Below are 53,631 nucleotides of genomic sequence, written 5' to 3' on the forward strand. Positions count from 1 at the left end.
GTCAGGCTCCGCTCGGAGAACGGATCGTCGATGGTGGTCCGATCGACGGCGACCACCGGAGCCGGCACGGCGAGGACGAGGAGGAGGGCGAACACGACGGCGATCCGGCGGCGCCGGCTCACGGTCGACGACACGTCCCGAACGGGGTGCAGTGATGGGTCGGCTCGCCGAACCCGCCGTGAACCGCCCGAACGCGTTCGGTTCCGTCGTCGGGGAGGGTCGGTGTTTCGGACACGATTCCCATCCCCACGTCGTTCATATTAATTATACGGGAACCGTTCACACGGCAGACACGATCGGCGTCCGAATCCCCCGAAAGGGGGCCCCGGACCGCGAGGCTACCAGTCGGCGAAGACCGTCTCTCCGCCCGCCCGCTCGATGTAGTCGCGTTGCATCCGCTCGATGGCGTCGGGGAGGGTAGCGCCGTCGTCGACCGCCTCGCGCACGCGAGCCTTCTTCCACGTGCTCGGGACGGTCCCGTCGCGGCGGCGTTCGATGGGGGCGAGGGTGGCGTCGGCGACGTCGGGAGCGAGGCCGGCGTCCCGGAGGCCGCGGCGGGCGTACGCGAACAGTTCGTCGTAGACGGTCTCGGGATCCGCGGTCCGGTCGCCGTCGGCGGTCACCCAGGCGAGGTCCGCGTCCGGACCGTCGTCGACGACGTCGTAGAAGCAGTCGCGGGCCGCCGTCCACGGCAACTCGGTCAGAGAGTGGTTCGCGACGCCCAGTCCCCGGAGCAGGCCGACGACGAGGACCTGGGTGGCCACGGTGTCACGCACCGTCGGCTGCGTGGGGAGCGGGCGGTACTCGATGCGAAGCGACGCGCCGTCCGGCTCCGTGCCGACGGGTTGGCCGCCGACGACGCCCCGGACCCACCGCCAGTGGACGCCGCGCTTGTGGTCGTACTCCCGGAGTGTCGACCGGTACGGGCTGGCGTCCGGGTCCGCGTCGTCGTCCGCGAGCACCGGCGCGTACGTCTCGTCGGCGGCGACGCGGTCGACCACGTCCGTCGCCCGCTCCAGATCCTCGGGAAACCGGACCTTCCCCTCGCCGCGCGGCGCGTCGGCGTTGATGCTCCCCTCGAAGACCGGGATCCGGAGTTCGTGGGGCGTGGCGTCGATCACCGCGGGGTCGTCGTCGTAACAGTCCGCGGGGAGGAAGGGGGCGTTGCTCGTCAGCGAGAGCACCGGCCCCATCGTCCGGATGGCGAGGTTGAAATAGCGGGGGAAGGCGTCGGTATCGGGGATCTGGAGGTGTGGCTGGATCGACGTCGCGAGCGACTCCATGAGGATGGTCGGGTACGCCAGGGAGGCGCCGGGGACGTCGAGCGTGATCGTCCCGCCGCTTCGCTCCAGGATCTCGTTGTCGAGGGCGACGTATCGGGGGTGGTGACGCATGTTCTCGGCGACGACGACGCCCTCGCGCTCCTCGATCGCACCGAGGTAGGCGTCGGTCCCCTCGGCCGGCGGAATCGTCCACATGGCGTCGAGGACGGGCGCGAGGTCGACGTCGTCGAGCGCCGCGGCCGCCGCGTCGACGTTCGCCCGGATCCGGTCGGCCTGGTCGGCGATCCCCGCGGCGTCGAAGGTCGTCGCCGCCGAGTTCACCTCGAAGTTGTGAACGCCGAGTTCCTTCCCGCAGTCGGCCCGGTCGAAGACCGCCTCGGGCACCCGCGCGAGTCGACGCGCGTCGTCGACGACGTACCCTTCGAGTTCCATCCCGACCGCGAACTCGTCGGTGTCGAGTCGGCCCGATCGGATGTCCGCCCGGATGCGCTCGGCCTGCTCGCGGACCCGTCGCTCGAACGTCGCCCGCGTCTCGGGATCGGTCGACTCCGCCACGGCGCCGACGAGCGACGAATCGCCATCCATCAGGCCGATCCCTCGTCGTCCTCGCTGTCCCGCAACTCGTCGAGTTCGGCCTCGATCTCGTCGTCGGCGACGTCCACATCGGCCGAACCTTCCGACTCGCCGCCACTCTCGCCCAGTTCGCTCTTGAGCGTCTCCAGTTCCGCGTCCACCTCGCTTTCCGTCCGGCCGGCCGACAGCTGGCGGTCGATCTCGTCCTCGTCCGAGAGGGCGTCCTCGAAGGCCCCCGACTCTTGGAGTTCGTCCATCGCGGCCGAGCGGGCCTCCATGTCGTCGGTCCGCTCCTCGGCGCGCTCAAGCGCCCGGCTCACGTCGCTCATCTCGTCGCCGACGCCGCTCATGGCCTCCGAGACGCGGGTCGACGCCTCCGCGGCCTCGTAGCGGGCCTTCATCGTCTCCTTTTTCGTCCGGAACTCCTCGATCCGGCTCTGCAGATCGTTTTTCTTCTCGACCAGGTCGTCCTGTGTCGACTGGAGGTCCGCGATCTGTGTCTCCAGCTCCTCGATCTGACTCATCTTCTCTTTCTTTTTCTCCAGGGCCCGCCGCGCCAGGTCGTCGCGGTCCTGTTGGACGGCCTCGCGTGCCTGTTCGTTGTGTTTCTCGACGTTCTCCTCCAGCCGCCGTTTCTGTATCTCGAGGCGCTTTTTCTGGGTCGTCAGATCCGCGATCCCCTGTTTGACCTGCTGTAACTCGTCGCGCATCCGCTCGTAGGAGTAATCGAGCGTCTCCGTCGGGTCCTCGGCCCGATTCAGGAGGGCGTTGAGCTTCGACCGGACGACGTAGGAGGCCCGCGAGAGTATTCCCATACCCCCCGTTCGGGGCGCGAGCCTTAAAATCTCACCCGCCGAGCGGAGGAGTTGAGGCGCTGGACCGCTTACGCCGGTCCGTGCCGACCGAACGCGTCCACCTCCCCGGCGGTCGAGCGGGACGAGCGAGCCTGGACACCGACACGGACGCCGACGCCCTCGTCGTCGCCTGCCCCCCACATCCCCGGCACGGCGGCGACCGTCACGACGCCCGCCTCGGGGCCGTGAGCGACGCGCTCCCCGACCGGATCGACTGCCTACGCTTCGACTACGGCCCCTGGGACGGGGGTCGGGGCGAACGCGACGACGCCCGGACGGCTCACGCCTGGGCCGCCGACCGCTACGATCGGATCGGCCTCTTCGGCTACAGTTTCGGCGGCGGCGTCGCCCTCCTGACCGCCGCCGAGACGTCCACCGCCGTCGCCGCCCTCTCGCCGGTCGCGGAACTGGACGATGGAAGCGACGTCGTCGCCACCGTCCCCCGGATCGACGCCCCGCTGTGGGTGGGATACGGCGCCCGGGACGACACCGTCGACGCCGCGGCCGTCGCCGACGCGGCCACGGGCGGGAGCACCGTCGAGCGGTTCCCGGCCGATCACTTCTTCGTCGGGCAGGAACGGAACGTGGGCGAGCGGGTGGCCGCCTTCTTCGCCGACGTCGTGTAGCCCGACCGACGGTTCTTTGGGTCGGGGACCGTAGGCCGTCGCGTGTCACCGACGCGTCGCACCCGACGGGACGTACTGGGACTGCTCGCGACCGCGGTCGGGGGAGCGGCCGGCTGTGCCGGCGGCGGGAGCGACGGCGGCAGCGAATCGCCGTCGGACACCGGAACGACGACGGAAACGGCCACCGCCGCGGCGGCCGACCGCGACCTCCGGGAGGCGAACGTCGTGGACGTGACCGTCGAGTCGACGGCGGAGGGATACCGGTTCGACGTGACGCTCCACCACGACGACGCCGGCGAGGACGGGTACGCGAACTGGTGGCAGGTCGAGACGCTCGACGGCGACCGACTCGGCCGCCGCGATCTCGCACACCCCCACGGCACCCGGCCGTTCACGCGCTCGGCCACCGTCTCGGTGCCCGAGGGGACGGCCTGCGTCGTCGTCCGGGGGCACGACCGGACCCACGGCTACGGGGGGCGGGCGATGGTGGTGGACGTCGGGACGGGGGTGACCGAGGCCGTCCCGCAGGGACCGGAGCGGGAGTCGACGGTCGGCCGCGCGTGTCCGAACGGGTAGGCTACTCCTCGTCGGTGCCGCTCGTCCGCTCCTGCCGGGACAGTTTGAGGTACGCGGCGAACCCGAGGATGGTGGCCGGCCAGAGGCCGACGAACTGACCGCGCTGTTCGTCGCCGCGCACGTAGTAGTAGTAGAGCGCGAGGGCGACCGAGCCGATGGAGGCCAACCCTGCGGGTCCGAGGCCGCTCGCTTCGAGTTCGTCCGCCAGTGCGTTCGTCGAGTCTTCGTCGGTTGCTTGACTCACGTACACTAGTTGATCCACATACACATATACTGTCGGACTGGGTCGACGGGCCCTGACGGACGCGAGGCGGACTCAGTTGTACTCACGCCAGCGGTAGCCACAGCTCTTGCACTTGAAAAAGCGCGTCGGCGGTTCGTCGGCGGCGCCGGTTTGTTTGATCGTGTACCACGCCTCGCCGTGGCCACACTCGTCGCAGGTCACGTCGGTGGCCGTCGGTTTCCCCTCGAAGTTGGCGCCCTCCTCGGTTTCGATCAACTCGTCGTCGCTCTGGGCCTCGGTGGAGACGAACTCGGCGGCGCGTTCCTCGTCGCGTTCGCTGGTGGCGCCACAGGAGGTACAGACCATCTCGCCGTCGCGGGTGACCATCATCGACCCGCAGTCGTCGCAGAACTGCATACCGGCGGTAGCGGGTCCGTCCACAAAGGTCCGCTCATTCGAGGGGCGCGGAGTCGCGGTCCTCGGCGACGATGGGGCAGTTCCGGACGCGGAAGCTGTCGGCGTCGACCACCTCGACGATAGTCGTCCCCTCGTGGGTGCAGGCCACCGCCGGCGGGTCGGTGAAGTGGGGGCACCGCTGGCAGAACTTCCGCTTCGGAACGACGGCCTCCGCGTCCTCGGTCTCGTCGCCGGACGTCGTCTCGGGGTCGGCGCCGACCCCCACACCCATCCGCTCCTCCGGATCGGCTTCGTCCTCGTCGAACGCCGCCCAGACGGCCTCCTCGTCGAGTTCCGGCACCTCGACCGACTCGAACGGGTCGTCGATGGGGTCGAGGTCGACATCGTCCTCCGCCTCGCGGGTCGCCCGCCGCTCGCGGACCTCGCGGACGAGGTCGTCGAGCGGCGCGTCGTCGCCGGCCTCCGTCCCCGTGTCGTCGTCGCCATCGTCAGTCACCGTCCACACCCCCGTCGCCGGCGTCGGCGTCGGATTCGAGCAGATCGGCGGCGTCGTCGGGCACCGCCCGGTCGTCGGTCCCGTCGGTCAGCGCGGGTCGGTCGCCGGTGGCCAGCGTGGCGCTGGCGAAGAAGCCGGTGGCCGGTTCGAAGTCGACGTAGGTGGCCTCGCAGTGGGGACACCGGGGACGGGAGAGCAGTCCGAGGTCGACGGTCGCGCCGCAGTCGGCACAGGCGGCCGTGCGGGCGCCGTGACGGTTGGCGGCCGTCCGCAGTTCGTCGACGGCCGTCCGGTCGTGCTCGGCGGCGGTGACGCGCTGGAGCTCCGAGCGCACGTCGACGACGGCGCCGGCCAGGCGGGTGACCTTCCGGTCGAGGTCGTCGGTCACGTCGGTCAGATGTTCCAGGATCTCCTCGTAGTTCTCGAAGCCGCGGTCGAGCCGCTGGTCGAGGTTCTCGACCCGATCCTCGGTCGTCTCGGCGGTGCGGCGGGCCGCGTCGATCCGCTCGTCGAGGCCCGGATGCCCGTGGTCGCGGGAGGCCTTGGCGTCGGTCTCGCGTTTGACCTGGATCACTCGCTCGCGGACGTCCTGAATCTTCGTGTCCAAGTCGTCCTCGACGGCGGCGACGCGGTCGTCGAGGTCCGCGATCCGGTCGGACAGCTCGGCGACTCGCTCGGGGTCGACGTCGAGCGGATCGGAAGCAAGGGGTGTGTCGGCGTCGGCTTCGGCGTCGAGCGCCCGATAGATCGTCACGGCGCGGGCGAGAATCGTCTCGGGGGTTGCGTCGCGCTCGGCCGCCTTGCGTTCGATCCAGTCCCGGAGTTCGTCCGGGAAGGTCTCCGACTGCTCCCCTGCCATTGTACGTGCCTAGTCGGGTGGCGGCTTAAGTATCGGTCGGCCTAACGGATCTTCCGGACGCCGCTCACGTCGAATCCGGCCTCGTGAACCTCCGTCTCGAAGCGGATGACGTTCTCCTCCTCGAGTCGGGAGAGAACACCCCGGAACTCCTTGACGAACATCGTCCGAGTGCGCTGTGACCCGCCGCTCTCCCACTCGAACTGCACGGTTCCGGAGGCGGCGTCCATCAGGTGGCCGAGCTCCGTCGGCCCGAGCGTCTGCCGCTGGACCAGCAGGAGGATGAGCCCGCCCCAGTCGTACGCCGCCTTCTGGATCCCCTTCATGAGCAGGGCGATGTCGCTCCAGGTCATTTCGTCGCTGACGGCGGCGACGAGGTCGGTGATGGAGTCGACGAGAACGAGGTTGCCGGGCGCGTGCTCGCCCAAGTAGTCGGCGAGCGCGCTCAGCGCGCTCTCCAGGCGCTCCCGGGTCGCCAAGTCGCTCACCGACTGGGCCTCGCCGGCGTACCACTCCCGGGGGATGGGACTCAACTGGAAATACTCCGGCGAGAGGTCGCGGAAGTGGATGTGTTCGACCGCCGAGCGGACGAGGTCCTCGTCCATCGTGTAGGTGAGTTCCTTGGCGAGGTGCTCACGGCCGGCGGTGAAGGAGATGTAGTGGATTTCGGGCGGGGGCTCGGCGGGCGCCTCCACGTCGCCGTAGTGGAGTTCGAACGCCTCGCGGTCGCCGTGGTAGAGGCCGTTCATCGCGGCGCTGGTGTGGAGGAACTCGCGGGCGCCCGCACCCGCCTCCCCGGTCAGGAGGACGACGCTCCCCGGCGGCGCACCCCCGCCGATGATCGAGTCGAGCCGGGAGATTCCGAAGGGTACCCGAGCCATGGCCACCGTTGGTCCGGTCGGGGGTTAGTCGTTGCGGCGCCTCTCCCGGCGACCGGGGGCGACCGAGAACGTTTATTTTGGTACGTGAGAAGTTTCGGCTATGCGAGGTGTTCTCGGCGAGAAGCGAGCCGTCTCGGCGGTCATCGGATTGGTTTTGCTGGTCGCCGTCGCCGTGGTCCTCAGCGCGACCGTCACGGGATACGTCCTCAGCGAAGGCAGCGACGTTCCGCCGCCGTCGCCGAGGATCAGCGTCTCGCATACGACGGTCGACGACGGGGGCGACGCGACGGTCGCGGTGACACTCGAGGACGGCGACGCGGTCAGAACCAACCGGCTCTACGTGATCGGGTCGAAGCCGCTAGATATCGGCGGCCCACCGGGCGATTCACAGTCGGCAGACGAGGCGTACGCGAGCGACCGGGAGAACGTTATCGAATCGTCAGGAGGTCGTCCGCCACAGGTCGGGATCGGCGAGACGTGGGAGGCCGGCGAGACCGTCTATCTGGACCCGAAGGGGGACGCCGACGGCGTGCGGGTTCGCATCTACTGGAACACCCAGCCGATCCAGGGGGTGAACCCGGGAACCGTCACGGGTGACGACGCGTACCAACTCGCCGAGTTCACCGTCTCGACGACCTGAGCCCACCCCCGGAGGCACGTTGGGGCCGGTATCAGTCGGCGCCCCGGTTTCGTCCCTCGACGACGAGGACGCGTCCGTCCACGCCCGCAGCGTCGAGGGCCGCCCGGCCCGCCGCCCGCGCCGCCGCGGCCCGGTCGGCGTCGGTCACGCCGTACACCGACGGTCCCCACGAGGACTGCCCGGCGCCGTACACCGCGGGGTCGTCGTCGAGGGCGGCGACGAGTTCGCCGGCCGGCGGCCGATACACCCCGCCCTGTTCGTCCGCGTACCAGGAGCCGTTGAGGCGACCGACCGCCGCGACGGCGGCGCCGAACCGTTCGGCCGACCCCTCGGTGATCGCCGGCAGTACCCGTCGGAGGACGACGCCCGCGAGGCGGTCACTCGGCTCCGGCGACGCCGACTCGACCGCCGAGCGCATGCTCCGATCCTCGGCGTCGCCGCTCGGACCCGCGGGGGCCTCGGGCACGACGACCAGGAACCGCCAGTCCTCGGGGATCGGATGCCGGGCGGCGACCGGCGGGACCGACCACTGGCCGACCGCCGGCCGGTCCGTGGTGAACCGCGCGGTCGGGTGGCCGGCGTCGAGGACGAAGCCGCCGTCCTCGAAAGTGGCGACGCCGACGCCCGACCGCCCGCCGCGGCCCAGATCCGGCGCGCACGCCCGGACGTCGGCGTGGCGATCGTGGGCGCGGGCGACGGCGACGAGCGTCGCGAGCGCGAACTGCGTCCCGCTACCCAGGCCGACGTGTCGGGGGAACGCGCTCTCGACGGTCACGTCGGCTCCGGCGACGCCGAGGAGGTCGACCGCCCGCTCGGCGTACTTCCGGACGGTCGGGTGATCGCAGTCGACGGCGTCGGCCGGCGACGCGGTGACAGTCACCGACGGGCGGTCGAGGGCGACGCCGAGGCTCCCGTAGAGGCGCTCCCGTGCGAGGCTCAGGTTACAGAACCCGAAGTGGAGCCGGGCGTGGGCGGTGACGCTCGTGCGTGACATGGCTGACTCACCGGACGAGCCGGCGGCTCATCCGGAGCCGGGCATCGGACAGAGGCTGGCGGTGAACACCGCCACCTCGTTCGCCTCGTTTCTGGCGCCGTGGCTCACGCCGCGCTCGTGGTGGACGACACCCGGCGCCGCGATCGCCTCCTCGTCGTCGCCCTGCATCACCGTCACGGTTCCACGGAGCACGTGAAAGACGTTCGTACTATCGGAGTGGTCGTGAGCGTCGAGTTCCGCGCCGGGGCCGAGTGCGAAGGCTTTCACCAGCACGTCGTCGCCGACGACGAGTTCGGCGGTCAGCACCTCTTCGGGGTCCGGATCGAGCGTCTCGAGTCGGTCGAGGGTCATGGTCGAGGGTTGTACGGCGGCGTCTTAACGGTGCGGCTTCGACGATTCTATTGACGGTGGTGTTACGTGTGCGCGGTCTGAATGAGACGCATGCACGATCAGATCGTGGTCGGATACGTCGACTACGACACGACCGTACCGGCGCGAATCGACCGCCGGAACGCTCACATCACGGTCGACCACGTCACTCGGGCAAGGGATTGCCTCGATCGGCTGTCCAGCGCCGGCTACGACTGTCTGGTCTCCGCCTACGACCTGCCCGGAATCGATGGACTCGAACTGCTCGACACCGTCCGCGAGGAGCACCCCACGCTGCCGTTCGTACTGTGTACCGACAGGGGGAGTGAAGCGGTAGCGAGCCGCGCCATCTCCGCCGACGTCTCGGAGTACGTTCGGGCGGACGAGGTGTCGGACCGGGCCGCCGCAGTGGCGGCGGCGGTCGAGGAGCGAGTCACCGAACACGGTCGCCGACGAGAGCCCGACCCGGGCGGGGAGCATCTCTCCCTGTTTTTCGAGGAGTCGCCGCTGGGCGCGGTACAGTGGGACGAGGAGTTCCGGTTCGAACGGGTCAACGGGGCCGCCGAGGAGATACTGGGCTACTCGGAGGCGGAACTGCGGGGCCGATCCTGGGAGACGATCGTCGCCGACACCGATCGGGAACGGGTCGCCGAAGCGGTCGCCGGGCTCCTCGAGAAGGATGGCGGCACTCGAATCAGGAATCGGAACGTTCGCAAGGACGGCACGCGAATCACGTGCGAGTGGTACAACCGTGCCGTCACCGACGAGGACGGTGACGTCCGGAGTGTCTTCTCGAAGTTCGAGGACGTCACGGAGCGAAAGCGGCACAGAGAGGAGCTTCAGCGCTACGAAACCATCGTCGAGGCGCTGAACGACGCCGTCTACGCCCTCGACGAGACGGGCCGCTTCACCTACGTCAACGACGCGTTCGCCGACCTGGTCGGCTACGACCAAGAGACCATCCTCGGGAGTACGCCACAGCTCATCAAGGGACCGGAGGCAGTCGAACGCGCAGAGCGGAACCTGGCCCGTCTGCTCTCCACCGACGGTCCGGACGAAATCACGTTCGAGATCGACGTCCAACCCCGCGAAGGGGATCCGATCGTCTGTGAGGACCACATGGGCGTGCTTCCGTACGACGGGGAGGCATTCGAAGGGTCGGTTGGGACGCTTCGGGATGTCACCGCACGGCGGGAACGCTCGCGGGAGCTACGGTGGCTCAGGCGCGTCGTCGAGAGTGCAGTCCATGCGGTCTACGTTACGAAACCGGACGGGACGATCACGTACGTCAACAGCGCGTTCGAGGAGCTGACTGGATATACGCGAGCGGAAGCCGTCGGGCAGACGCCGGCGATCCTGAATTCGGGGACCCACGACGAGGCGTACTTCGAACGCCTCTGGGAGACGGTCCGGAACGGGGAGGTCTGGGAGGAGGAGATCGTCGACGAGCGGAAAGGCGGCGGCCAGTATGTCGCCCGGCAGTACATCGTCCCCGTAGCCGGTCCGTCCGGAGAGATCGAACGATTCGCCGCCTTTCAGGTCGACATCTCGAATCGGAAGGAGCGGGAACGACATCTGGATCGGCTCGACCGCATGCTCCGACACAACCTGCGTAACGACCTGAACGTGATCCGGGGGTGCGCCGAGAACATCGCGTCCCGGGCCGACGGCGAGGAATCGGCCACCGCCGGGCGGGTCGTTCAAAGGGTCGACGAGATCCTGGATATGTCTCAAAAAGGACGAACGGTAGCGACCATGCTGTCCGAGGATCGAGACCGCCGGAGCGTCGATATCGCGTCGACGGTTCGGGACGTTGCGGAGCGGGTCAACAGCTCATACCCCGCCGCGACGGTCGAATTCGACACCCCCTCCCGTCTCGTCGCGGTCGCGACGAGACGGATCGAACTGGCGGTCGAGGAACTCGTAACCAACGCCATCGTTCACGGCGACGGGAGCGACAGCGAGGTCGCGGTGCGTGTCGAAGCCGGTGAGGATCGAGTGCGGATCGAGGTCGAAGACGGGAACGATCCGCTCCCGGAGATGGAGGCCCGATTACTGGTCGACGGTGAGGAGCTCGGCCCACTGTATCACGGGACCGGACTCGGGCTATGGATGGTGTATCTGGTCGTGAACCGATCCGGCGGAGCCGTCACCACCGAGGAGAGTGATCGCGGTGGAAACTGCATCCGCATCCAACTCGAGCGTGACGGCATGTGACCGCGATCCGACTGCGGGCCACCGAAGCGGCAACTGCGGCTATCAGGCTAGCTCCTCGGCGACCATCTCGACGCCGAACAGCGTCGGATCCATCGCGAGGTCCGTCTGCCCGCGGGCGAACTCCGGCAGGGAGTCGTGGCTGTAGACGACGACCCGAACGTCGGGGTTGCGGTCCTTGGCGACGGCGATGGCCGTCGCCTCGTCGAGGTCCGTGAGGACGAACAGGTCGGCGTCCGCCAGGCCGGCGTCGTCGAGGACGGCGGCGGTGAGGACACCCTCGACGCGCGATACCTCGATCCCCTCCCCCTCCAGTGCGGTGCCGAGGCCGTCGTCGTCCGGCCCGGCGAGGATGGCTTTGGTCATTCGTACTCGATGGTCGCCGGGGGTTTGTGCGTCACGTCGTAGACGACCCGGGCGACGTCGTCGTTCTCGCCGGTGATGCGGCTCTGAATCCGTTGTAGGGTCTCCCACGGGAGGTCCTGGGCGCGGGCAGTCATGCCGTCGCGGCTCTCGACCGACCGGACGGCGACCACCCAGCCGTGGACCCGGTTGTCGCCCTTGACGCCGGTCGCCTTGCCGATGACGGCCGCGAAGGCCTGCCAGGGGTCGTGTTCCGCGACCTCCTCCTCGACGATGTGACACGCCTCGCGGGCCACGTTCAGTTTCTCCTCGGTCACCTCGCCGAGGATGCGGACGGCGAGTCCCGGCCCGGGGAAGGGCATCCGTTCCGAGACCACTTCCTCGAGGTCGAGGGCGCGGGCCACCTCCCGCACCTCGTCCTTGTAGAGGTCGCGGACGGGTTCGACGATGCCCTCGAAATCGATCACGTCGGGCAGGCCGCCGACGTTGTGGTGGGACTTGATGTTGCCCTCGCTCTCGATGCGGTCGGGGTAGATCGTCCCCTGGACGAGGTAGTCGGCGTCGGCCTCCCGGGCCTCGCGTTCGAACTCGCGGATGAACCCTTCGCCGATGGCGTGGCGCTTCTCCTCGGGGTCGGTCACGCCTTCGAGGGCGTCGAGGAAGCGGTCCTGTGCCTCGACGATCCGCAGGCTGTCCATGAAGGAGAACGTCTCCCGGATACCCTCGGTCTCGCCTTTCCGCATCAGCCCGGTGTCGACGTAGACGGGCGTGAGACGGTCGCCGATGGCGCGGTAGGCCAGCGCGGCCGCGACCGAGGAGTCGACGCCGCCGGAGAGCGCGATGATGGCGTTCGCGTCGCCGATCTCGGACTCGATCTCCGCGGTCGCCTCCTCGATGAACTCGTCGACGTCGACCATCAGGCCTCCACCTCCCGTTCCTCGGCGACGCGGTCGAGGACGGCGTCGACGAGGCCGACGAACGGCGGACTCGCGCGGTCGGGGCGGGACCGGAACTCGGGGTGGAACTGCGTCCCGAGGAAGTACGGATGGTCGTCGAGTTCGACGATCTCCATCCGGTTGCCCGCACGCCCGGAGAAGGTGAGGGCGCCGGCTTCGAGGTCGTCGATGTACTCGGGATTGACCTCGTAGCGGTGCCGATGGCGCTCGGTGCAGGCCTCGACGTCGTACACCTCGTGGGCGAGCGTCCCCGGATCGATATCGGTCTCGTGGGCGCCGAGGCGCATCGTCCCGCCCAGGTCCTCGAGGTCGTACTGCTCGGGCAGGAGGTCGATCACCGGGTAGGGCGTCTCCTCGTCGATTTCGGCGGAGTGGGCGCCCTCCAGCCCGAGGACGTTCCGGGCGTACTCGACGACGGCCATCTGGAAGCCCAGACAGAGTCCGAGGAAGGGCACGTCGTTCTCGCGGGCGTAGCGGATCGCCTCGATCTTCCCCTCGGTGCCGCGGGAGCCGAAGCCCCCGGGGACGACCACCGCGTCGGCCTCGTGGAGGCGCTCGGCGTGGTGATCGTGCATCTCGTCGGCGTCGACCCAGAGCACGTCCACGTCGACCTGCCTCTCGATGCCGGCGTGTTTCAGCGCCTCGTGGATGGACATGTACGCGTCCTCGAGGGCGTACTTGCCGACGAGGGCGACCTGAATCTCGCCCGTCCGCTCCCGGGTGACGAGTTCGCGCCACCGGCTGTCGCGCTCCTCGGGCGGGAGTGCCTCGTCGGCGATATGCAACCGCTCCATCACGTACTCGTCCAGTCCCTCCTCCTCGACCATCAGGGGGACGTGGTAGATGTCCTCGACGTCCGGGTTCGAGAAGACGGCGTCGGTGGGGACGTCACAGAACAGCGCGATCTTCTCTTTGGTCTCCGGGTCGAGGCGGTCCTCGCACCGACCGACCAGGACGTCGGGCTGGAGGCCGATCGAGCGCAGTTCCTTCACGCTGTGCTGGGTCGGCTTGGTCTTCTGCTCGCCGTTTTTCGAGTACGGGACGAGCGTCACGTGGGTGAACAGGACGTCCTCGTCGTCCTCCTCGTGGGAGAACTGTCGGAGGGCTTCGAGGTAGGGCATCCCCTCGATGTCGCCGACGGTCCCCCCGACCTCCACGAGACACACGTCGGTCCCCTCGGCGGCCTCGCGGATGCGTCGCTTGATGTCGTCGGTGATGTGGGGGATGATCTGGACCGTGTTGCCCAGGTAGTCGCCCGCGCGCTCCTTCTCGATGACGTGCTTGTACGTCTTCCCCGTCGTGACGTTGTGGTCGAAGGTCATGTCGGTCCCGAGGAAGCGCTCGTAGTTCCCCAGATCGAGGTCGACCTCGCCCCCGTCTTTCAGCACGTACACCTCCCCGTGCTGGTAGGGGTTCATCGTCCCCGCGTCCACGTTGAGGTACGGGTCGATCTTTACCGCGGTCACGTCGAAGCCCGCGTTCGACAGGAGGCGGCCGGTGCTGGCGGCCGTAATCCCCTTGCCGAGCCCGGACATGACACCTCCCGTTACGAAAACGAACTTCCGACCCAGTTCCGGGTCGTACCCTGTCTCGGGTTCGGTCGGCATACCGACCGTGCGCGAGCGCGCATGAAAATCGTTTCGCCTGGGCCGGCGGCGTGGGGGCGAATCGCACGCACGGACCGGCAGGCGGACGCTCCCGTATTTTCGGCCGACGGCGGCCGTGGCCGGGTACTTCGTCATGCTTTTCACTTCCCGCGCCAAGGTTCGAACATGAGCGCGGACGACAAGTATCCCGAGGAGAGCGGCCGGCGACGGTTCGTGAAAGGGGTCGTCGGCGGTTCGGCGCTCGCCGGCGTCGGCGCCGTCGGGACGGTCACCGTCAACAGCGCGACCGCCTCGCCGGGGTCCGGTGGGGGGACGACCAAGGCGTGGGCCATCCAGAACACCGCCGGCCCGGCACCCCGAGGGATGCCACAGATCCCGCTGGAGGTCGACGACGAGGGTTACGTCAAGGGCATCTGGCCCGACGTCGAGACGGTCAACCAGGGCGGGCGACAGGTCCAAGTCGCGGAGATGGACCTCGGCGGCTCGACGTACACCTCGGAGTGGTTCCAATACTGCGGCGTCGAGGGGTACCAGGGCATCCAGCCCGGCTACGAGAGCGACAACTACTTTCGCTCGGATTCGGCGCCGCCGTACGACTGGCAGTCCTCGAGCAAGGAACAGGGCGACCGCTTCCACGTCGACGACTTCGACGACTACACCGAGTGGGGCAACGGCATCGGGACCGCGGGCGTCGGCAAGCCCGCGACCGGGACGTGGCGATCACAGGACGCCGAGGACGTGATCCCCGTCCAGGTGCTCCGGAGTCCGCGCATCGAGGAGGCCGCCCAGAACGACGAGTGGCTCCAGGCGAGCACCGACCAGGGCTTCATCGCCTGGCTCAACAAGTGCACCCACTTCTGCTGTGTGCCGGGATACAAGCAGTCCGACAGCGCGGCGCGCTTCGGCGGCGCCGACGGCGTCTACTGTCAGTGTCACCAGTCGGTCTACGATCCCTTCTCCATCGTCCAGACGCTGTTCACCGCGCGGCCGCGGCCCGACTAAGCGCCGCCGCTCACCGGCGGGAACAGCGCGAGTTCGTCGCCCTCGACGAGCGTCGTTTCGAGTCCTTCGTCCGCGTCGACGTTCTCGCCGTTGCGGAGGACGTTGATGTGATCGGCGACCGCACCGGAGTCGTCGAGGACCCTGTCGCGAAGCCCCGGTCGCGTCTCGAACAGTTCGTCGAGTGCGTCGCCGACCGTCGCACCCGGCCCGACGTCGACGCGAATCTCTCGGTCCCCGGCCACCTCCGCGAGATCCGCGAACAGCTTCCACTGCATGGGCGTCACTCGCGCCCCGTCGGGCAAGAGGATTACGTCTCGGTCGGGGATGCGTCCGGGGAACTCCGGGCCTCCAGTCGACGGAAGGTCTCCGGCCGGCTCACGAGGTAGACCTCGTCCCCCGGCGCGAGGGGCCGATCCCGAGCGAGCGTGTCGATCCCGCCGTCGACGGCCTTGACCGCGACGACGGTGGCGTCGAGGCCGTCGACGGGCCGGCCAACCAGGTCACTCCCCGCGTCGACCGTGACGACGTACATCGTCTCCTCGGCCGCCCGCAGGAGGGAGGCGAACTCCCGTTCGGCCTGGGGTTCCGAGGGGAGCGTCACCAGCCGGTAGGTGGTCGTGGCGTCGAGGCGGGTGGCGTCCTCCTCGTCGACGGCGAGGGTCGCGACGTCGTCGACGTGAGCCCGCAGCTCCGCCGTCAACAGCCGCTTGGGTTCCGGATCCGTGCGCCACACCTGCACGCGGTCGCCGGGGCTGGCGGCGTTGGCGGGGTCGGCCCGGACCGCGACGGCGACGGTTCCCGGCGCGAGCGTCGGGCCGATGCCCGTCGCCCGGCTCCCGAGCGCGAGATACTCGACGGTGCCGTCGGCCGACAGCTCCACGTCGACGTGTCCCACGTCGTAGTCGTCCTGCAGGCGGGTGCCGAGTCGGGCCTCCAGGTCGGCGACCGTCAGCCGCCGGGGGAAGATGAGCGTCTTGCCCGCGAGCGTCTCCTTGATCGTCGGCGAGACGGGATCGTACCCCTCCAGGTCGGCGATAGCGTCCGGGTCGTCCGGCAGAGTCACGTCGGTGATGCGGCTCATCGAGCGGACGATACGGCTCACCTCCACGTCGAGTTCGCGGACGCCCGCGACGGCGAAGACGTCGGTGGCGATCCGGTCGCCGACGAGACGGCCCACGGGCGCGGCGGCCGCCCCCACGGCGAGCGCGAGGACGTTGAACACCACGACCGAGGGCGAGAAGACGGACGTCTCGCCGCGTAGGAGGTCGGAGAACGCGCCGACGGTGTTGAGATAGAGGGCGACCACCGAGAGCCCCAGCAGGACCGACAGCCAGGTCGGCAGGCGGAGTTTCGTATACCACCGGTAGCCGAGCGCCGCGGCGCCGGCGAGGAGGGCGGCACCGACGCCGAAGGCCAGCAGCCGGGAGACGGTCTCCACTAGCTCCGGCTCCACCGCCGGGACCGACACCTGAAGCGGCGTCACGCGACCGCCTCCCGGAACGCCGCGAGTGCGTCGGGTTTCCCGACGACGAACAGGTCGTCGCCGACCGCGACCGGGTGTGAGCCGCGGGGCGCGAACCGCCAGTCCCCCTCGTGACGGACGGCGAGGACGGTCACGCCGTAGGTGTCCCGCACCGCCGCTTCGCCGATGGTCCGGCCCGCGACCGGCCCGTCGTCGCCGACCGTGACCTTCCGGATGCGGTCGCCCGCCTGCCGGAGCAGGCTGAGGAGTTCGTACTCGCGGCGAGTGCCGCGAGAGCGGACGAGGAGGTGGTCGACGGTCGACGCGAGCAGCGACTCCGTGCCGGCGGCGTCGACGGCGACCGTCAGCCGGCCGTCGCCGCCGTCGGCGACGGGGAGGGTGGGAGCGAGTGACGGCGCGGCGGCGCCGTCGGGCGTGGCGGCCGCGTCGGTGAGGGGGGGTCCGGCCACCGCCCCGGCGGCCGCGTCGCGGGCGCGGTCGCTCCGCAGGCTCACGACGCTCCCCCGGTAGGTCCGGTCGGGCGTCACGACCGACGCCTCGTCGCCACGGGCCGTGCCGGTCGGCAGGAGCCCGGGGACGGAGACGGCGCGCTTGCCCGGGGGGATGCGTTTCGAGAGGCCGCCGAGCGGGGGCGCGACGCTTACCGTCGCCCGCGCCCGCTCGTCGAGAGTCACGGCCACGTCCGCGAGGTCGAACTCCGTTCGGAGGCGGTCGGTCACCCGCGTCTCCAGTTCGACGACGGGGACGTCGGCGGGGAAGGCCGCCGACCACTCGCGGAGTTCGCGTCTGAGTTCGGTCGGGACGGGCGGATACCCCTCCATGTCGCCGACCTCGCCGGAGACGGTGACGCGAACCTGCCCTCGACCGCCGGCGAGTTCGATGACGTCCGTCGAGAGGGTACGCTCGGTCAGCTTGCGAAGCGACAGCTTCCGGGGGAACTCCGCGCCCATCTTGTCGCCGGCGTTGTGCGCGTACAGCGAGATCATCAGGACGACGACGACGGCGACGGTCAGCCGGACCTGGTTCGCCGACTGGGTGAACGTCGGGTCGTTCAGCGCCAGCAACCCGCCGTTGACGCCGGCGATGGCCACCGCGAGGACGACCACACCGAAAGCGGGGACGGTGACCCCGGTCACGTACTTGAAGATGAAGCCGAAGGTCCACGAGACGAGAGCCGGGACGATGCCGGTCAGTACCCCGAGGTAGATGCCGAAGAGAACCTCGACGGGGAACGATGCCATGGTCGGGACTCGACGGCGAGGCCTAAACCGCTAACGGGCGGTGACCGCGACGAGCCCTTTATCACGCACGTCCGCGAGGCCGTAAGCATGGCCGCGAGTCGGAGCGATCGGTTCCTCGGCGTGCAGGCGGCTGTGGGATTGACGCTCCTCGCGGGCGCGCTCTCGATGGTCACCGGCATCGTCCACATGGGCTCGCCCGCCGGCCGCCCGCTCGTCCCCTTCGTCCCGCCGGTGGCGCGGACGACCGCCGGGTTCACGGGCACGCTCACCGGCTTTCTCCTCCTCGGAAGCGCGCTCGGCCTGCGCCGCGGCCTACGGGCCGCGTGGTACTCGACGCTCTGCCTGCTCGTCGTGTCGGCGGGCCAGGGGCTCGTCCAGGCGAGTGAGACGTCCATCCCGCTCGTGGTGCTGTCGGTGCTCGCCCTGCCGGCCGTCGCGCTCAACCGTCGGCGCTTCGACCGCTCGGTCGACTTCTCGGCGACACAGCTCGCCGCGCTGCTCGCGCTCGGCGGGTCACAGGTGTACATCACCACCGGCGCGTACGCGCTCCGCGAGGAGTTCGGCGGCATCGAGACGCTCGTCGACGCCGTCTACTTCGCCGTCGTCACCTCCAGCACCGTCGGCTACGGCGATATCGTCCCGCGGACGGCGGTGGCACGGCTGTTCGGCATCTCGGCGCTCGTCGTCGGCACGGCGAGTTTCGCCATCGCGCTCGGCGTCCTGCTGACCCCCGCCATCGAAGCCCGACTCGTCAAGGCACTCGGAAAGATGACACAATCAGAACTCGACTTGCTCGACGATCACGTGCTCGTCCTCGGTTACGGCGACCTGACCGAGGCGGTCATTCAGGAACTACAGGGAAACACCCCCTTCCTCGTCGTCGTCCCGGACGCCGAGAAGGCGCGGGCGCTCGGCGAGCGGGGGATCAACACGCTCACCGGCGACACCAGCGACGAGGCGACGCTCCGGCGGGCCCACATCGAGGACGCCCGCGCCGTCGTCGCGGCGACGAACGACGACGCGGCCGACGCGTTCGCCATCCTGACGGCGCGTCACCTCGTCCCCGAGATTCACGTCGTCGCCGCGGCGACCCAGCGCGAGAACGTCGACAAGCTCCGGCGTGCGGGGGCCGATACGGTCATCAGTCCCGCGAGCATCGGCGGCCACCTGCTCGTCGAGTCGGCGCTCGGCGGCCAGGACGTCGACACCGAGGCGATCGCGGGTCGCCTGCTCGACGAGATCTAGGGCCGCCCCCGGTCGACGATCGCCACGTCGCAGTCCACGTCCCGTAGCCGCTCGAAGGTCGGCGGCGAGACGAGCCGCGAGGCCCGCGAGCGGTCGCCGGAGGAGCCGATCACCAGCAGGTCGTACGCGCCGGCGTTGGCGCCGATGAAGGCGGTGACCTCGCTTCGGGCCACCCGCGTCTCCACGTCGACGTCGACGGTTTCGGCGAGGTCGGCCAGCTGCGACTCGGCGCGCCGTCGCTCCACCTCGCTGTCGATGCAGGTACAGACGCTCAGGCTCCCGCTCCGGCCGACGAGTCGGGCGGCGAAATCGAGCATGGCGTGGGCGACGTCGCCCGGGCGGGAGACGGTCACGAGCACGCGCTTCCAGCGGCGCCGCCCCGTCGTCGACCGGAAGGCGACGGCGTCGTACCGGCTCTCGAACACCCCCTGGACGTACGGCGAGAGGAGGCCCCGTCGCTCCTCGTAGGGCGTGACCACCAGGTCGCAGTTGGCGTCCGCCGCGGTGCCGACGGTCGTCTGGACGGGCGGCCCGCGGGCCACGACCACCTCGCAGGGGACGCCGAGTCGCGTCCGGACCGTCCCGGCCGTCGCCTCCAACCGCTCGGCGGTCTCGCGGGTCGCCACGGGTTCGTCGGCCGGGTCGTCGGGGGCGTCGTCGCCGTCGAGGATCCCCAGCAACACCACCTTCCCCGCGTCGTGAGCGGCGGCGAGGGTGGCGCCGAACAGCGCCGTCGTCTCGGCGGCCTCGGGGTCGCCGCGCATCGGGACGAGGACGTGGTCGTCGCCCTGTGCGGTGTCGTAGAGGTACCGGGCCCGGCGCTCGTAGAACCGGGAGCGCCAGACCGAGAAGACGACGGCGACGAGGGCGCCGACGGCGGCGACGCTCGCCACGTACGCCTCGGGGGAGGCGTCGTCGGTGACGAGGACGAGCAGCGCCGTCGAGAAGGCCGCGGGCTCCTCCACGTCGAGGAGCCACGTCGTGGCGCCGGTCAGGAAGATGGAGAGGGCGGCGCTGACGGGGGAGATGGCGGCGGTGTCGGCGAACACCTGCGCCGAGAGGGCGAGGGCCGCCCACCCACAGCACGCGCCCACGACGAGGCCGACGGTGAACTTCCAGGGCGAGGCGTAGCGGCCCTCGGGGTCGGCAAAGAGGGTGTACGTGCCCGAGGCGAGCGGCGGGAAGAGCAGAAAGGAGAGTTCGGCGACCGCGTTCGAGATGAGCGTCACGACCCCGATGATCAGGGGGACCGCGGTCAGCACCGTCAGGTGGAGGAGGTTGCCGGTGTGCTGGATCCAGCGGCCGAAGGCCGCGAGTTCGCGGCGTTCGAACCGCCGGAGGCGGCGGGCGGCGGCGACGACACGGGCGAGCACCCCCTCCAGCATCGTCAGCCGAGCGTCGCGGCGGCGTCGAGGGCCAACTCGATCATCCGCGCGACGTTGTCCCGGGCCTTCGGCGGGAGTTCGTCCTCGCTCACGTCACCGCTCCCCTTCTGTGTGCCCGCGACGAGGTTGCCGTCGACGGTACAGATCGCGCCCGCCCGGAGTCCCTTCCGGCGGGCGAGGGCGAAGAGCGCGGCCGCCTCCATCTCCACGGCGAGGAGGCCGGCGTCCTCCCAGTCGGCGACGTAGTCGTCGGTCTCGGCGTAGAAGGCGTCGTCGGTGACGACGGGGCCGACGTGGACGGCCTCGTCGTTCGACTCGGCGGCGTCGGTCAGGGCCCGCACCACCTCGAAATCCGGGACTGCGGGGTACTCGACCCGCTCGTAGCGCTTGGTCGTCCCCTCCTCCTTGGCGGCGCCGGTCGCGACCACCATGTCGCCGACTTCGATGTCGGCCTGGAGCGCCCCGGTCGTCCCCGGGCGGATGACGGTGTCGACGCCGACGGCCGCGAGTTCCTCCAGGGCGATGGCCGCCGAGGGCGATCCGACGCCGGTCGAACAGATCGTCAGCGGGACGCCCGCGTACTCGCCGTTGACGAGGCGGTACTCCCGGTTGTGGGCGAGTTCCTCGACCGCGCCACAGCGGTCGGCGATCCGCTGGACCCGGCCCGGATCGCCGGGCAGGAGCGCCACGTCGTGAACGTCGCCCTCGTCGACACGCAGGTGCGGCTGGATGGCCATACCGATGCACGCCGCGCCGTGGAGAAAATACCTCGGGGTCGTTCGATAACGGTCGGTCAACCGTTCCTTTCATACTGTTTATTGTAAGTCATTACCGGTGGTTCGCCGAGACGGTCCGGCGAACCACCGGCAACCAGTTACAATAATCCGTATCAGTCACCGGTGGTCCCTTGTGGGTCGGATCCGAGTCGGTCCGCATGGACCGGCGACGCTTCCTCGCAGCGGGCACGGCGGCCGGACTCGCCGGCTTGGCGGGGTGTCTCGACGCGGCCGGCGGCGGCGACGGCGACGATTCGGGACGGACCCTCCGGCTCCGACTCTCGCGGACGTCGACGCCGCTCCGCTCGGAGTACGTGGTCGACTTCGCGACGACCGAGCGCCCGGACGACGCGGACGCCTTCGCGGCCGCACTCGACGGCGAAGCGTACACGACCCAGTACCGGCGCCCGTTCGGCGCCCGGCCCGACGATCCGGTCTACACCCGCCACGAGGGGACCTACTACCGTCTGGGATCGGTCGTCGTCGACGAGGCGGCGGTCACCCATCCGGTGCTCCGCCTGTCGCGGGTCGCCGACGCCGACGATCCGGACGCGCCGGACGCCGTGGCCGCCACCGACCTGGCCGAGCGGGACCGGGGCGTCGTCCACGTCGCCCACATGGCCGCCCGGGCGCGGGGCAACGAGGGCGGAATGCCGGTCGGGCTGGTCGACCGCGGCGGCTACGTCTACCGCGACGCCGAGCGGGCCGAGGCGAGTCGCCTCGTCGGCACGGACGCGCCGACCCACGTCGCCTACCGCGACGCCGTCTACGCCGTCGAGGTGGACCGCGAGCGGTTCCACGAACCGGTCTACCGCGCGACGGCCGAGCCGGTGGCGGAGACGCCCGAGCACATGGAGGCGATCCTCCGGGCACGGTTCGTCACCGCACGGCTCTCGGGGAGGGACCTCCCGGACGAGGCACGGTCGATCCTGCAGGAGGCGCAGGGCGAGGGCTACGGCGAGACCCATCCGTACTCCGAGGCCTACCGGAGGGTTCTGACGGGGCTTCACGCCCGCGCCTACCTCGACGGGAACGTGGAGAAGGACGCTCACGTCGATGACCCCGGGAGCGGGGTGGTGCTGGACGACGGTGTGTACTACGACTACCGGCTGCGGTTCCTCGACGGCGGGTGAGCGGGGTCAGGCGACCGCAAACAGCAGGACGTTGTGGACGCCGGGGCCCAGTCCCACGGCGGCGACGAATCCGAGGAGGAGACGACCCTCGGTGGGCGCCTCGCGGACCGTCTCGGCGAGGAGGGCCACCACCCCGCCCGCGACGACGAGTTTCACGAGGACGAACAGCCACCCGCTCCCGAGGAGGGAGGCGGTGGGGAGCGACGCCGCGAACTCGATGACGAGCGCGGAGAGGGGGGTGCGCTCCGTGAAGCCGAGGAGGTCGATACCGACGGCGGTCGAGACGCCGTCGAGGGCGTGGCCGGCGACGGCGAGGGCGCCGAGTCGGCCCGTGACCGCCACGCCGGGCCACGTCCGCCGGATGAGCGTCCACGCGCCGGCGGCGACGACGGCGGCGCCGACGAGGATGCCGACCGCGGGACCGATCCGGAGGGTGTCGCGGGCGAGGCCGACGGCGACGACGGCGGCGACGACGGGCACGAAGAGGGCGGCGCCGACGCCGCCGACGAGCGCGGGCGTCCCCCGGGCCGTCGCGTCGGCGACGAGCCACGTCGCCCCCGCGAGGACGGCGGCGGTGAGATACACCGCGGGCGTACCCGCGAGCGGGCGGAGGGGATCGGGGAGCGTTTCGAGCGCGTAGAGGACGTGGACGGCGGCGCCGAGGACCATCCACGGCGTCGCGGCGAGGACGAGCCGTTCGGTCACCGGGGGTCGACGGCGGGCGAGGAGGCCGGCGACGACGCCGAGGCCTGCGAGCAGGGCGAGGAGGTAGGGGAGCGGCGGGAGGGAAAAGCCCTCGGGGAGCAGCGCCAGCGTCATGGAGTGGAAGGCGGGGAGTCGCCGGGAAAGCCTTACGCTCCGCCGCCGCGAGACGGGTGGTATGGACCGAGCCGAGTTCGCTGCCCGCATCGACCACACCGTCCTCGGGCCGGCGACGACGCCGGCCGACGCCCGAGGGGTCGTCGCGGCGGCGGCCGAGTACGGCACTAACGCCTGCGTCCCGCCGTGTTACGTGAGCGAGGTGCGAGGCGAGGCCGACGTGACGCTCGCGACGGTCGTCGGCTTCCCCCACGGACAGCACGCGCCGGCGATCAAACGCGAGGAGGCGGTCGCGGCCTGGGAGGCCGGCGCCGACGAACTCGACGTGGTGGTGAACGTCGGGCGCCTGAAGGCCGGCGACGACGACGCGGTGACCGCGGAGTTGGCCGAACTCGTGGCGGCGGTGCCGGTGCCGGTGAAGGTCATCGTCGAGGCGCCGCTGTTGACCGACGCGGAGAAGCGCCGGGCGGGCGAGGCGGCCGTCGCGGCCGACGCCGACTACCTGAAGACGGGGACCGGGTTTTCCGGACCGGCGACCGTCGCGGACGTGGAACTGCTGGCGGAGTACCTCCCGGTGAAGGCCAGCGGCGGAATCGACACGACCGAGCGGGCGCGGGCGATGCTCGATGCGGGGGCGAAACGGATCGGCGCGTCCGCGGGCGTCGCCCTCGTCGAAGGGTTCGAGTGAGGCTGCCGGTCACCCCCGTCTCGGGCCGCCGGTATCGGGCGGGACCGTCGCGCTTTTCTCCGCGCGGGCGCAAGCCCGGATAACGAATGGCCCGCTATCACATCGAGACGTACGGGTGTACGGCCAACCGGGGCGAGAGCCGATCGATCGAGCGACGGCTCCGGGACGGCGGGCACCATCCCGCCGACGGCCCGGCCGACGCCGACGTGGCCATCCTCAACACCTGTACGGTCGTCGAGAAGACGGAGCGAAACATGCTCCGGCGGGCCGAAGAACTCGAAGCCGAGACGGGCGACCTCGTGGTCACCGGCTGTATGGCGCTGGCACAGGGCGAGGAGTTCGCCGAGGCTGGCGTCGACGCCCAGGTCGTCCACTGGGACGAGGTGCCCGAGGCGGCGATGAACGGCGAGTGTCCCACCACCACGCCGGACGCCGAACCGATCCTCGACGGCGTGATCGGCATCCTCCCCATCGCCCGCGGCTGCATGAGCGACTGCTCGTACTGCATCACCAAACGGGCGACGGGACGCCTCGACTCCCCGTCGGTCGAGGAGAACGTCGAGAAGGCGCGGGCGCTGGTCCACGCGGGCGCGACGGAACTCCGCATCACCGGCCAGGACACCGGCGTCTACGGCTGGGACCGCAACCAAGGTGAGAGCCTCCTGCCCGAACTCCTCGACCGGATCTGTGACATCGAGGGCGACTTCCGGGTTCGGGTCGGGATGGCCAACCCGAAGGGCGTCCACGGCGTCCGCGAGGAACTGGCCGACGTCTTCGCCGACAACGAGAAGCTCTACAACTTCCTGCACGCGCCCGTCCAGTCGGGGTCGGACGACGTGCTCGCGGACATGCGCCGCCAACACCGGGTCGAGGAGTTCCTCGAAGTGGTCGACACCTTCGACGACCGCCTCGACCGCTGGACGCTCTCGACGGACTTCATCGTCGGCTTCCCCACCGAGACGGAGACCGACCACGAGCGGAGCATGGAGCTCCTGGCACGGATCCGCCCGGAGAAGATCAACGTCACCCGCTTCTCGAAGCGGCCGGGGACCGACGCCGCCGAGATGAAGGGTCTGGGCGGGACGATCAAGAAGGAGCGTTCGAAGGCGATGTCGGAGCTGAAACGCGAGGTGGTCGGCGAGATCCACGCGTCGATGGTCGGCGAGCGCCACGAGGTGCTCGCGGTCCGGCCGGGCACCGGCGACTCGGTGAAGTGCCGCGACGGCGCCTACCGACAGGTGATCGTCCGGAACGCCGACGAGTACGGGATCGAACCCGGCGACCGGGTCGAGGTGGAGATCACCGCTCACGAGACGATGTACGTCTTCGGTCGACCGACATGAAGTGGCTCCGGAGCGGCCTCCGTCGGGACATCTGTGTGATCGTCGCGAGAGAGGGGTCGCCGACGGCACAGGAGTGCAAGGCGGCCCTGGAGTCGCGCTACGGCGAACGGGTCGAACCCTCGACCTTCTACGGCGCGCTGGAGACGCTGACCGACACGGGCCACCTCGAAAAGACGGTCGACGACATTCACGACCGCTACGAACTCACCGAGGCGGGCGAACGGTCGCTCCGCGACCACTACGACTGGGTGACGGAGACGCTCCCGTACTAGGGAGGAGTCGTCGACGCCGACGAGCGCTCGGAGGCGTCTTTCCACTCGCCGAGGCCGGCGGGGTCGAGGTGGACGTGCACGTCGGAGACGGGTTCGATCTCGCGGACCCGGTCCCGGAGCTCCGTCTCGATGTCGTGGGCGGCGGCGAGGGAGTGGTCGCCGTCGATCTCGGCGTGGAACTCGACTTCGATCACGTGCCCGGAGTAGTAGGCGACGAAGTCGTGGACGCCACGCACCTCGGGGTGTGAACGGATCGCCTCCTCGATCCGCTCGCGGTCCTCGGCCGGGGGCGCGCCGTCCGAGAGATAGCGGATGTTCTCCCGCGAGATATCGACCCCCTGATAGATGACGAGGAGGCTCACGAGACCGCCGGCCAGCGGGTCGAAGATGGGGTAGCCGAGCGCCATGCCGGCGACGCCGGCGAAGGCGGCGAGCGTGGTGTAGATGTCGTTCTTGCTGTCGGCCGCGAGCGCCCGCAGGCTCGGCGACTCGACGTCCCGGTTCACTAGGCAGGTGTACCAGTAGCAGGCGTAGCGGTCGACGAGGGCGAAGAGGAGGCCGACCACCAGGATGGTGCTGTACTCGGCGCTGGGGCCGGTGAGGAGGGCGTTCCCGGAGTCGTAGAGGAGTTTCAGTCCGAGGAGGACGAGCACGCCACCGACGAAGAGGGCAGAGAGGGGTTCGAACCGTTCGTGACCGTGCGGATGGGAGGCGTCGGGGTCGTCGTAGACGAATCGGCCCCAGACGAGGACGACGGCGCTCGCCAGGAGGTCGGCGACCGAGTGGGCGGCGTCGGCCATGAGCGCGAGGCTCCCCGAGAGGACGCCGAGAACCCCCTCGACGACGATCTTGAGGACGTTCGAGACGACGTTGACCCACGACGCCTTCAGGAACGCGGCGCGGTCCCCTGGCATGTGACTCCACCGAGGATCCAGACCCACATAAGCGGTGTCATTAGTGACGTAGAAGCGAGTTTTCGACTCGGTCTAATCCACGAGTTCGAGCGAGACCGCCCGCTCGTCACCGGGGACGGTGGCGTCGGGCTGCGCGGCGAAGGCCGCGTGGAGGCGGTCGTAGGTATCGGCTACCGCCTCGACGATAACCTTCGTGTCCGCGACGACGGGCATGAAGTTGGTGTCACCGTCCCACCGCGGAACGACGTGTGTGTGAACGTGGTCGTCGATGGAGCCGCCGGCCGGGCCGCCGCCGAGGTTGAGGCCCATGTTGAACGCGTCGGGGTCGAAAGCCGCCTCCATGGCGTCGACGGTGCGCTGTTTGAGGCGGGCGTGATCCAGCAGTTCGTCCGCATCGAGCGCGCGGTAGTCCCCGTCGTGTCGGTCCGGGACCACCATGGCGTGGCCCGGGTTGTACGGGTAGTTGTTCAGGACGACGAAGGCGTGGTCGCTCCGGGCGACGATCAGGTTCTCCCGGTGGTCGTCGCGCTCGGGGAGGACACAGAACGGACAGCCGTCGACGGCGTCGGCGTCGGCGTCGTCGCGGGTCACCCACTCGATGCGCCACGGCGCGAACAGTTGCTCCATGTGGTCGCGGGGGTCGTCCAGCCGTATATACCGCCCGCCACGCGACGGGATGCCGGGACGCCGCGGGACGGTGCCCCCGTGTGACGCCCGTCCGACAGCGATTGATTCTCACGGGTGAAAATCCGGCTGAGGCCGGATTAACCTGGTTTAATCCGGGTTAACCGAGTGCGGGGCTTATGCGAACGGCACCGAAAGGGGGTATCGATGAAGGCGAAACGACCGGACCCAGACACTAACCACGAACTGTGTCCTGACTGCGGCCGAGAGACCAGACACACGGTCAGGGTGGAGATACGAACGGAGAACCCAGCCTCGGCGAACGCCGCGTTCTCACGGGAACCGTATCGGGTCGCGGTCTGTGCGGTCTGCGAGGCGGAATCGATCCAGCGGATGAACGACGCCTAGGCGGTCGTTACTTCGCACCCGTCCTCGGTGACGACGAGGGTGTGTTCGGCCTGACTGACGAGACGCCCCGCTTCCTCCTTCAACACGGGATAGCCGTGGACGACGTCCTGCTGTTTGAGTCGGCGGAGCGCCATCTCCGTGCGGGGGGCGTCGAACCACCGGGCGGCAAAGGGGAGGGTGCGGTACTCCTCGGTGATCGTCTCGAGGATCTGCCGGGCCTGTCGGTTGCGGACCGACCGCTCCCGTTCCAAGCCGTAGATCTCCTCCTTGTTCCCCTCGCGCACCTTGCCGCGGCCGTCGGTGGCGAACGGTTCGATGGCGATCACGTCGCCGACAGCGAGTTCGGCCCCGTGGTCGACGCCGCGGTTGGGAACGCTCGGCCCCGTGTGGGCGTCCCACTGCTCGACGCCGTGGCCGGAGAGGTTGAGGACGGGCGTGTAGCCGTACCCCCGGATCACCTCCTCGATCTCGGCGCCGATCGTCCCCGTGTCCACGCCCGGGGCGACGGCGTCGACGGCGACGTCGAGCGCCTCCTCGGCGGCCTCCACGAGTTCGGGGTTGCCCGAGAGGTCGACCGTCGTCGCGGCGTCGGCGATGTAGCCGTCGACGTGGACGCCTACGTCGAGACAGACCATCTCCTCGCCGAACTCCGCGTCGTCGTCGCGGCCGGGCGTCGAGTGGCTGGCCTCCTCGTCGACGCTGATGTTGACGGGGAACGCGGGGCCGTCGGCCAACTCGTCGATCCGGTCCTCGGCGTGTTCCGCGACTTCGAGGTGGGTGACGCCCGGTTCGATCATCTCGGCCGCCTCGTCGAGGACGGTACGCAACGCCTCGCCGGCTCGGCGATACTTCTCGACGGTCTCCTCGTCGAGGGATCCAACGCTCATGGCCGCTATTGACCCGAGTCGGGGAAAGAGGTTGCGGCATCGGCGGCCGCGGCGCCGTCACGCTTCGGCGACCCGCACCTGCATCGACGCGCTGTTGAACGCGCTCCCGACGCCGACGTCGTCACGGACGATCAGCCCCGCCGTCGACCCCGTCGCGTCCTCGAACGCCTCGATGTGGCGCCGTCCGCTCGGCGGCGGCGCCGACGGTGCGGTCGCTGGTCATACAGCCGGCGTCGACGCGGCTCCCGTCCGCGGCGTCGGCGAGGAGCGCCGCGCGGGGTCGTCGGGGGGACGCCCGCGCCGCCGTGGATGACGCGCATGGTCGATGGATGGCAGGGAGACGGATTTTACCCTCGCCTGGCCGACCGGGGGGTTCCGGAATAACGGCAGTTCTTTCACGCTGGTCGGTGAACTGCGCGACGATATGAGCTACGACAACGTCGAGGTTCCCGACGACGGAAACGCGATCACCGTCGACGAGGACACCGGCGAACTCGCCGTACCGTCGAACCCGATCATCCCGATCATCTACGGGGACGGCATCGGCACCGACGTCGCCCCGGCCGCCCAGCAGGTACTCGACGCCGCCGCCGAGGCGACGGGACGCTCAATCGAGTGGATGCGCCTCTACGCCGGCGAGTCCGCGCGCGAGCGCTACGACGAGAACCTGCCCGACGAGACGGTCGAGGCCATCCGCGAACACCGCGTCGCGATCAAGGGGCCGCTGACGACGCCCGTCGGTTCCGGCTTCCGCTCGCTGAACGTCGCCCTCCGGAAGCGACTCGACCTGTACGCGAACGTCCGCCCGACCTACCACCTCGAGGGCGTCCCCTCGCCGGTGAAAAACCCCGAGAAGATGGACATGGTCAACTTCCGGGAGAACACCGAGGACGTGTACGCCGGCATCGAGTGGGAGGCCGGCACCGACGAGGTCGAGCAGGTCCGGGAGTTCGTCGAGGAGGAGATGGGCGAGACGGGCGTCATCCACGACGGCCCGGTCGGCATCGGGATCAAACCCATCTCGGAGTTCGGGAGCAAGCGTCTGATCCGGGAGGCCATCGACTACGCCATCGAGAACGACCGCGACTCGGTGACGCTGGTCCACAAGGGCAACATCATGAAGTTCACCGAGGCGGCCTTCCGCGACTGGGGTTACGAACTCGCCGCGGAGGAGTACGGCGACGAGGTCATCACCGAGGACACCCTCTGGGAGGAGTACGACGGCGAGGCCCCCGAGGGGGTAGTCGTCGTCAAGGACCGCATCGCGGACAACATGCTCCAGCAGCTCCTGACGCGGACCGAGCAGTACGACGTGCTGGCGATGCCGAACCTGAACGGCGACTACCTCTCGGACGCCGCGGGGGCCCAGATCGGTGGCCTCGGCATCGCGCCGGGCGCGAACCTCGGCGACGGCCGCGTGCTCGCCGAGCCCGTCCACGGCTCCGCGCCGAAGTACGCCGGCGAGGACAAGGTCAACCCCACGGCGATGATCCTCTCGGGTCGGATCATGCTCGAACAGCTCGGCTGGGACGACGCCGCCGACCTGATCCGTGACGCCGTCGAGACGACCATCTCCGCCGGCGAAGTCACCTACGACCTCCACCGGCAGATCGAGGGCGGCACGAAACTCGCCACCAGCGAGTACGCCGACGCCGTCTGTGCGCGCATCGAGGAACTCTCCTAACCGGCCCGGTCGCGCCGCCCCGTCGCGGGCGATTCCTGCACGCATTTATACTCGGAGGGGGTGCTATCCGTATGAGCGAGCCACACGTGCTGTTGCTCGGGGCACCGGGTGCGGGCAAGGGAACGCAGAGCAAGCGCCTCGCCGAGGCGTTCGACATCGAACACGTCACCACGGGCGATGCCCTCCGGACGAACAAGGACATGGACATCGGCCACATGGACACCGAGTACGACACGCCGCGGGCCTACATGGAGGCGGGCGAACTCGTCCCCGACGCGGTGGTCAACGAGATCGTCAAGACGGCACTGGAGGAGGCGGACGGCTACGTCCTCGACGGCTACCCGCGCAACCTCGATCAGGCCGAGTACCTCTCCGAGATCACCGACCTCGACGTCGTCGTCTTCCTCGACGTGAACGAGTCGGAACTCGTCGACCGGCTCACCGGACGGCGGGTCTGTGACGAGTGTGGCGCAAACTACCACGTCGAGTTCAGCCCGCCGGCGACCGAGGGCGTCTGCGACGACTGCGGCGGCGACCTGATCCAGCGGGACGACGACACCGAGGAGACCGTCCGCGAACGCCTCCAAGTGTACGAGGACAACACCGCGCCGGTCGTCGAACATTACCGCGAGGCGGGCATCCTGGTCGAAGTCGACGGCGAGGGGACGCCCGACGAGGTCTTCGAGTCGATCAGCGACGAGGTCGACGCCGCGATCTGACGGGAAGCCTATATCTCGCTGGCGATCGGAGGCGCTCGTGTGAACGCGACCACGCACCGACGGCTGTGTGGCGTCCTCGGCCTCGGCCTGCTGACGGTGGTCGGTGGCGGGCTCGCCCTCGTCGGCGCGGCCCCGTTCGGCACGCCGACGCTCGCCGTCCAGGTCGTCCTCGTCGGCGCCGCGGGGGCGCTCGACGTCGTCGCCGCGTTCGGGAACCCGGTGACCGCCCGGATCGACTGGTTCCGGCTGAGCGGGGCGGCGAACGTCGCGCTCGGACTGGCGCTTCCGGTCGGGATCCTCGGCTGGGAGGGCGGCGCCGGCGGCACCCTGCTGCTCGCCGTCACGGCGGTCGGCGGGCTCTCGCTCGCCGCCGTCGGCGTCGACATGTGGTGTTGTGCCGGCAAACACGTCTACGAGCGGCCGCTGGACGCCGACACGGATCCCGCCACGGGTTCCGGCGACCGGTGACGGGGGGTGCCGCCGGCGACGGAGTAAAAGGTTCATAACCGGTGGGGGGTTACTCGGTGGCAATGGCACGGATCGAGCAGAAGGTGCGGGACCTCGTCTCCGACGACGCGGGGATGGAGTCGGTCGTCCGGACGGTCCTCGACCGTGCGGACGACGGCGAGGTCAAGTGGGTCGACGTCCGCGACGACGTATCGAGCGGACAGTGGGGCCGCCTGATCGAGAAGGGGGTGCTGGTCGACGGCGAGTCCGGGTTCAGACTGGCCGATCCCGAGGCGACCCGCGAGGCACTCGAGAACGGATCGACGACCGCGACGGCCTCGACGGACGACGAGGACGACTCGTCGTGGTCGACGTGGGACAAGGGAGCGGCGGTGCTCAGTGTGGGGCTCATGGCCGGCTACTCGTGGTCGCCGCTACGCAACATCATCGGCAACGCCATGGACGTCGCCCTCGGACCGCTGAACACGGCGCTTCCCTTCTACGCCGTCGTCATGATCCTCGCGGTGGTGACGGGACTGTACTCGACGCTCCTGCAGGCGAACCTGATGGACTCCGAGAAGATGGGCGAGTACCAGGAGAAGATGCAGGAGATCCAGGAGCGACGCAAGGCGGCCAAGGAACGGGGCGACGACGAGGCCCTCGACCGCATCCAGGACGAGCAGATGGAGGCCATGGGCGATCAGATGGGCATGTTCAAAGAGCAGTTCCGTCCCATGGTGTGGATCATGTTTCTCACCATCCCCGTCTTCCTCTGGATGTACTGGAAGGTGGGGATCGGTGACCCCTCCAGCGGGCAGTTCGGGACGATCGTCCTCCCTTTCCGGGGGACCGTCGCGTGGAAGGAACAGATCCTCGGGCCGATCCAGGTGTGGATCGTCTGGTATTTCGTCTGCTCGATGGGCTTCACCCAGATCATCCGCAAGGGCCTGAACATCGACATCAGCCCGACCGGCACCTGATACCGTCCCCGTGTCGGATCCACCGATCGGACAGGACGCCCGCAAAACGAAGTGAACATACTCTTTTAGACGGCCGCCATCAGTAGCGATATGTTACTCACCGTGTCCGGACCGGCGGGCAGTGGGAAGAGCACTACCGCCGCCGGGCTCGCGGAGGCGCTGGATCTGGAGCACGTCAGCGGTGGCGACATCTTCCGCGACCTGGCGGCCGAACGGGGGTACTCGCCGGTCGAGTTCAACGAGCTCGCCGAGGAGGACGAACGGATCGACCGCGACCTCGACCGCCGCCTGTACGAGATCGCCCGGGATCGGGACGACCTCGTCCTCGAATCCAGGCTCGCGGGGTGGCTCGCCGGCGACCACGCCGACTTCCGCCTCTGGCTGGACGCCCCGATCGACGTCCGGGGCGCCCGCATCGCCGACCGCGAGGGGAAGTCAGTCCAGCGCGCCCGCGAGGAGACGGAACGACGCGAGCGAAGCGAGCACAAGCGCTACGCCGACTACTACGGCATCGATATCGACGACCTCTCGATCTACGATTTCGTCGTGAACACCGCACGGTGGACCGCCGAGGACGTACACGCGATCCTCACGAGCGCGATCGAACGTTACGACCCGGCGGCCGACGAGGGACGCTACCCAGTCGCCGTTGTCGACGATTTCCAGCCGTGAGCCTCCGCGATCCACCCGGCGACCGGTCGCTCGACGACCGCCTCGCGTTCGGCGTCGTCAACCTCGACAAGCCACCCGGCCCCTCCGCACACCAGGTGGCCGGGTGGGTGCGCGACATGGCGGGCGTCGACCGGGCCGCCCACGCGGGCACGCTCGACCCGAAGGTGACCGGCTGTCTGCCGACGATGCTCGGCGACGCCACCCGCCTCGCGCCCGTCTTCCTCGAAGGGCGCAAGGAGTACGTCGCAGTCCTCGAACTCCACGGCTCGCCGCCGGCCGACCTCGAAGATATCCTCGCCGAGTTCGAGGGCGACATCTACCAGAAACCGCCGCGCAAGAGCGCCGTCTCCCGCCGGCTCCGTACCCGCCGCGTCCACGCCCTCGACCTCCTCGAAACCCGGGACCGACAGGCCCTCGTCCGCATCGAGTGTGCGAGCGGGACCTACGTCCGGAAGCTCTGTCACGACCTCGGCCTCGCGCTCGGCACCGGTGCCCACATGGGCGACCTCCGGCGGACGGCCACCGATCCCTTCGACGACCGCGACCTCGTGACGCTCCACGACCTCGCCGACGCCCTCGCCTTCGCCGAGGCGGGCGACGAGACACCGCTGCGGGAGGTCGTCGCCCCCGCGGAGCGCGTCCTCGACGACCTGCCCGCCGTGACGATCGCCCCCAGCGCCGCCGAACAGGTGGCGACCGGCGCCCCCGTCTACGCCCCCGGCGTCCTCGACGCCGACGACGCGCCGCGGGACGCCCTCGTCGCCTGTGTCACCCCCGACGGGTCGGCAGTCTGTCTCGGCCGACTCGTCGGCGACCCCGGGGCCGAGTCGGGCGTCGTCGTCGACCTCGAACGGGTGCTGGTGTGAGGCTGAAACGACACGCTTAACCCGGACACCACCGTGCCTCGAAACGCGGGACCGTGGGGTAGTGGTATCCTCTGCGCATGGGGTGCGTTGGACCCGTGTTCGAATCACGGCGGTCCCACTCGGTTTTACAGGCGAACCACCTCTATAACAACAGCTAATACTTGGTACTGCGTGAACAGCGTTGACTGGTAGCGCGGTACCCGTTCGTGTGAACGGGCGATTAGTTGCCCCCTCTATTCCAGAGTGATTTCACGGTGGTCACTGCCAAATCGGTGACGGGGGTCTTCCCTCGTACCCGTTCCCGAGAATCACATAGATTCGCCTTTCACAGGCTAATACCTAACTTGTCGGCGGATATGCCTCAAATAATCGAAATTGAACTCGAAATCACCCTCTTCAGGGGAGAACACACGATGGAGTTCTCAGATGTCGTGGATGAGGGTGAGCCCACGGTACTCGTTGGTGAGGGCGATTCGGACTGGAAAATGGAGATTACTCCAGAAGAGGTGACTCAGGCCGCGGATATCGAGGCCGGTGACAAGTGCCCTGTCTGTGGCGATTTGACTGATGAGATCGTACCCGCGAAGAGAATTGGAGAGACGATTGATGTGGATCGTGTCTGCGTCGCGGATTCCGAAATTGAGGGCAGTGACTGCATTGTATACTTCCATCAGAAATAGCGAGAGATCCATGACGATAGCAATCGATGAGTGTGACCGAGAACACAATCGAAGTCAGACATCAGGATTAGATATTTACCTCCGGTTGTTGCCACATTAGGCAGAATGGACTTTGAGGATGCGGAACTGGAAATGGGGCCTAATCAAGTCAACCACAAGCGGTACTTCATTTGTACGTACGAGTTACCAGAGGACAGTAACAGAATCTACCACGAAGATCCGACCTGCTCGTTAATTCACAGCGGAAGCGATGTACCCTTTGAAGCACTTGCGACCGTGTTTGTCCCCGAGGCAGCGAATAGGAGTGGTCTCACTTTCTGCAGTCGGTGTGCTCAGGTAACGCAAGAAGAAACCGAGGAGTAGCTCAGTCTCAACGACCGGCCGTTTGTTTTGACCGAGAAGCACGGAAAGTCAGACACGATCGCCCTCGACGCCGGCCCGATCACGGTCGAAAGTACTAGATGCTCACGGTTCTTTGACTGATTTGTGAGGTGATCGGACGCGATGAAGATGGGGGATCACGACGACCACGACGGTAGGAAGGTATGGCTACGCCTCGAGGAGGTCGACGCCCTGCTCGACGAGGTGGACGGAACGACACAGACGGTGGCGCTCGGGCTACTCGCTCGATGCGGACTCCGCGTCGCCGAGGCGGCCGACGTGACGCCCGCCGACGTCGTCGACACGCCCGTCGGCCCGTTCGTCCGCGTGCAGGACGGGAAGGGATCGAAGTACCGAGAGACGCCCGTGCCGACCGATCTCGCGGCGTCCATGCGGGCGCTCGCCGACGTGCGCGACGAGGCTGCCGACACGCCGCTCGTGGACCGCTCGCCGCGGACGATCCGGCGGTGGGTCACCACAGCCGGCGAACGGCTCTACGCCGACACAGGCGACGACGGATGGACCTTCCTCGGTCCCCACGATCTCCGGCGCACTTGGGGTACCCTGCTCGTCGAGCGCGAAGTCGAGCCCGGGCTCGTGATGGAGTGGGGCGGCTGGGAGGACTGGGACACGTTTCGCGAGCACTACCTCGGCGCGTACAGTCTCGACGCGCAACAGCGCGGTATCGAGAAAGTCGACTGGCTCTAACTACAGCCACTCCGTCCCGACATATTCGAGACCGTCGACCTCCTCTTGCGCGTACACCTGCGACACTCGGTGAATCACGTCCGCCACCTGCTTGGCCGACAGGGTCGCGTCGGCGAAGTAGAACGCCGCTCGGTAGTCGTCATCACCGAGTTCGAGGGCGAAATCGTCGTCGTAGGTGACGATGATCCGGTCGGACTCTTGGGAGTACCGAGCGATTGGTCGGTCGTCAGTCCCCTTTCCAAGTTCGGTCGCGAAGTCGATGTGTTCGACGTCGTGGCCGTAGTTTTCGAGACGGTGGAGTACCCCGTGCTCGACGTTCTCGTCGAGAATCAACCGATACGCCATCCGGTTACTCCTCGGGCGGTGTCAGCGTCGACCGGCGCTTGGCTTCTTCCACGGCCCGCTCGTGGCGCTCCTCGACTTCTTTCATCTCCTCGGGGTTGTTGTGGAAGTAGGCCAGCGCCTCGTACACGTCCGCGACGTCGAGGCCGTGACGGTCCGCAACCGTCTCCGGGCGAAGCCCTCGCTCCTCGACGCGTTCATGGACGTACCGGACGGTGATCCGACTCCCCTCGATGTGGGGCTCTCCGTGGACCGTCGACTCCTCGCTCGACACGATCCGGTATGTCTGCGTCGCCATTCTGCTCCCACCTACGACGTCGATACTGAAATAGATTCGCCGGTCATCCGAGGTCGTGTCAAGTTAAGCGTGAAGAGTGAGGCGTGCTGATTTCTGAGTGTCTATGCCCGAAATCACACGCCTCAGCGACTGTAGCGACTGGATCGAATTAGATTTTGTGGAGCGTCAGCGGACACCCGAGTTCGCGATGCGGCTCGGTATTCAGATGCACGTGGCTGGACTATCACTTTCGAATACCATCTCGATTCTTGAAAGGTTGGGTGTCGAACGCTCTCGAACGGCCGTCCACAACTGGGTGCAGAAGGCCGATCTACAGCCCGAAGGCGGTGCGAGCCCGAATCACGTTACGCTTGACGAAACCGTGATTCGAATCAACGATCAGCAATACTGGCTGTACGCCGCCATCGATCCTGAAACAAACACATTCCTTCACATACGGCTTTTTAGCACGTATACGACTGGTTTAACCGAAATCTTCCTGAGCGAATTACGCCAGAAACACGACGTCGAAACCGCCGTGTTTCTCGTCGACGATGCTCAATGGCTCCAAACTGCTCTTGATCGACACGACCTCGATTGCAGATACGAACGCCATGGCAATCGGAATGTCGTCGAGCGTCTATTTCGTGAGATAAAACGACGAACCTCTTCGTTTTCAAATACGTTCAACCACGTGGAGCCGACGACAGCAGAATCGTGGCTCCAAGCCCTCGCTGTCTGGTGGAATCGATGCCAAAGTTAACGCGACCAGGACGACCGCGTCACCCGAAATAAATAATCCAAGTGTGAGTACGATGCCAGCCATTAGGGCCCATATCCCCTTCGGAATCGACTCATATGATTTATTATAGTATTCTTCAATTTCTTCAAGTGCCTCTTCATTTTTAGATATAATATTCGAATATTCCGAGATAACGAAATCACGGCGGTCCCACTCTCCTTCCGACGCGACCGATTCCGAACCATCATCGACTATCTCGGCGGCATCGACTGCGTCGTCGACTGCGTCGTCGAGTACCTCGACGGCCGGGAAGCCTTCTTCACCTCGACGTTCTGTGTGTACGAGATCATCGCCGGCAAACTCGGATCGGGATCGACCGACGTGCAGAGCGTCCGCCGGGACTTCGGTGGCGTGCAGACCCTCGACCTCACCGAGGGAGTCGCGCTCGAAGCGGCGCGGCTGCAGAATCGGACGATGAGCGACGGCGAGAACCGATCGTCGGGAGGGACGAGTCCCGTCGGTATCGACCGGTACGGGGAGTCGCGTTTCGTGCGACCACTTCTCGGCGTCTCGATCGACCTCGGATACGGCGTGAGACGGGCGGGCGCGAAGCACCGCCCACCTACGCTCCACCCACGCGACGCGCTAGGGACCGGAGGAGCGCCGCCACACCCAGAAACAGCACGCCCACGAGTCGCACGCGCCGCGTCGCGTTCGGGCGGGGATCGAAGTCGACGGCGAGGAGGCGGTCGTACCCCCAGCGGGCCGTCGCCAGGAGTCGGCCGGCGAGGAGCAGGTGGGTGAGGCCGGCGAGCAGTCCGAGGGCCGAGAGCAACCGGAGGCGGGTGCGAAGCGAGACCATCGACCGTACGTGGGTCGGGAGGCGTATCACGGTTCGGGGTGGTGGCCCCGCGGTGGACACGCTTTTGCGCGGCGCGGCCCGAGAGTCGGTATGCTCGGCCTGCGGTACGTCGCCTGCGAGGCGTGTGACACCGTCAGCGCGACACCGACGGTGCCACACGCCTGTCCGCGGTGCGGGGCGGCGGACCCCACGGACATCACGGATCGGCTTTTGCGGCCCGCGTACTTCGTCGACGACTGAGCGTGGTTACGGCCGGGCCGTCTCCTCGTCGGCGACGACGACGGCCCAGTGGCCGTCGACGGGGGCGTCGAACATGTGCTCGGGGACGAGGGGGGCGGGGACTGGGCGGAAGCCGCCGTCACGCATCGCCCCGATGCCGGGGTAGCGCTGGACGGGACGCCCGGCGAAGTCGACGACGCGGATCTGTTTGTCGCGGTCCCGCGCGTAGGCGTAGGGAAAGCGCTCGCGGGCGGGACAGTCGAGGGCGCCGACGCCGTCGAGACGGACCAGCACGTCGTCGTCGGCGAGCAGTTCGAGCCACGGACCGCCGGCGTCGGTCGTCGGCTCGTCGGGGAGCGCGGGGCGGTCGGCGTCGACCCGGATCCCGCTCATCGCCCGGGCGGTGGTCGACTCCCGCCACCGGAGGTCGGTCCCGGTGGGCACGGCGGCGTATCCGCCCTCGGCGAGGGGCACCCGATCCGGGCCGGTGTGGAACGTTCGGCCGCAGTCGTCGACGGTTCGGACGCCGGCAGGGGCGGCGAGGAGCGCCTCGACGCGCTCGGCCGTCCCGCGGTCGGGGACGACGAACAGCGCCGCCCGCCCGTGTCGACGGTCGTTCCAGAGACGCGACAGCACGAGCGTCGGCGAGGGGTCCCGGATGGGCTCGACTGCCACCGGCCGCCCGTCGGTCGCGAGGTCGGCGACCGGGCCGGCGGAGTCCGGGGTCCCGTCGGTGCCCGGCCGTGCGATGGCGGGTGGCTTCCCGCTGTCCGCCGGACGGGTGACTGACAGGGCGGCCCGTCGACAGCGATCGATCCCGGCCGTCACCAACTGGTCGGTCATCGCCCGCGGTACGGGAGGGAGGGGCAAGTGTCTGTCCCACGGCGGGGGGCGTCGGCGTCGGGGTCAGTCCGGCAGTGGCTCCGTTCCGGGCTCGTCTCGCGGGTGGGCTCGCCGCGCGGTGACGGCGAAGACGGCCGTCGCGACGGCGAGAAAGCCCGCGGCGAGGACGAACCCGGCTTCGGTGGAGACAAAGTCCATGGTCGACCCGATCAGGACGGGACCGACGACCTGGCCGGTCTTCCAGGAGAGCGAGCGGAGGGACATGGCGCTGGCGACGGAGTCGAACCGGTCGCCCTCGTCGACGAACAGCGACATGCTCGCGGGCAGGCGGACGGAGTCCCCGAGGCCGAGCACGGAGAAGGCGGCAAAGAGCGTGAAGAAGGCACCGCCGAGGCGCTGTGTGTCCCCGAGAAGCGAGACGGCGACGGGGTCGATCCGCCCCTCGAAGTGGGCCGCGAGCGGGATGATCGCGGTCCCGAGCGCGTACAGGAAGGCACCGACGACGACGAAGTGGTGTTCGCGGCCGACGCGGTCGGTGAGGTTTCCCACCACCCCCTGTGTGAGCGCCTTGGTGAGCTTGCCGCCGGCCATGATCCAGCCGATGGCAAAGGCCGAGAGGCCAAAGCCCGTGCGGGCGTAGATGGGCAGGAAGACGATGACCGCCATCTTGCCGAAGCTGAACACGAAGCGGAACCCGACGAGCGCGCGCAACATCGGGAGCCCGAGCAGGGATCGAAAGGTGCCGATCCCGGTCGACTCGTCGGGGTCCTTTCGCCCGCCCGGATCGTCGCGGAGGAAGAGCGCGACGAGGAGGAAGGCGCCGAGCGTGATGAGCGAGAGGACGGCGTACGTCGCGGTGAAGCCGTAGGCATAGAGGAGGTAGCCGCCGAGCAGGTCGCCGGCCAGCGACGAGAGGGAGGCGAACTGGTTGTACGAACCGAGCCACCGCCCCTGCTGGGCGTCGGGGCTGATGTCGCCGACGACGGTCGTCCCGGTGATCCAGAGGATGCTGGCGCCCAACCCCTGTAGCGTGCGCACGAGGACGACGTGGACGGCGGAGTCGACCAGTGCGAACCCGACGAAGACGCCGACGTTGATCAGAAAGCCCGCCAGCAGATACCGCTTCGCGTTGCCGGTGTCGACCGCCCGCCCGAGGGGGAGCACGACGAGCAACTGGACGAGGGCGAAGGCCGTGCCGAACAGCCCCTCGACGAACCCGGAGGTGCCGAAGAGGTCGGCGTAGAGGGCGAGCGCGATCAGGATCGTCGAGTACGCCTGGCTCCGGGCGAAGGCCGTGCCGGCCAGGGCGGCGAACTCGCGGTCCCGGAGGAGACCGATCGAATCGAAGTACGTCACTCGCGTCGGTGGATCCCCGAACGCGCCGTTCATTAACGTCCCGAAAGGCGTGGCGCGTCGCCGGGACCGGCCACGCAAGACTCATCGCGCGACGCGGTGAAGCCTCATCGATGGACCGCCGCCGAGTCGCCCTCCTGTTGCTCGTCGTCGGGATGCTCTGTCTCCCGGCACCGCAGTACCTCGGCTGGGCAGCGGAGGCCACGTCCCCGCCCGAACGGACCGCACAGGTGTACGCCGCCGAACCGATCGACCTCGCGAACGAGTCCGACCGGACGCGGTTCGTCGACCGGTACGGCCACGAGGTCGCGGTCGCCGACTATCAGCTCACGACGCGGTACGGCGACGAGTACCGCGCGCCCGACGCCACGCGCCGCACGCTGGAGACGGCGATGGCGAACGGGTCGGCCACGGCGCCGGACGAGCGCGTCCGTGCGGATCTGCGAGCCATCGACGACGAGTACGCCTTCGTCCGCGACAGCGACGCCGGGACGGAGGGGTACTACCGCCTGACCGTCGAGGGGGACGGCTCGACGGTCGCGGCCGATCCCGTCCCGCTTTCCGTCGTCGCCGACGCCACGGCCGAGCGGGCGCCCCGCTACGAGACGCTCTCGGCCGCCGAGCGACGCACCGTCGACGCCGTGCTGAACGAGGGCGAGTACCGGCCGCGGGTGAACGACCCCTACGTCGACCGGCTTCCGACCGCGATCCGGAAGGATGGGACCCTCTATAGCATCCACGTCGTCGGCCACGTCGACGACTTCGGCCCCGGATTCGCCGGGTTCGTCGTCGGCCTCGGCGTCGCGGCACTGGGTGTCGTCCTGCTACTGGCCGGGGGCGGCCTGTACGCCTACGACCGCTGGCTCGGATAGCGCGGAGGGGACGTCTCCGCGCCGTCGACGCGGGAACGGGCGGCATCGTGGCGTTTATCGCCGGGGGGACGGAGGGAAGACCGTGTCCGCGCTCGTGATCGGTCTCGGGGTACTCGTCGCACCCATCGTCGCGTGGCTCGTCTACCGGGATGCCGCGCGTCACGGACGGTCGCGGGCGACGGATCCGTGGGCGGCCCTCGCCGTCGGCACCGTCAGCCTCGGTGGGTTTCTCGCCCCCGCACTCGCCGAGGGGGCGCTCGCGCGGGTGTACCTCGTCCGAGTGAAGTCGGCGCCGGTGGTCACGTCGCCGGCCGAACTGCTGATGCTCCGAATCGCCGTCGGACTGGGGGTCACGGCGGCCGCGCTCGTCGTCTACGGCGGGGTTCGGTGGGGCACTCGGCGCGACCGAGGGTGACCCATCGGGCGAACCGCAGGGATGATGAGCGTCACCCACGCGATGTGGGATATGGGTCACACGTCACTGCGGACGCTCGCGGTCGTGGCGTTCGTCCTCCTCGCGGGGTGTTCCGGCTTCGGGCCGGGCGGCGACGCGGCGTCGCCGACGACGTCGCCGGCGCCGACGCAGACGCCGGCGACCACCGAAACGCCCGGATCCACGACGTCAAGCGACGCGGAACCCGGCGAGCCGTCCTATCCCGAGGGGTGGTCCGCAGCGGGCGTCGAGAACGCGACGGTCGCCCTCGACACGCACTACCGGGCCGCCCTCACCGGGCCCTCGACGACGGTTCGGTACCGATCCCGACAGGTCGACACCGGGGACGGACCCGCCAACGAGACCACCCTCGATATGGCGTACGAGACGGAGACGGGACGGCTGTACGCGTCGATCCGGGGGAGGGACGACCACCGGGAGGTGTTCCTGCAGGACGGCACGTTCTCGCAGTGGAGCGTCCGGAACGAGACGCTCGTGGGGCAGTCGAACGCGGAGTTCTACCGGGTCGCCCAGTCGATCGATCGGCGGGTGTTGCTGTCGCAGCTCCTCCTCTACGAACTCGAACACGAGCGGACCGTCGAGCGCAACGGCACCACCGCGTTCGTCTACGACGTCACGGGCGTCCACGACAACACCGTCTCGAACACCTACGGCGCCGGGACGAACGGCTCCGGAACCGTCGTCGTCGCGGCGGACGGGCGAATCCTCGAACTCGAGACGACGGTGACCTACACGGGCGGAACCCTCCGGTATCGGTACGAACACACGCGTCTGGGCGAGACAGCCGTCGAGACGCCGGGATGGGTCCGGGAGGGCTGAGCCGCCGATGCGGCCGACGATCCGTGCCGATCGGCGGCAGAATCGTACATTTATTATCAGGAAGGTGCATACACCGGTGGCTCCCGGCGCCCGTCGAGGGGCCGGGGCCCGCCCCGTGTCCCACACGCGGCGATCACGGCGTGAGTCTCGGGGCCTCGCCCCAGTCTCCCCCTCACGCCGTCGACGGGGTCGTCGGGGAGACGCGCCGCCGATCCACGCCGAGTGGCGACGCTGTGTGGCGTTCGGGGCGGGGCGACCCGCCCCACCATGGTACGAAAGGGGCCGTCGGGGTCGGGACGATGCGTGGTCGATCCGACTCGACGGCTGGCCGATGCGACGGCCGATCGGCATACAAAGGTACCGCCCCGATTTTCGGCGTCGAGAACTGGGGGCGTCGGCCGATCAGTCGTCCTCGGGGGGCAGTCCCTCCTCGTCCACCACGGTGCCGTCGTCGTCGACGGTGACGACACCGCGGTTGTTCACCGCGTAGGGGTCGAGCCCGATCTCCTCCATGAACCCCTTGTAGAGGCGCTCGACGGTCTCGCCGTCCTTCTGTCGGTCGGAGGCGCGGTCACAGAGCGCGATCAGGTCCTCGGGGACGTCGTTCTCGTGGACGATCCAGTGGTTGATGAGATCGGAGAGCCGCCGGATGGGCGAGGTGAAGTGGCCGTAGATGTCGAAGTTGAGCGCGTGGTGGCCGCCGAAGGGGTCGTTCATGTACTTCGCGCGGGGCATCACCTTCAACACGGCGCGCTGGATCTTCGAGAGCATCCGATCGGGGGCGGTCTCCAGCGCGCCGTTGACGGCCTTGCGCGGGTCGTCCCACTTGTCGGTGGGGATGGAGACGCCGTCGAGTTCCTGGATCTCTCGGAGGGCGTCGTTCCACTGATCGGGCGTCGGTTGTGGGTGGACGCGATACATCGCCTCGACGCCGCGGTTCCACATCAAGTCGTGGGTGACGGCCTTGTTCGCCTTCAGCATGCACTCCTCGATGATGGTGTGCGCGCGGTCCCGACGCGGGTTGAGGACGAGCGAGCCGTCCTCCTTGCGCTGTTCGTGCATCCGGTCGGCGAGTTCGAAGGCGAGGACGTTCTCCTCGTGGAGCGGCGCGTCGGGGTCCTCCAGTCGCGTCTCGCACTCGCCGTAGGTGAGGCGTTCGTCGCTCCGGATGACGGACTTGTAGATGTCTATCTCCTCGAAGGAGAGCGTCTCGGGATCGAGTTCCATCTCCACGGTGTGGGCGAGGCGGTCCTCGTCGGGGACGAGCGAACAGACCGTCTCCGCGAGCGTCGGCGGGAGCATGTGGACGGTGTAGGCGGGGAGGTAGACGGTGTTGCCCCGCTGGACCGCCTCCTCCCACATCGCCGAGTCGGGGTGGACGTAGTGGGTGACGTCGGCGATGTGTACCCACAGCCGGTAGGCGTCCTCCTCCTCCCGAACGCTGATCGCGTCGTCGAAGTCCTGAGCGTCGATGGGGTCGGTCGTCCACGCGGTCAGCTCCCGGAGGTCGCGCCGCTCGTCGAGTTCGGCCTCGATCTCCGCCTGGACGCCGTCGGTTCGCTCCTCGGCCTCGCGGAGCACCTCCCGCGGGAACGCGTCCCGGATCTCGAACTCCTCGAACAACTCCTCGCGTTTCTCCTGTAACTGCCTGGCCTCGGCCGGGCTGATCTCGACGGGACCCTGGCCCTCGGCCGTCCCGGCCTCGGCCTGCGCGTCGTTCGTCATGCCCCGAGGTACACGTGACGGGTAGTTAGACGTGTCGGGCGAGGGATCGGGGCCGTGCGGTCAGGATTCGGGACCCTCGGCCGAGCCGTATCGCTCCTCGACGGCACCGTAGTACCGCTCCAGAAAGTCGCTTCGCGAGAGCTCCTCGTCGTCCGCGATGTCGACGAGCAACGCCTCGAGTTCGTCCCGCGGCTGGTGACAGAGGTTCCGGTAGCACTCCTTACAGAGGTGTTCGAAGTCCTTGCCCCGTCGGCTCCAGCGATCCCCCTCCTTGTCGTACTCGCGGGCGTCGGACCGACGGAGCGAGGATCCACACGCGATGCAGACGACCGTCTTCCCGTCCGCGCCGCCGTCCGATCCCGAGCGCCACATAGTCGAGGCCAGGCACCACGCCCACTTAGCGTTTGTTACACGTCCGACGCGTGACGGACGTTCGAAGTGTTCGGACCACAACCGGTAAACCACGCGAGACAGTATTGATTGTTATGTCCTATACTATGGATATCGAGCTGTCCGGGGACTTCGATCACGTCGTCGACAGGACGGAAGCCGCCCTCTCGGAAGAGGGGTTCGGCGTCCTCTGTGACATCGACGTCCGGGCGGCGTTCGCTGAAAAGCTGGACTTGGACGAGACGTTCCGGCAGTACCGGATCCTCGGGGCGTGCAACCCCGCTCTGGCACACGAAGCCCTCGGCGAGGAGACGAAACTGGGGGCGCTCCTCCCGTGTAACGTCGTCGTCTACGAGACCGACGACGGGACGGTCGGCGTCAGTGCGGTCGATCCGACGACCCTTCTCGGCGTCGTTGACGACGCCGACTTCGATCACCTCGCCGACGACGTGCGCGAGCGTTTCGAGCGGGTCCTCGCGTCCGTCGCCGACGAGTAGCGCCGACCCTCCTCACCACGTGGAATCTACGCGTTCGAACGCCAGCGCCGACACGCTCGTCGGGGGGGACAGATCCCCGTGAACGTGCTCTGAATCAGGTTCGCTCCCGCGAACGCGTCGATGAGGAAGAACCACTCGTTGACGAACCAGCCGAGCAGGAATCCGATGAGCACGACGACACCGGCGAACCTGCGGACGAACCGATCACATTGATGTTCCATATTGGGAATAAAACACAATACTATAAAAATTCATCGACGGAACGGGCGACTTATGGACCGAGCGGTCCCAGACCCCAGCATGGAGGTCAAATCCCGCCACCACCTGCGGAGCGACGAGATCGGGGAGCTGACCGCGACGATCGAGGACGCGCTCGGAGTCGAAGTCGACGGCGACGCGTTCGAGCGTGTCGACCTCGTCGGTACCGAGTTCGACCTCGTCCTCGTCGACGGCGAGCCGGCGGTCTTCGTCGTCGACGACGAGCCGTTCCTGACGGTGCGGGGAGCGAACGCCTACCCGCCCGAACGCCGGGTCGTCACCGTCGACGCCGGCGCCGTTCAGTTCGTCAGCGACGGCGCCGACGTGATGCGCCCGGGCATCGTCGACGCCGACGACGCCATCGCGGCCGGCGACCTGGTCGTGATCGCCGAGGAGACCCACGGCAAGGCGCTCGCCGTCGGGCGGGCGTTCGAATCCGGCGCGGACATGGTCGGCGATTCGGGGAAGGTCGTCGAGTCGGTCCACCACGTCGGCGACGACCTCTACGAGTTCTCGGTCTGAGGATCGTATCGCTCCAGCGCGGCCTCGTATCCCCGCCTGGCCCGCCGGTAGGTCTCGCGCAGGTCCGCGACCGGCGAATCGCTGGCGTCGACCCGCAGGTCGTGATACAGCGGTTCCCCGCCGTCGGGCGTCGAGACGACGACGGCGGCGCTCCCGACTGGCAGTTCCTCGCGGCGGTCGCCGCCCGCCCGCTCCCCCGCCGCGAGCGCGGTGAGCAGGCGCCGGACGAGCGGCGCGTCGCGTTCGTTCTCGCGGTATCCCCGTACCATGGCCTCCAGTGTCGCCTCGTCGGTGAGCGACGTGCCGCCGGCGGTGTAGGCGTCGGCCGTCCGGTGGGCCGCGACCGGCCGGCAGTCGGCGCCGGTGTGGGCGGCGGTCGACGCGGCGTCGACGCCGTGGATCTGCCGGCCCGCGCCGTCGGCCGTCGCGTCGGCGAGCGCTGCGTCGATGGGGTCGCCGGCCGCGAGGGCCGCGAGACACCGCTCCCCGACCCCGGGGTCGGTCAGGCCGGCCGTCGCGACGGCGCCGTGGTCGCCGGCGTGCGGGCAGACGCTCCCCACCGCGGGGAGACGGGCGGCGGCCGCGACGCCGAACCGGTAGCGGGGGGTGTCCCTCTCCCCCTCAACGCGCTCCCGGACGCAGATGCTGTAGGTCACGGGCCAAGGCGTGGGCGCCGCGGTGAAAAGTCCGCCGTCGCCGTCCGTCTGACGCAAGAACTAATGAGGCGGTGGTGCCTGTACGTACTATGGGCATCATGAGCAAGATCCTCGGCGGGGGCGAGAGTCACAGCACCGAGGACTACGTCGAACTGAGCCTCGACGACTTCGACACGGCGCGAGCCGAAGCGGGGATGAGCGTCCACTTCGCGGAGATCAGCGAACAGCGCGACGCGATGGCGATCAAGGACGCCGTCTACGACGGCGACCTCGTCGTCGCGGACATCACGCGGATGAGCCCGAGCGACAGCGTGGTCGACCGGGTGCTGGAGGACCTCCGGCAGGTCGCCCGCGAGGTCGACGGCGACGTGGTCGTCAAGGAGGACGACCAAGTGGTCGTCACGCCGACCGGTGTGAAGATCAGCCGCGAGAAGCTCTCCTGATACTGCCGGCTGTAAGTCGATCAAGAGCTGCGCCACCCCCGAGTGGCGCAGCTCTTGAAACAGTTACAGCCGATAGTATGACGGGAGGTCCGTCCACCGGCCGGGGACGCCCGGACGCCGGCTGACGATCCTGCCGCCCCCGTCGCGACCGCCGGAACCGACAGGGTTTCGGCGGTCCGGCCCCCAGTCGCGCGTAGATGAGCAAGGACTACATCGAGGTTCGCGGGGCCGAGGAACACAACCTCAAGGACCTCGACGTCCGTATCCCCCGCGAGGAGTTCAGCGTCGTCACCGGGCTCTCCGGGTCGGGCAAGTCGTCGCTCGCCTTCGAAACGGTCTACGCCGAAGGGCAACGCCGCTACATCGAGTCCCTCTCCGCGTACGCGCGCAACTTCCTGGGCCAGATGGACAAACCACAGGTCGAGAGCGTCGAGGGGCTCTCGCCGGCCATCTCCATCGACCAGAAGAACGCCGCCAACAACCCCCGGTCGACGGTCGGCACCGTCACGGAGCTCCACGACTACCTCCGCCTGTTGTACGCCCGCGTCGGCACGCCCCACTGTCCGGAGTGCGGCCGCGAGGTGGGCGAACAGAGCGCCGGCCAGATGGTCCGGCGCCTCCTCGAACTGCCCGAGGGGACGAAAGCGAAGCTCTGTGCCCCGGTCGTCCGCGATCAGAAGGGCGCCTTCGAGGACCGCTTCGACGACCTGGTGAGCGAGGGCTACAGCCGTGTCGAGGTCGACGGCGAGCCCTACGACCTCACGATGGACCGCCCGGACCTCGACGAGAACTACGACCACACGATCGACGTGGTAGTCGACCGGGTGAAGATCGACCCCGACGCCCGCTCGCGGATCGTCGACTCGGTCGAGACGGCCCTGGCGGAGGCGGGCGGCGTCCTCAAGGTGATCCTCCCCGACCCGCCCGCCGGCGTCGAACTCGGCGGATCGACGGCGCGGTCGACGGGCGACCTGGCCGACGCCGAGGCGGACGGCACGGACGAAGCCGAGGGCGTCCCGGATCGGCTCGTCGTCGAGTTCTCCGAGGCCCTGGCCTGCACCCACTGCGGCATCGACATCCCGGAGATCGAAACCCGGAGTTTCTCCTTCAACAGCCCACACGGCGCCTGTCCGGAGTGTGAGGGGATCGGCAACACGAAGGAGGTCGACCCGGATCTCGTGGTGCAAGACGAGCGCAAGCCGCTGAAGGACGTCTTCGAGCCCTGGAGTTACAACCGGTCGTACTACCGCCGACAGCTCGACTCGCTGGCCCGCCACTTCGACGTCTCGGTCGACACGCCGTTCGCGGAGTTGGACGAGTCGGTCCAGGACGCCTTCCTCTACGGCACCGACGAGGACGTCCTGTTCAAGTGGACGACCAAGAACGGCGTCCGCCGGAAGGAGGAACCCTTCGAGGGCGTGATCGGCAACCTCGAACGCCGGCACGTGGAGACGGATTCGGACAACACCCGCGATCACATCGAGGAGTTCATGGCCGTCACCACCTGCCCCGAGTGCGAGGGGACGCGCCTCAAACCCTCCTCGCGGGCCGTCCTCGTCGACGGGACGGCCATCACCGCGGTCAACCGCATGAGCATCGCGGACGCGCTCGATCACTTCGAGGGGCTGGAGTCGAGCCTGACCGAGCGCGAGCGCACCATCGCCGAGGAGATCCTGAAGGAGATCCGGGCCCGCCTCGGCTTCATGGCGGAGGTCGGCCTCGAGTACCTCACGCTGGACCGCGAGGCGTCGACCCTCTCCGGCGGCGAGTCCCAGCGCATCCGCCTCGCCACCCAGGTCGGCTCGGGGCTCGTGGGCGTACTCTACGTCCTCGACGAGCCCTCCATCGGCCTCCACCAGCGCGACAACGACCGCCTGCTCGACACGCTCGAGGGGCTCCGCGACCTGGGCAACACCCTCCTCGTCGTCGAACACGACGAGGAGACGATGCGCCGGGCCGACTCCATCATCGACATGGGTCCGGGACCGGGTCGGCGCGGCGGCGAGGTGGTCGTCCAGGGCGACTTCGACACCGTCGTCGACTCCGAGGAGTCGATCACCGGCGACTACCTCGCCGGCCGCCGGGAGATTCCGGTTCCGGACGAACGGCGCGACCCCGGGGACGGGACGCTCACGATCCGCGGCGCCCGCCAGCACAACCTCGCCGACGTGGACGTCGAGGTCCCGCTCGGGCAGTTCGTCGCCATCACGGGCGTCTCCGGATCCGGGAAATCCACCCTGATGCACGACGTGCTCTACAAGGGGCTGGCCCGGGAGATGAACGACAACACCTCCGTCGACCCCGGCGACCACGACGCAATCGAGGGGTACGAGGCGGTCGAGACGGTGCGGCTGATCGACCAGTCGCCCATCGGCCGGACGCCGCGGTCGAACCCCGCCACCTACACCGGCGTCTTCGATCACGTCCGTGAACTCTTCGCGGAGACGAACCTGGCGAACCAGCGAGGCTACGACAAGGGCCGGTTCTCGTTCAACGTCAAGGGCGGCCGCTGCGAGGAGTGTGGCGGCCAGGGAACGGTCAAAATCGAGATGAACTTCCTCTCGGACGTCCACGTCCCCTGCGAGGAGTGTGACGGCGACCGGTACAACGACGAGACGCTCGACGTCACCTACAAGGGCAAGACTATCGCCGACGTCCTGGGAATGGAGGTCGACGAGGCCCTCGACTTCTTTTCGGCCAACCCCGGCATCCGCCGGCGCCTCGAACTCCTGCGGGACGTCGGCCTCGGCTACATGCGACTGGGCCAGCCGTCGACGACGCTCTCCGGCGGCGAGGCCCAGCGGGTGAAACTCGCCGAGGAGTTGGGGAAGAAGGATTCCGGCGAGACGCTCTACCTGCTCGACGAACCGACGACCGGCCTCCACTCGGAGGACGAACGCAAACTGGTCGAGGTGCTCCACCGCCTCGCCGACGCCGGCAACACGGTGGTCGTCATCGAACACGAACTCGACCTCGTGAAAAACGCCGACCACGTGATCGACCTCGGCCCGGAGGGTGGCGAGGGCGGCGGCGAGGTGGTCGCACGCGGGACCCCCGAGTCGGTCGCCCGCGACGACGCGTCCCACACCGGTCGTTACCTGCGCGACCTGCTCCCCGACGTCGACCTGACGGGGCCGCGGTCGGACCGGCGCAAGCCCGCGAAGGCGGCGAGCGACGACTAGTCCCGAGGATCAGGCGAACGCCCGGCGCACCGCGTCGGCCATCGCGTTCGCCCGCTGGCCGTGTTCGACCTCGTCGCGGATGCCGTTCGTGACGTAGGCCATCGCCACCCCCGAGTCGGGGTCACCCCAGCCGACGATACTGCCCAGGCCGCCGTGGCCGAACGTCGTCCCCGGCGCGAGCGTGCCGTACTTGTCCCACGCGGTCCCGGCCCGCTCGAAGCCGAGCGCGTACCGCCGCGGTACCCCCATCGTCCCGTCCGTCTCGACGTCGGCGTGGACGCTCGTCGCCGTCTCGACGGTGTCGGTCGACAGCAGTCGCGTCCCGTCGAGGGTACCGCCGTTGACGAGGCAGGCGTAGAAGCGCGCCATGTCGCGGGCGGTGCCCACGCCGGTCGCCGCCGGGACGACCGCCCGGCGGATCGACTCGCGGTTGAACAGCGCCGCGGCCTCGGCAGCGCTGCCCTCCAGTCCCACGCCGACGTCCCGGCAGCGCTCGCCCGGTTCGAAGCCGGCGAGCGTCGCGACGTCGTCGGGGTCGCCGTCCGGCAGACCGATCGAGGTGTCGACCATGCTCAGCGGTTCGAAGACGTGTTCGCGGGCGTAGGCGTCGACCGGCTGGCCGCCGACACGTCTGACGAGTTCGCCCACGAGGAAGCCGTAGGTGAGCGCGTGGTACGCGGCGGTCGACCCCGGACGGAATCGGGTGTCGAGGGCCTCCATCGCCGCGACGGCGTCCGCCCAGTCGGTCCACCGATCCGGGTCGTCGTCGAGGGGACCGTACGGCAGGCCGGCTTGGTGGCTGAGGACGTGCCGAACCGTCGCCGTCGCCTTCTCCGTGCCGGGGTCCGCGAACCCCGGCCAATGGTCGCGAACGGGGTCGTCGTAGGCCAGGCGGCCGCGCTCGACGAGGTGGTGGAGACAGATCCCGGCGTACGGTTTCGTGCACGAGAAGAGGACGTGCCGGCGGTCCGGCGTCGTCTCCGGGCCGTCGGGACCGACCGTCCCGGTCGCCAGGTCGAGGACGAGGTCCGTCCCGTCGTACACCGCCAACTGCGCGCCGTGGTGGAGGCCGGTCGCCGCGTGGCGCTCGAACACGCGCCGCACTCGGGTCGGGGGGTCGGCGTCGAACGTCGAAGCCATACGAGGGTGACGGGCGCGGCGGCCGAAAGCCCGTCGCTGAGAACAACCGAACTTTCGGTGGATAAATGAGGGTTGACCCGTTGGAAAGGGATATGAACGCGCGAGGCTGTGTGCTCGCCGCGCTCGTCGTCCTCGCGGGACTCGGTCCGGCGGGCGTCGGGACCGCAGCAGCCGCCGACGAGTGCGAGTTCCCCCTGACGCGGACGGACGCGACGGGGACGGACGTGACGGTGTCCGCCGACCCCGAGACGGTGGTGACGCTGAACCCCAGCGCCGCCCAGACGATGTACGAAATCGACGCCTGGGACGCAGTGGTCGGCGTCTCGACGTACGCCGACTACCTCCCCGGCGCGGACGAGAAGGCGTCGATCGGAACCGGCAACAGCGACGCGACGGTCGAGCAGACCCTCGCCCTGGATCCCGACCTCGTTCTCGCGCCGAACACCATCGACGACTCGGTCGTGTCACAGCTCCGAAACGGGGGACTGACCGTGTACCAGTTCGAGGCGGCCGAGGACTTGGACGACATCGTCGAGAAGACGCGTTTGACTGGTGATCTGGTGGGTGCCTGCGAACGTGCCGACTCCCGCGCCGACGAGATGGAACGGCAACTCGACGTCGTCGAGGGGGCGGTCGACGACGTGGAACGCCCCGACGTCTTCTACACCTTCTTCGGGTTCACCGCCGGCGAGGATACGTTCGTCCACGAGGTGATCGAAACCGCCGGCGGGAACAACATCGCGGCCGAGAACGCCGGGGCGAACGCGGACGGCCTCACGTCCGGCTTTTTCGCCGTCAGCCCCGAGGTCGTCGTCGAGACCGATCCCGCGTGGTTCGTCCTGAACAGCGACGAGTACGACCGCGCGACGGTACCGTCGGGTCCCGGCGGGGTCTACGAAGGCACGACGGCCTACCGGGAGGGCAACGCGGTCGTCCTCGACGCGAACGAGATCAGCCAGCCGGCGCCACGGATCGTCGACGCCATCCTCGACCTCGTTCGCGTCCTCCACCCGGAGGCCTACGAGACCGAGATCCGCGGGCGGATCGACCGGGAGGCACTCGACGGAGAACGCGGGACGACGGCCGAGCGCCTCGCCGACGGGAGCGTCCAGTTGCGGGCGTCGAACGTCGGCCGCGCGAACGAGGTGGGGTTCGCCCTCCCCGCCCGCGAGAACGTGACCGCAGACGTGCGCGCGGCGAACGTCACGCTCGCGACCGTGAACCCGACGTTCGAACTCCGACTGCGCTACGGCGGGAACCACACGGCGCCGAACGGCACCCGCGCCTTGGAGTCGATGCGTCTCTCCGGGAACGGCATCTTCGCGAACGACGTCGACCACCTGAGGCTCCGGGTAGCCGTGAACCGGAGCCGTCTCGACGGGGCCGATCCGGAGACGGTCACGCTCTATCGCGCGGGCGAGGGTGAGGGCGGGAGCGAGAACGGAAGCGACTGGGTGCCCTTGCGGACGACGCGGGTGAACGGGACGGCGACGAACGAGACGGCAGCGAACGCTACCGACGACACCATCGTCTACGAGGCCCGGACGACCGGCTTCCCGACGCTCCTGTTGGCCGTCGACGACCCGGACGCCACGGCGGCGACGAACCGGACGGCGACGGCGACGGCGACGGCGACGACGACCCCGACGGCGACACCCGACGGCGTGGCGTCGACGGCCCGAAGCCCGACCGCCGCGCGAACGGATACGCCATCGACGTCCGGGAGCGCGCCCGGCTTCGGGGCGCTCATCACGGTGCTTTCGATACTGCTCGCCGTCGGGTGCCGCCGATGATCGACCGTCGCGGGACGCTCCCGGTCGTCGGACTCACCGCCCTGGTGCTCGTGGCGGTCCCGGCGGCGGGCGCGGGGGTCGGATTCGGGGAGGCGAACGTCTCGCCGACGGCCGTCTCTACCGGCGCAACCACGACGGTCGACCTCTCCGTGAACGCGACCGGGGTGAACACCGGCGACGGAACGACGGGCGCGAACGTCACCGTGAGCGCGCCGGCGGCGCTCGATCTCTCGGGGGCGACGACGACGGCGTCGGCGACGACGCCGAACGCGACCGGCGTGACGGCGACGGTCGACGCGGGGACGAACGCGGTCGTCGTCTCGTGGGACGACGACGGCGGAATCGCCACGGAGACGGTATCCGTCTCCGTGTCCGTCGACGGCGTCGCCGTCGGTCGCACGGGGGACCACGAGGTGACGGCGACGGTCGACGCCGACGGCGACGGGACCACCGACGCCAGCGGGACGGTCGGCACCGTCACCGCCACCGCGACGGACAGCGACCGGAGCGTCACGACCGCGGGCTCGACGCTCTACCTTGGGGAGGAGGACGTAGACTTGACGGGACTCGACGGCGCGGCGCGGGCGGGCGAGGACGACCGGTTCTACGGCGTCGGTGGCGACGCCGAGGGTGGGGTCGCGACCGTCGACGACGCCGCCACCGCCGACGTGTCCCTGGGCAACGGGTTCACCGCCGGCACCTACGCGTTCGCGGCCGGCGGCCCCCGCGCCTTCTCGGTCGATCGCCCGAACGTGACGGCCGTCGAACTCTACGTCGGCGACACCGCGTCCGGCACCGAGGTGTCCGGGTCGTCCGTGCCACGGAGCGTCGGGACGCTCACGGTCGATCCGACGTTCGACTTCGCGGCGGCGGACGAGGCGAGGGTGACCGTCGAAGACGGTGACGGGCTGAACCTCACCGGCGAACTCGTCGACGATCCGACGGTCGCGAGCGACG

The 53,631-nt window shown here is 68.9% G+C and carries 63 protein-coding genes and 1 tRNA gene (2 of these 64 only partly in view); 32 read left to right on the plus strand and 32 right to left on the minus strand.

Features of this window, described 5'->3' with window-relative positions; genetic code table 11:
* The 3 genes from NO364_RS13180 to NO364_RS13190 form a co-directional block, all read right to left on the minus strand.
* Window positions 1-122, minus strand: partial view of a 4Fe-4S binding protein gene (locus NO364_RS13180; protein WP_257627760.1) — the start only. The gene continues 2,140 nt to the left of window position 1, outside the view; the window shows 122 of its 2,262 coding nt (coding positions 1-122); its start codon is at window positions 120-122; its stop codon lies beyond the left edge, outside the window.
* A 216-nt stretch (window positions 123-338) separates the two neighbouring features.
* A complete protein-coding gene (locus tag NO364_RS13185) occupies window positions 339-1,868 on the minus strand; it encodes a glutamate-cysteine ligase family protein (protein ID WP_257627761.1) in 1,530 nt (509 codons plus the stop codon).
* A complete protein-coding gene (locus NO364_RS13190) occupies window positions 1,868-2,671 on the minus strand; it encodes a PspA/IM30 family protein (RefSeq protein ID WP_157690439.1) in 804 nt (267 codons plus the stop codon). Before NO364_RS13190 ends, NO364_RS13185 begins: the two co-directional genes overlap by 1 nt.
* A gap of 80 nt (window positions 2,672-2,751) precedes the next feature.
* Between NO364_RS13190 and NO364_RS13195 the strand changes: the two genes are divergently transcribed.
* Window positions 2,752-3,336: a dienelactone hydrolase family protein gene (locus tag NO364_RS13195; RefSeq protein ID WP_257627762.1), complete on the plus strand. Its 585-nt coding sequence runs from the start codon at window positions 2,752-2,754 to the stop codon at window positions 3,334-3,336.
* Between the two features lie 42 nt (window positions 3,337-3,378).
* A complete protein-coding gene (locus NO364_RS13200) occupies window positions 3,379-3,912 on the plus strand; it encodes a hypothetical protein (RefSeq protein WP_257627763.1) in 534 nt (177 codons plus the stop codon).
* Between the two features lies 1 nt (window position 3,913).
* Here NO364_RS13200 and NO364_RS13205 read toward each other — a convergent pair whose 3' ends face one another.
* The 5 genes from NO364_RS13205 to NO364_RS13225 all read right to left on the minus strand — a co-directional run bounded on the left by NO364_RS13205 (window position 3,914) and on the right by NO364_RS13225 (window position 6,785).
* Window positions 3,914-4,120 (minus strand): hypothetical protein, encoded by a 207-nt coding sequence (locus NO364_RS13205; protein ID WP_157691247.1) that lies wholly within the window; start codon window positions 4,118-4,120, stop codon window positions 3,914-3,916.
* Between the two features lie 108 nt (window positions 4,121-4,228).
* A complete protein-coding gene (locus NO364_RS13210; RefSeq protein ID WP_157690436.1) occupies window positions 4,229-4,552 on the minus strand; it encodes a transcription factor S in 324 nt (107 codons plus the stop codon).
* Window positions 4,553-4,586: 34 nt separating this feature from the next.
* Window positions 4,587-5,048 carry a DUF8135 domain-containing protein gene (locus NO364_RS13215; RefSeq protein WP_257627764.1) on the minus strand — a complete coding sequence of 154 codons (462 nt, stop codon included), beginning with the start codon at window positions 5,046-5,048 and terminating at the stop codon, window positions 4,587-4,589.
* A complete protein-coding gene (locus tag NO364_RS13220) occupies window positions 5,041-5,907 on the minus strand; it encodes a hypothetical protein (protein ID WP_157690434.1) in 867 nt (288 codons plus the stop codon). The genes NO364_RS13215 and NO364_RS13220 overlap by 8 nt, the downstream gene beginning before the upstream one ends.
* A 41-nt stretch (window positions 5,908-5,948) precedes the next feature.
* Window positions 5,949-6,785 carry an RAD55 family ATPase gene (locus NO364_RS13225; RefSeq protein ID WP_157690433.1) on the minus strand — a complete coding sequence of 279 codons (837 nt, stop codon included), beginning with the start codon at window positions 6,783-6,785 and terminating at the stop codon, window positions 5,949-5,951.
* 100 nt (window positions 6,786-6,885) lie between these two features.
* On the opposite strand from NO364_RS13225, the gene NO364_RS13230 reads away from it, so the two are divergent.
* Window positions 6,886-7,425, plus strand: a complete 540-nt coding sequence (locus NO364_RS13230) for a type IV pilin domain-containing protein (RefSeq protein WP_157690432.1) — start codon at window positions 6,886-6,888, stop codon at window positions 7,423-7,425.
* Window positions 7,426-7,456: 31 nt separating this feature from the next.
* Here NO364_RS13230 and NO364_RS13235 read toward each other — a convergent pair whose 3' ends face one another.
* Together NO364_RS13235 and NO364_RS13240 are read right to left on the minus strand one after the other, a co-directional pair.
* The gene (locus tag NO364_RS13235; protein WP_157690431.1) at window positions 7,457-8,419 is read right to left on the minus strand and encodes a beta-ribofuranosylaminobenzene 5'-phosphate synthase family protein; all 963 of its coding nucleotides are present in this window, start codon (window positions 8,417-8,419) and stop codon (window positions 7,457-7,459) included.
* 27 nt (window positions 8,420-8,446) lie between these two features.
* Window positions 8,447-8,770 carry a cupin domain-containing protein gene (locus NO364_RS13240; RefSeq protein WP_157690430.1) on the minus strand — a complete coding sequence of 108 codons (324 nt, stop codon included), beginning with the start codon at window positions 8,768-8,770 and terminating at the stop codon, window positions 8,447-8,449.
* A 90-nt stretch (window positions 8,771-8,860) separates the two neighbouring features.
* Between NO364_RS13240 and NO364_RS13245 the strand changes: the two genes are divergently transcribed.
* Entirely contained in the window at window positions 8,861-11,005 is a 2,145-nt protein-coding gene (locus tag NO364_RS13245; RefSeq protein ID WP_257627765.1) for a PAS domain-containing protein, read from the plus strand.
* A 42-nt stretch (window positions 11,006-11,047) separates the two neighbouring features.
* Here the strand turns inward: NO364_RS13245 and NO364_RS13250 are convergent, their stop codons facing one another.
* From NO364_RS13250 to pyrG, 3 genes are read right to left on the minus strand one after another with little or no spacing between them, the layout of a single operon-like run.
* Window positions 11,048-11,368, minus strand: a complete 321-nt coding sequence (locus NO364_RS13250) for a DUF7126 family protein (RefSeq protein ID WP_157690428.1) — start codon at window positions 11,366-11,368, stop codon at window positions 11,048-11,050.
* Window positions 11,365-12,282, minus strand: coding sequence for a glutamine-hydrolyzing GMP synthase (gene guaA / locus NO364_RS13255; protein WP_157690427.1), 918 nt, complete (start codon window positions 12,280-12,282; stop codon window positions 11,365-11,367). The genes NO364_RS13250 and guaA overlap by 4 nt, the downstream gene beginning before the upstream one ends.
* Window positions 12,282-13,928, minus strand: a complete 1,647-nt coding sequence (pyrG, locus tag NO364_RS13260) for a glutamine hydrolyzing CTP synthase (RefSeq protein ID WP_157690426.1) — start codon at window positions 13,926-13,928, stop codon at window positions 12,282-12,284. Before pyrG ends, guaA begins: the two co-directional genes overlap by 1 nt.
* A gap of 165 nt (window positions 13,929-14,093) precedes the next feature.
* On the opposite strand from pyrG, the gene NO364_RS13265 reads away from it, so the two are divergent.
* Window positions 14,094-14,930, plus strand: a complete 837-nt coding sequence (locus tag NO364_RS13265; RefSeq protein WP_257627766.1) for a Rieske (2Fe-2S) protein — start codon at window positions 14,094-14,096, stop codon at window positions 14,928-14,930.
* Here the strand turns inward: NO364_RS13265 and NO364_RS13270 are convergent.
* Genes NO364_RS13270 through NO364_RS13280 form a run of 3 tightly spaced genes read right to left on the minus strand, consistent with a single transcriptional unit; the run spans window position 14,927 to window position 17,654 of the window.
* Window positions 14,927-15,205 carry a ubiquitin-like small modifier protein 1 gene (locus NO364_RS13270; protein WP_157690424.1) on the minus strand — a complete coding sequence of 93 codons (279 nt, stop codon included), beginning with the start codon at window positions 15,203-15,205 and terminating at the stop codon, window positions 14,927-14,929. The two genes, NO364_RS13265 and NO364_RS13270, sit on opposite strands and share 4 nt — an antisense overlap.
* A 32-nt stretch (window positions 15,206-15,237) precedes the next feature.
* Complete coding sequence (locus NO364_RS13275) at window positions 15,238-16,413, minus strand: DUF8167 domain-containing protein (RefSeq protein WP_157690423.1); 1,176 nt, start codon at window positions 16,411-16,413, stop codon at window positions 15,238-15,240.
* Window positions 16,410-17,654 (minus strand): potassium channel family protein, encoded by a 1,245-nt coding sequence (locus NO364_RS13280; RefSeq protein ID WP_257627767.1) that lies wholly within the window; start codon window positions 17,652-17,654, stop codon window positions 16,410-16,412. Before NO364_RS13280 ends, NO364_RS13275 begins: the two co-directional genes overlap by 4 nt.
* Window positions 17,655-17,741: 87 nt before the next feature.
* Here NO364_RS13280 and NO364_RS13285 point away from each other — a divergent pair, with 87 nt between their 5' ends.
* Window positions 17,742-18,899, plus strand: a complete 1,158-nt coding sequence (locus NO364_RS13285) for an NAD-binding protein (protein WP_257627768.1) — start codon at window positions 17,742-17,744, stop codon at window positions 18,897-18,899.
* Here the strand turns inward: NO364_RS13285 and NO364_RS13290 are convergent.
* Window positions 18,896-20,284: a universal stress protein gene (locus NO364_RS13290; RefSeq protein WP_257627769.1), complete on the minus strand. Its 1,389-nt coding sequence runs from the start codon at window positions 20,282-20,284 to the stop codon at window positions 18,896-18,898. The two genes, NO364_RS13285 and NO364_RS13290, sit on opposite strands and share 4 nt — an antisense overlap.
* A 2-nt stretch (window positions 20,285-20,286) precedes the next feature.
* Entirely contained in the window at window positions 20,287-21,021 is a 735-nt protein-coding gene (locus NO364_RS13295; protein WP_157690419.1) for a nucleoside phosphorylase, read from the minus strand.
* Between the two features lie 197 nt (window positions 21,022-21,218).
* Between NO364_RS13295 and NO364_RS13300 the strand changes: the two genes are divergently transcribed.
* Window positions 21,219-22,193, plus strand: coding sequence for a hypothetical protein (locus NO364_RS13300; RefSeq protein WP_157690418.1), 975 nt, complete (start codon window positions 21,219-21,221; stop codon window positions 22,191-22,193).
* A 6-nt stretch (window positions 22,194-22,199) separates the two neighbouring features.
* On the opposite strand, the gene NO364_RS13305 is transcribed toward NO364_RS13300, so the two are convergent.
* Complete coding sequence (locus NO364_RS13305) at window positions 22,200-23,006, minus strand: DUF63 family protein (protein ID WP_157691246.1); 807 nt, start codon at window positions 23,004-23,006, stop codon at window positions 22,200-22,202.
* A gap of 67 nt (window positions 23,007-23,073) precedes the next feature.
* On the opposite strand from NO364_RS13305, the gene deoC reads away from it, so the two are divergent.
* The 3 genes from deoC (at window position 23,074) to NO364_RS13320 (ending at window position 25,315) form a co-directional block, all read left to right on the plus strand.
* Complete coding sequence (deoC, locus tag NO364_RS13310; protein WP_157690417.1) at window positions 23,074-23,700, plus strand: deoxyribose-phosphate aldolase; 627 nt, start codon at window positions 23,074-23,076, stop codon at window positions 23,698-23,700.
* Window positions 23,701-23,786: 86 nt separating this feature from the next.
* Complete coding sequence (locus tag NO364_RS13315) at window positions 23,787-25,043, plus strand: tRNA (N(6)-L-threonylcarbamoyladenosine(37)-C(2))-methylthiotransferase (RefSeq protein ID WP_157690416.1); 1,257 nt, start codon at window positions 23,787-23,789, stop codon at window positions 25,041-25,043.
* Window positions 25,040-25,315, plus strand: coding sequence for a helix-turn-helix transcriptional regulator (locus NO364_RS13320; protein WP_257627770.1), 276 nt, complete (start codon window positions 25,040-25,042; stop codon window positions 25,313-25,315). The genes NO364_RS13315 and NO364_RS13320 overlap by 4 nt, the downstream gene beginning before the upstream one ends.
* Here the strand turns inward: NO364_RS13320 and NO364_RS13325 are convergent.
* Together NO364_RS13325 and NO364_RS13330 are read right to left on the minus strand one after the other, a co-directional pair.
* A complete protein-coding gene (locus NO364_RS13325) occupies window positions 25,312-26,229 on the minus strand; it encodes a cation diffusion facilitator family transporter (RefSeq protein WP_157690414.1) in 918 nt (305 codons plus the stop codon). The genes NO364_RS13320 and NO364_RS13325 overlap by 4 nt on opposite strands.
* A 72-nt stretch (window positions 26,230-26,301) precedes the next feature.
* Entirely contained in the window at window positions 26,302-26,856 is a 555-nt protein-coding gene (locus tag NO364_RS13330) for an HIT family protein (RefSeq protein WP_157690413.1), read from the minus strand.
* A gap of 204 nt (window positions 26,857-27,060) precedes the next feature.
* On the opposite strand from NO364_RS13330, the gene NO364_RS18455 reads away from it, so the two are divergent.
* A complete protein-coding gene (locus NO364_RS18455) occupies window positions 27,061-27,261 on the plus strand; it encodes a DUF7835 family putative zinc beta-ribbon protein (RefSeq protein ID WP_157690412.1) in 201 nt (66 codons plus the stop codon).
* On the opposite strand, the gene map is transcribed toward NO364_RS18455, so the two are convergent.
* Window positions 27,258-28,148, minus strand: a complete 891-nt coding sequence (map, locus tag NO364_RS13335) for a type II methionyl aminopeptidase (protein WP_157690411.1) — start codon at window positions 28,146-28,148, stop codon at window positions 27,258-27,260. The genes NO364_RS18455 and map overlap by 4 nt on opposite strands.
* 31 nt (window positions 28,149-28,179) lie before the next feature.
* Between map and NO364_RS13340 the strand changes: the two genes are divergently transcribed.
* The 10 genes from NO364_RS13340 to NO364_RS13385 all read left to right on the plus strand — a co-directional run bounded on the left by NO364_RS13340 (window position 28,180) and on the right by NO364_RS13385 (window position 35,285).
* On the plus strand, window positions 28,180-28,461 hold the full coding sequence (locus NO364_RS13340; RefSeq protein WP_157690410.1) for a hypothetical protein: 282 nt from the start codon (window positions 28,180-28,182) through the stop codon (window positions 28,459-28,461).
* Window positions 28,462-28,572: 111 nt separating this feature from the next.
* Window positions 28,573-29,832 (plus strand): isocitrate dehydrogenase (NADP(+)), encoded by a 1,260-nt coding sequence (gene icd, locus NO364_RS13345; protein WP_257627771.1) that lies wholly within the window; start codon window positions 28,573-28,575, stop codon window positions 29,830-29,832.
* Between the two features lie 71 nt (window positions 29,833-29,903).
* Entirely contained in the window at window positions 29,904-30,551 is a 648-nt protein-coding gene (locus NO364_RS13350; RefSeq protein ID WP_257627772.1) for an adenylate kinase, read from the plus strand.
* Window positions 30,552-30,590: 39 nt separating this feature from the next.
* Window positions 30,591-31,019 carry a DUF7994 family protein gene (locus tag NO364_RS13355; RefSeq protein WP_199243652.1) on the plus strand — a complete coding sequence of 143 codons (429 nt, stop codon included), beginning with the start codon at window positions 30,591-30,593 and terminating at the stop codon, window positions 31,017-31,019.
* Window positions 31,020-31,081: 62 nt separating this feature from the next.
* Window positions 31,082-31,978 (plus strand): DUF106 domain-containing protein, encoded by an 897-nt coding sequence (locus NO364_RS13360; RefSeq protein WP_257627773.1) that lies wholly within the window; start codon window positions 31,082-31,084, stop codon window positions 31,976-31,978.
* A 90-nt stretch (window positions 31,979-32,068) separates the two neighbouring features.
* On the plus strand, window positions 32,069-32,650 hold the full coding sequence (gene cmk / locus NO364_RS13365; protein ID WP_157690406.1) for a (d)CMP kinase: 582 nt from the start codon (window positions 32,069-32,071) through the stop codon (window positions 32,648-32,650).
* Complete coding sequence (locus tag NO364_RS13370) at window positions 32,647-33,516, plus strand: RNA-guided pseudouridylation complex pseudouridine synthase subunit Cbf5 (protein ID WP_157690405.1); 870 nt, start codon at window positions 32,647-32,649, stop codon at window positions 33,514-33,516. The genes cmk and NO364_RS13370 overlap by 4 nt, the downstream gene beginning before the upstream one ends.
* Window positions 33,517-33,563: 47 nt before the next feature.
* Window positions 33,564-33,634: transfer RNA gene (locus tag NO364_RS13375), tRNA-Pro, on the plus strand.
* 154 nt (window positions 33,635-33,788) lie between these two features.
* Entirely contained in the window at window positions 33,789-34,196 is a 408-nt protein-coding gene (locus tag NO364_RS13380) for a hypothetical protein (RefSeq protein WP_257627774.1), read from the plus strand.
* Between the two features lie 510 nt (window positions 34,197-34,706).
* Window positions 34,707-35,285, plus strand: a complete 579-nt coding sequence (locus NO364_RS13385) for a tyrosine-type recombinase/integrase (RefSeq protein ID WP_257627775.1) — start codon at window positions 34,707-34,709, stop codon at window positions 35,283-35,285.
* Here NO364_RS13385 and NO364_RS13390 read toward each other — a convergent pair whose 3' ends face one another.
* On the minus strand, window positions 35,286-35,630 hold the full coding sequence (locus NO364_RS13390; RefSeq protein WP_257627776.1) for a DUF5615 family PIN-like protein: 345 nt from the start codon (window positions 35,628-35,630) through the stop codon (window positions 35,286-35,288).
* 4 nt (window positions 35,631-35,634) lie between these two features.
* Entirely contained in the window at window positions 35,635-35,925 is a 291-nt protein-coding gene (locus NO364_RS13395) for a DUF433 domain-containing protein (RefSeq protein ID WP_157690367.1), read from the minus strand.
* A gap of 103 nt (window positions 35,926-36,028) precedes the next feature.
* On the opposite strand from NO364_RS13395, the gene NO364_RS13400 reads away from it, so the two are divergent.
* Complete coding sequence (locus NO364_RS13400) at window positions 36,029-36,667, plus strand: IS6 family transposase (RefSeq protein WP_257627777.1); 639 nt, start codon at window positions 36,029-36,031, stop codon at window positions 36,665-36,667.
* Window positions 36,668-37,268: 601 nt separating this feature from the next.
* Here the strand turns inward: NO364_RS13400 and NO364_RS13405 are convergent.
* Window positions 37,269-37,508 carry a hypothetical protein gene (locus NO364_RS13405; RefSeq protein ID WP_157690365.1) on the minus strand — a complete coding sequence of 80 codons (240 nt, stop codon included), beginning with the start codon at window positions 37,506-37,508 and terminating at the stop codon, window positions 37,269-37,271.
* 90 nt (window positions 37,509-37,598) lie between these two features.
* Here NO364_RS13405 and NO364_RS13410 point away from each other — a divergent pair, with 90 nt between their 5' ends.
* Window positions 37,599-37,748: a hypothetical protein gene (locus tag NO364_RS13410; RefSeq protein ID WP_157690364.1), complete on the plus strand. Its 150-nt coding sequence runs from the start codon at window positions 37,599-37,601 to the stop codon at window positions 37,746-37,748.
* A 6-nt stretch (window positions 37,749-37,754) separates the two neighbouring features.
* On the opposite strand, the gene NO364_RS13415 is transcribed toward NO364_RS13410, so the two are convergent.
* Together NO364_RS13415 and NO364_RS13420 are read right to left on the minus strand one after the other, a co-directional pair.
* On the minus strand, window positions 37,755-38,570 hold the full coding sequence (locus NO364_RS13415) for a hypothetical protein (RefSeq protein WP_257627778.1): 816 nt from the start codon (window positions 38,568-38,570) through the stop codon (window positions 37,755-37,757).
* Between the two features lie 63 nt (window positions 38,571-38,633).
* Window positions 38,634-39,959 carry an MFS transporter gene (locus NO364_RS13420; RefSeq protein ID WP_157690362.1) on the minus strand — a complete coding sequence of 442 codons (1,326 nt, stop codon included), beginning with the start codon at window positions 39,957-39,959 and terminating at the stop codon, window positions 38,634-38,636.
* A gap of 77 nt (window positions 39,960-40,036) precedes the next feature.
* On the opposite strand from NO364_RS13420, the gene NO364_RS13425 reads away from it, so the two are divergent.
* The 3 genes from NO364_RS13425 to NO364_RS13435 all read left to right on the plus strand — a co-directional run bounded on the left by NO364_RS13425 (window position 40,037) and on the right by NO364_RS13435 (window position 42,068).
* A complete protein-coding gene (locus NO364_RS13425) occupies window positions 40,037-40,795 on the plus strand; it encodes a hypothetical protein (protein ID WP_157690361.1) in 759 nt (252 codons plus the stop codon).
* 82 nt (window positions 40,796-40,877) lie between these two features.
* A complete protein-coding gene (locus tag NO364_RS13430) occupies window positions 40,878-41,210 on the plus strand; it encodes a hypothetical protein (RefSeq protein WP_157690360.1) in 333 nt (110 codons plus the stop codon).
* Between the two features lie 24 nt (window positions 41,211-41,234).
* Window positions 41,235-42,068, plus strand: coding sequence for a DUF7537 family lipoprotein (locus tag NO364_RS13435; protein WP_257627779.1), 834 nt, complete (start codon window positions 41,235-41,237; stop codon window positions 42,066-42,068).
* Between the two features lie 402 nt (window positions 42,069-42,470).
* Here the strand turns inward: NO364_RS13435 and NO364_RS13440 are convergent, their stop codons facing one another.
* Complete coding sequence (locus NO364_RS13440) at window positions 42,471-43,793, minus strand: ribonuclease catalytic domain-containing protein (protein ID WP_257627780.1); 1,323 nt, start codon at window positions 43,791-43,793, stop codon at window positions 42,471-42,473.
* 60 nt (window positions 43,794-43,853) lie between these two features.
* Window positions 43,854-44,165, minus strand: a complete 312-nt coding sequence (locus tag NO364_RS13445) for a DUF7562 family protein (protein ID WP_157690357.1) — start codon at window positions 44,163-44,165, stop codon at window positions 43,854-43,856.
* A 113-nt stretch (window positions 44,166-44,278) separates the two neighbouring features.
* Between NO364_RS13445 and NO364_RS13450 the strand changes: the two genes are divergently transcribed.
* On the plus strand, window positions 44,279-44,680 hold the full coding sequence (locus tag NO364_RS13450) for a DUF302 domain-containing protein (protein ID WP_257627781.1): 402 nt from the start codon (window positions 44,279-44,281) through the stop codon (window positions 44,678-44,680).
* A gap of 26 nt (window positions 44,681-44,706) precedes the next feature.
* Here NO364_RS13450 and NO364_RS13455 read toward each other — a convergent pair whose 3' ends face one another.
* Complete coding sequence (locus tag NO364_RS13455) at window positions 44,707-44,901, minus strand: YgaP family membrane protein (protein ID WP_157690355.1); 195 nt, start codon at window positions 44,899-44,901, stop codon at window positions 44,707-44,709.
* 79 nt (window positions 44,902-44,980) lie between these two features.
* Between NO364_RS13455 and NO364_RS13460 the strand changes: the two genes are divergently transcribed.
* Complete coding sequence (locus NO364_RS13460; protein WP_257627782.1) at window positions 44,981-45,460, plus strand: RNA-binding protein; 480 nt, start codon at window positions 44,981-44,983, stop codon at window positions 45,458-45,460.
* On the opposite strand, the gene NO364_RS13465 is transcribed toward NO364_RS13460, so the two are convergent.
* A complete protein-coding gene (locus NO364_RS13465) occupies window positions 45,442-46,116 on the minus strand; it encodes a DUF1028 domain-containing protein (RefSeq protein WP_257627783.1) in 675 nt (224 codons plus the stop codon). The two genes, NO364_RS13460 and NO364_RS13465, sit on opposite strands and share 19 nt — an antisense overlap.
* 89 nt (window positions 46,117-46,205) lie before the next feature.
* Here NO364_RS13465 and NO364_RS13470 point away from each other — a divergent pair, with 89 nt between their 5' ends.
* Together NO364_RS13470 and uvrA are read left to right on the plus strand one after the other, a co-directional pair.
* Entirely contained in the window at window positions 46,206-46,559 is a 354-nt protein-coding gene (locus NO364_RS13470) for a cell division protein SepF (protein ID WP_157691242.1), read from the plus strand.
* Between the two features lie 197 nt (window positions 46,560-46,756).
* Window positions 46,757-49,741: an excinuclease ABC subunit UvrA gene (gene uvrA / locus NO364_RS13475; protein ID WP_157690352.1), complete on the plus strand. Its 2,985-nt coding sequence runs from the start codon at window positions 46,757-46,759 to the stop codon at window positions 49,739-49,741.
* A gap of 9 nt (window positions 49,742-49,750) precedes the next feature.
* Here the strand turns inward: uvrA and NO364_RS13480 are convergent, their stop codons facing one another.
* Window positions 49,751-50,881 carry a serine hydrolase domain-containing protein gene (locus NO364_RS13480; protein WP_257627784.1) on the minus strand — a complete coding sequence of 377 codons (1,131 nt, stop codon included), beginning with the start codon at window positions 50,879-50,881 and terminating at the stop codon, window positions 49,751-49,753.
* A 92-nt stretch (window positions 50,882-50,973) separates the two neighbouring features.
* Between NO364_RS13480 and NO364_RS13485 the strand changes: the two genes are divergently transcribed.
* Window positions 50,974-52,674: a PGF-CTERM-anchored ABC transporter substrate-binding protein gene (locus NO364_RS13485; RefSeq protein ID WP_257627785.1), complete on the plus strand. Its 1,701-nt coding sequence runs from the start codon at window positions 50,974-50,976 to the stop codon at window positions 52,672-52,674.
* On the plus strand, window positions 52,671-53,631 hold the start of the coding sequence (locus tag NO364_RS13490; RefSeq protein ID WP_257627786.1) for a hypothetical protein. 1,718 nt of this gene lie beyond the right edge of the window; 961 of the gene's 2,679 nt are visible here — the first part of the coding sequence; the start codon lies at window positions 52,671-52,673; its stop codon lies off the right edge, out of view. Before NO364_RS13485 ends, NO364_RS13490 begins: the two co-directional genes overlap by 4 nt.

This window comes from Haloplanus salinarum, from assembly GCF_024498175.1.
In the GTDB taxonomy this organism is placed as follows: Archaea; Halobacteriota; Halobacteria; order Halobacteriales; family Haloferacaceae; genus Haloplanus; species Haloplanus salinarum.

Bases quoted from the DNA above. Each gene is read 5' to 3' on its own strand.
- NO364_RS13185 (WP_257627761.1), bottom strand. From the start codon at position 1,868: ATGGATGGCGATTCGTCGCTCGTCGGCGCCGTGGCGGAGTCGACCGAT.
- NO364_RS13190 (WP_157690439.1), bottom strand. From the start codon at position 2,671: ATGGGAATACTCTCGCGGGCCTCCTACGTCGTCCGGTCGAAGCTCAAC.
- NO364_RS13210 (WP_157690436.1), bottom strand. From the start codon at position 4,552: ATGCAGTTCTGCGACGACTGCGGGTCGATGATGGTCACCCGCGACGGC.
- NO364_RS13220 (WP_157690434.1), bottom strand. From the start codon at position 5,907: ATGGCAGGGGAGCAGTCGGAGACCTTCCCGGACGAACTCCGGGACTGG.
- NO364_RS13225 (WP_157690433.1), bottom strand. From the start codon at position 6,785: ATGGCTCGGGTACCCTTCGGAATCTCCCGGCTCGACTCGATCATCGGC.
- NO364_RS13230 (WP_157690432.1), top strand. From the start codon at position 6,886: ATGCGAGGTGTTCTCGGCGAGAAGCGAGCCGTCTCGGCGGTCATCGGA.
- NO364_RS13235 (WP_157690431.1), bottom strand. From the start codon at position 8,419: ATGTCACGCACGAGCGTCACCGCCCACGCCCGGCTCCACTTCGGGTTC.
- NO364_RS13240 (WP_157690430.1), bottom strand. From the start codon at position 8,770: ATGACCCTCGACCGACTCGAGACGCTCGATCCGGACCCCGAAGAGGTG.
- NO364_RS13245 (WP_257627765.1), top strand. From the start codon at position 8,861: ATGCACGATCAGATCGTGGTCGGATACGTCGACTACGACACGACCGTA.
- NO364_RS13250 (WP_157690428.1), bottom strand. From the start codon at position 11,368: ATGACCAAAGCCATCCTCGCCGGGCCGGACGACGACGGCCTCGGCACC.
- guaA (WP_157690427.1), bottom strand. From the start codon at position 12,282: ATGGTCGACGTCGACGAGTTCATCGAGGAGGCGACCGCGGAGATCGAG.
- pyrG (WP_157690426.1), bottom strand. From the start codon at position 13,928: ATGCCGACCGAACCCGAGACAGGGTACGACCCGGAACTGGGTCGGAAG.
- NO364_RS13265 (WP_257627766.1), top strand. From the start codon at position 14,094: ATGAGCGCGGACGACAAGTATCCCGAGGAGAGCGGCCGGCGACGGTTC.
- NO364_RS13270 (WP_157690424.1), bottom strand. From the start codon at position 15,205: ATGCAGTGGAAGCTGTTCGCGGATCTCGCGGAGGTGGCCGGGGACCGA.
- NO364_RS13280 (WP_257627767.1), bottom strand. From the start codon at position 17,654: ATGGCATCGTTCCCCGTCGAGGTTCTCTTCGGCATCTACCTCGGGGTA.
- NO364_RS13285 (WP_257627768.1), top strand. From the start codon at position 17,742: ATGGCCGCGAGTCGGAGCGATCGGTTCCTCGGCGTGCAGGCGGCTGTG.
- NO364_RS13290 (WP_257627769.1), bottom strand. From the start codon at position 20,284: ATGCTGGAGGGGGTGCTCGCCCGTGTCGTCGCCGCCGCCCGCCGCCTC.
- NO364_RS13295 (WP_157690419.1), bottom strand. From the start codon at position 21,021: ATGGCCATCCAGCCGCACCTGCGTGTCGACGAGGGCGACGTTCACGAC.
- NO364_RS13300 (WP_157690418.1), top strand. From the start codon at position 21,219: ATGGACCGGCGACGCTTCCTCGCAGCGGGCACGGCGGCCGGACTCGCC.
- deoC (WP_157690417.1), top strand. From the start codon at position 23,074: ATGGACCGAGCCGAGTTCGCTGCCCGCATCGACCACACCGTCCTCGGG.
- NO364_RS13315 (WP_157690416.1), top strand. From the start codon at position 23,787: ATGGCCCGCTATCACATCGAGACGTACGGGTGTACGGCCAACCGGGGC.
- NO364_RS13320 (WP_257627770.1), top strand. From the start codon at position 25,040: ATGAAGTGGCTCCGGAGCGGCCTCCGTCGGGACATCTGTGTGATCGTC.
- NO364_RS13325 (WP_157690414.1), bottom strand. From the start codon at position 26,229: ATGCCAGGGGACCGCGCCGCGTTCCTGAAGGCGTCGTGGGTCAACGTC.
- NO364_RS13330 (WP_157690413.1), bottom strand. From the start codon at position 26,856: ATGGAGCAACTGTTCGCGCCGTGGCGCATCGAGTGGGTGACCCGCGAC.
- NO364_RS18455 (WP_157690412.1), top strand. From the start codon at position 27,061: ATGAAGGCGAAACGACCGGACCCAGACACTAACCACGAACTGTGTCCT.
- map (WP_157690411.1), bottom strand. From the start codon at position 28,148: ATGAGCGTTGGATCCCTCGACGAGGAGACCGTCGAGAAGTATCGCCGA.
- icd (WP_257627771.1), top strand. From the start codon at position 28,573: ATGAGCTACGACAACGTCGAGGTTCCCGACGACGGAAACGCGATCACC.
- NO364_RS13350 (WP_257627772.1), top strand. From the start codon at position 29,904: ATGAGCGAGCCACACGTGCTGTTGCTCGGGGCACCGGGTGCGGGCAAG.
- NO364_RS13360 (WP_257627773.1), top strand. From the start codon at position 31,082: ATGGCACGGATCGAGCAGAAGGTGCGGGACCTCGTCTCCGACGACGCG.
- cmk (WP_157690406.1), top strand. From the start codon at position 32,069: ATGTTACTCACCGTGTCCGGACCGGCGGGCAGTGGGAAGAGCACTACC.
- NO364_RS13385 (WP_257627775.1), top strand. From the start codon at position 34,707: ATGGGGGATCACGACGACCACGACGGTAGGAAGGTATGGCTACGCCTC.
- NO364_RS13390 (WP_257627776.1), bottom strand. From the start codon at position 35,630: ATGGCGTATCGGTTGATTCTCGACGAGAACGTCGAGCACGGGGTACTC.
- NO364_RS13395 (WP_157690367.1), bottom strand. From the start codon at position 35,925: ATGGCGACGCAGACATACCGGATCGTGTCGAGCGAGGAGTCGACGGTC.
- NO364_RS13400 (WP_257627777.1), top strand. From the start codon at position 36,029: ATGCCCGAAATCACACGCCTCAGCGACTGTAGCGACTGGATCGAATTA.
- NO364_RS13405 (WP_157690365.1), bottom strand. From the start codon at position 37,508: ATGGTCTCGCTTCGCACCCGCCTCCGGTTGCTCTCGGCCCTCGGACTG.
- NO364_RS13410 (WP_157690364.1), top strand. From the start codon at position 37,599: ATGCTCGGCCTGCGGTACGTCGCCTGCGAGGCGTGTGACACCGTCAGC.
- NO364_RS13415 (WP_257627778.1), bottom strand. From the start codon at position 38,570: ATGACCGACCAGTTGGTGACGGCCGGGATCGATCGCTGTCGACGGGCC.
- NO364_RS13420 (WP_157690362.1), bottom strand. From the start codon at position 39,959: ATGAACGGCGCGTTCGGGGATCCACCGACGCGAGTGACGTACTTCGAT.
- NO364_RS13425 (WP_157690361.1), top strand. From the start codon at position 40,037: ATGGACCGCCGCCGAGTCGCCCTCCTGTTGCTCGTCGTCGGGATGCTC.
- NO364_RS13435 (WP_257627779.1), top strand. From the start codon at position 41,235: ATGAGCGTCACCCACGCGATGTGGGATATGGGTCACACGTCACTGCGG.
- NO364_RS13440 (WP_257627780.1), bottom strand. From the start codon at position 43,793: ATGACGAACGACGCGCAGGCCGAGGCCGGGACGGCCGAGGGCCAGGGT.
- NO364_RS13445 (WP_157690357.1), bottom strand. From the start codon at position 44,165: ATGTGGCGCTCGGGATCGGACGGCGGCGCGGACGGGAAGACGGTCGTC.
- NO364_RS13450 (WP_257627781.1), top strand. From the start codon at position 44,279: ATGTCCTATACTATGGATATCGAGCTGTCCGGGGACTTCGATCACGTC.
- NO364_RS13455 (WP_157690355.1), bottom strand. From the start codon at position 44,901: ATGGAACATCAATGTGATCGGTTCGTCCGCAGGTTCGCCGGTGTCGTC.
- NO364_RS13460 (WP_257627782.1), top strand. From the start codon at position 44,981: ATGGAGGTCAAATCCCGCCACCACCTGCGGAGCGACGAGATCGGGGAG.
- NO364_RS13470 (WP_157691242.1), top strand. From the start codon at position 46,206: ATGGGCATCATGAGCAAGATCCTCGGCGGGGGCGAGAGTCACAGCACC.
- uvrA (WP_157690352.1), top strand. From the start codon at position 46,757: ATGAGCAAGGACTACATCGAGGTTCGCGGGGCCGAGGAACACAACCTC.
- NO364_RS13480 (WP_257627784.1), bottom strand. From the start codon at position 50,881: ATGGCTTCGACGTTCGACGCCGACCCCCCGACCCGAGTGCGGCGCGTG.
- NO364_RS13485 (WP_257627785.1), top strand. From the start codon at position 50,974: ATGAACGCGCGAGGCTGTGTGCTCGCCGCGCTCGTCGTCCTCGCGGGA.